The following is a 41,726-nucleotide window of genomic DNA, read 5'->3' on the forward strand; positions in this document are numbered from 1 at the left end:
TCGCGTTCGATGTCCAGGCACGGGTAGGCCACGCCCGGGGAGTAGGCCAGCGACAGGTCGCGCTGGTTGGACAGCGGCTTGGTCGGGGCGATGGAGATCTTGCCGCGCGAGGGCGAGCGGTGGTACTCGCGGGCGGCATCGCGCAGGGCCAGCTCGGCCGGGGACATGGTGTGCTCAGTGGACATGAAAACTCGATTCAAGCGGGCAATTGAGCCCTTCGGTTGACATTGGAAATGCCTCACGGCGTACGGCCCCTACCAATGGGTTGGCTGCCAGCCCTGGATCACTGTGAGTAACGGCACGCCGAAACAAGGACCATCGGTGAATGCGGCGCAAGCACGTTCAATCGGCTCGGATACCGCGCTCGGTGATCACTCGCCCCCACTTGTCCATCTCGGACTTCAGGTGCACGCGCAGCTGTTCTGGTGTGCTTCCTACCGGCTCGGCACCGATCAGCGCCAGGCGTTGGCGTACCTCTGGCTTGCGCAGCGCGTCGAGCAGCGCCTGGTTGAGCTTGGAAGTCACGGACTGCGGAGTGCCCGCGGGCAGGTACACGGCGAACCAGGGTGAGGCTCGTATCCCGGATACCCGGCTTCCGCAACGGTGGGTATCTGCGGCAGTGCGGTGGAGCGCGTGCGCGTGGTCACAGCCAGGGCCCTCAGCTTGCCGGACTCGATGTGCGGGCGTGCTGAAGTAATGCTGTCGAACATCAGGTCCACCTGCCCGCCCAGCAGGTCATTCATCGCCGGGCCACTGCCCTTGTAGGGCACGTGCAGAAGCTTGACCATTGCCATCGAGGCAAACAGTTCGCCCGCCAAGTGCAGCGAAGTACCGTTGCCGGCCGAGGCGTATGTGATGGCGCCCGGCTTGGCTTTGGCCTGAGCGATCACGTCGGCCACCGAGCGCGCCGGATTGGCCGCTGGCACCACCAGCACGTTGGGCACGATCGCCACCAACGACACGGGCTCGAAGTGCTTGACGGCGTCGAAGCTGAGCTTGCTGTACAGGAAGGAGTTCACCGCCATGCCGTTGGCCACGATCATCATCGTGTAGCCGTCAGCTGGCGCTTTGGCGACGAGGTCCATCCCGATGTTGCCGCCAGCTCCCGGCTTGTTCTCGGTCACGAAGCTCTGACCCAGTGCGCGACCCATGTGCTCGGCGAGCGCGCGCGCGATCACGTCCATGGCACCCGCTGGCGGAAACGGGACGATCCAGCGCACGGGCTTGGATAGGAACGCCGGATCCTGTGCAAAGGCATGGCCAGCGCAGGCCACGCTCAAGGCAGCCATGACGGTTCGACGGTTGGGCATATGCCTCCTCCTGGGAGTGATACGGATGACGCTTACCCGGTCACAAGCGCCATGGGCTTGCTTGCTGATGAAGAGCTGAGCAAGGCCTATTGAAAGCCGCTGACGCGCTCCAGCTCCGAGCGCAGGAGCCGGACCAGCGTCGGGTCATAGCTCTGAAGCACGCGTTCCACCACCGGCCGCGTGGCTTGACGCATCCGTTCGCGCTCCGAGTTGGATACCTCGTTGAACTGCATGCCGGACGACCTGAGTTCCTCTACGGCCTTGCGGGCTTGCTGGCGGCTTGCCTGGCGTTCATGGTCGCGGGCTTCCAGCGCGGCGGTCTGCAGGAGCTGCTGTTCCTGGGCAGAGAGCTTGTCCCAGAACTTCTTGCTCACCAGCACCACGATGACGCCATACGCATGGCCGGTGGCACTGAGATACTTCTGGGCCTCGTACAGCTTGGCCGTGCGCGTGATCAGGTACGGGTTCTCCTGTGCATCGAGCGCCTTGCTCTCCAGGGCGCCATGCAGCTCCGCGAAGGACATGGGCACCGGATTGGTCCGCAGCGCCTTGAAGGTGTCGATGAAGACCGGGTTCTGCTGCACCCGGATCTTCAGACCATCGAGGTCTTCCAGCCGCTGAATCGGCCGCTTGCTGTTGCTCACGTGGCGGAAGCCGTTCTCCCAGAAGGCCAGGCCGACCAAGCCCTTCTCCGGCAGCTTGGCGAGCAAGGCCTGGCCGAACGGACCGTCCAACAGGGCATCCGCCTGCGCCGGCGTGCTGACAAGGAACGGCAGGTCCAGCAGGCCGAACTCCTTGACCATGGTGGCCACCGGCGGAGTGCCCGGCGCGAACATCTCCTGCACGCCGCCTGCCAGCGCGGACAGCTGCTGCATCTCGTTGCCCAACTGCAGTGCCGGGTACTCGCGTACCTTGACCTTGCCGCCGCTGCGGGCTGACACGATTTCGGCAAACTTCTTGGTGCCGATGCTGATGGGATGATCCGCGTTGACGGGATGGCCCATGCGAATCGTGCGCTCCTCGGAGCCTTGTGCCTGCGCCGCGGCGGCAAGGAACACAGCCGCTGCGATCAGCGTCCGGCGTGCGATCCCGGAAATGTTCATGTGGTCTCCAGTTGAATGGGTGTTGAGCGATCGATTACTGGTGGAGCGTCTTTACGGCGCACTGCGACAGCGCCTGCCGTCCGAAACGCGCGCTGGGTCCGCCTCAAGGACCGATCCATTTGGCATAGGCCCGGCAGGACGACATTGCTGCGCGGCCAGCCTCTGCATGGAATGGCACGCATGTTGCGAGTCAGTTCTGCAGTGTGCTCAGCACAGCCAGGCTCATGGCCTTGACAGCCGTCTTGATGGACGGTTCGGGCACCGGCGCGAAAAACGGCGAATGGTTGCCTGGCAGTGGCTTGCCTTGCGGCTGGCGTGCGGCCTCGACGTCCTTTGGGTCGTACACGCCAACGAGAAAGAACATCGACGGCACGCCTGCTGCGCCGTATTCGGCGAAGTCTTCGCTTGCCGTGATGGGAGGCAGGCGCTTGACCTTGGCACCGAAGGCCGCTTTCAGCGAGGCTTCGGCACGCTCAACCAGGGCTGTGTCGTTGATCGTCGCGTCACCGCTCGGGACGAGTTTCACGTCCGGCTCGGGCGCACCAGACATGGCTGCAGTGGCGGTCGCGGTGCGCTGTATGCCCTCGCGCATCTTGGCGCGTACGGCCGGGTCGTAGCTGCGCAAGGTGCCCCGCAGCAGCACGTTGTCCGGGATGATGTTGCCAGTGGTGCCGCCCTGGATCGAGCCGATGCTGAACACGCCGAACTGGAACGGGTCTTTCTCGCGGCTGATCACGCCCTGCACGTCGACGACAAAACGCGACGCCATCAGCACCGGATCGATCGACTTGTCCGGGGCCGATCCGTGCGCACCGCGCCCGTGAAACCGCGCCTCGAAGACGTCGGAGCTCGATGTCACCGCGCCGACGTTGAAGCCGATCTCGCCATAGGCCATGGGCCAACTGTGCAGCGCGAACGCGAAGTCCGCCTTGCCGAAACGCTTGAACAAGCCATCTTCCAGCATCGCCTTTGCGCCACCCAGGACCTCCTCCGCGGGCTGGGCCACGAACATCAGCGTGCCCTGCCAGCGGCCCTTCAGACCCGCCAGCGTCTTGGCGGTGCCGACCCAGCTCGCCATGTGCAGGTCGTGCCCGCAGCTATGGGCAACGAAGGTTTCCTTCCCCTCGTAGCTGACCCGCTTCTTGCTCGCATAAGGCAGGCCGGTTTTCTCTTCCATCGGCAGCGCGTCGAGCTCGGTGCGCACCAGGATTGTCGGACCGGCCCCATTGCGAAGCAGTCCAACGACACCAGTCTTGCCAACGCCCTCCGTGACTTCGAAGCCCAGCGTACGCAGCTCGCTGGCGAGCGTGCGCGCGGTGCTGACCTCCTCGAACGCGAGTTCGGGATGCGCATGGATGTCCTTGTAGACACGCTCCACGCTGGCGTAATGACGCTCGATCTGTGCATCGATGTCCTGGCCGAAGCGCTCGGCTGTGCTCATGGGCTGAGCTTGCACCGTGGCGACAAGCGCCCACGCTGCTGCGCCAGCGCTGGCACGCGCACGGATTGTCAAGGTGTCCATGTGGCTGCCTCGCCTCGGCCTCACTTGCGCTCGATGCCAGCACCCATGGGCGCCGGGCCGGAGCCAACCACCTTCACACTCTGCTGGTGTGCAGAAGCAGCGCGACCGTGATTGATCATCGCCACGGCGGCCGCGGCAATCACCGCGGGAATAGCGATGGCGATGAAGTTCTGCTGCAGCGGCAGTGTCATGCCAACCAGCGCGCCAATCACGATCGGCGCCAGGATCGCGCCACTGCGGCCGACGCCTGAGGCCAGGCCGATGCCGGTGGAGCGGATCGCCATCGGGTAGAACTGCCCGGCGTAGGCGTAGGTGACGATCTGCGTGCCGATGGTCGAGGCACCAGCCAGGCCAACGACCAGGAACAGCGCCTCAGTAGGCATGGGAACGCCAAGCAGCGTGATCGACACGGCCGCCAACACGTACATCGAGAACAGCACCCACTTGATGTGCAAGCGGTCAGCCAACCAGCCGCCGCCCACCGCGCCGATCATGGCGCCGAAGTTCAGCGTCAGCACGAAAGTCAGCGCCGATCCCAGGCTGTAGCCGGCGCTGGCCATCAGCTTGGTCAGCCAGGAGCTCAGCGCGTAGACCATGAACAGGCACATGAAGAAAGCGATCCAGAACATCACCGTGCTGAAGCCGCGACCATCCTGGAACAGGTGGCGTACCGGCGCGTTGCTGGCCTTGTCCGCCGTGGGCAGCGCAAAGTGGTCGCTGGCCGTCGGACGAAAGCCAGGATCCAGCCGCGCGACGATGGCCTTGAGCTCGTCGTGGCGCCCTTGCTTGAGCAGGAAGGGCATCGACTCTGGCAGCGACTTCAGGATGAACGGGATCAGCACTACCGGCAGCGCCGCCGCCAGGAACACGGACTGCCAGCCGTAGCTTTCGATCAGCCCTTTGCCCAGGACCGCGGCGAGCATGCCGCCCACCGCATAGCCGCTGAACATCAGCGTGACCATCGTGGAGCGCACCTTGCGCGGCGAGTACTCGGTCATCTGTGCGACAACGTTAGGCATGACGCCGCCGATGCCCAGCCCCGCCAGGAAGCGGGTGGCACTGAACATCACCGGGTCGTTCGTCATCCCGGCCACGGCGGTGAACACGCTGAAGAGGGCGATGCAGATCACGATGGCCCAGCGACGGCCGATGCGGTCGGCGATGGTGCCCAGGAAGATGGCGCCGAACATCATGCCGAACAGCGCCGAGCTGACCATGAAGCCGGCCTGGGTCGGGTCCACGCCCATCTGCTTCATGATCGACGGCAGCGCAATGCCGGCGACCGCGAGGTCGTAGCCGTCGAAGATGATGATGAGTGCGCACCAGAAGAGGACAAGACCGTGGAAGCGATTGAACCGGGCCTCGTCGGCGATCTTGTGGACGTCAATCTGTCTCATAGTGTTGTCTCCGGGAGATTTTGTGATGTAGGGATGAGGCTCAGCCGATGTCGCCGCCGCCCACGGGCAGCGTCACGCCGGTGATATAGGTTGCCTCGTCGGAAGCGAGGAACAGGATCGCGCCGACCTGCTCCTCGATGGTTCCGTAGCGCTTCATGAGGCTCGAATCCACGGTCTGGTCCACGATCTGCTGGTACCAGGCCTTTTCCTGCTCAGTGGGCACTTCCGCGTTGCGCGGGATGCGCCGCGGCGGAGCCTCGGTGCCGCCGGGGGCAGTGGCGTTGACGCGGATGCCGCGCTGCGCGTTCTCGAAAGCCAGGCACGCCGTGAGCGCGTTGACGCCGCCCTTGGCTGCACCATAAGGCGCGCGGTTGACGCCGCGTGTGGCGATGGAGGAGACGTTGACGATGGAGCCGCTGCCCTGCTTGAGCATGTGCGGCAGCGCCGCATGACAGCACCATAACGTTGGGAACAGCGAGCGCCGCACCTCGGCCTCGATCTCGTGCTCGCGGTAGTGCTCGAAAGGCTTGGCCCAGATCGTGCCGCCGACGTTGTTCACCAGGATGTCCAGTCGACCGAAGCGGTCCACGGCCTCGGCGATCACGCGCTCGGCGTCGGCGTTGCGCTCCAGGTCGGCGGTCAGCGTCAGCACCCGATCGGCGACGCCGGGCAGGTCTCGCAGTTCGTGGACCAGTTCGGAGCGGTCCACCGCCGCCACGCTCCCCCCCTCCTCCAGCAGCCGTTCGACGACGCGCCGGCCGATGCCCTGCGCCGCCCCAGTGATGACGGCAACCTTGTTCTCGAAGCGTTGGTTCATGGTATTCATCCCGAAAAAAAATGGCCCGAGCAGCCGGTTGACCGGTACGGGCCAGAAGGAGACAACTCAGACGCTGGCGGCGAACTTCTCGTAATGGAAACTGGCCGGCTGGATGCCGCGCTCACGGATGAAATGGCTCACCGCTTCCACCATCGGCGGCGGCCCGCACAGGTAGACGTCCACTTCGCCTTCATGCAGGTGCGCCGGCTGGATGTGGTTCGTCACGTAACCCTTGTTCGGGTAGGAGCTCTCGGGGCTGGCCACGCAGGCGGCGAAAGTGAAGTTGGGGATGCGCTTGGCAAAGTCCTCCAGCTTGTCCATATCCACCAGGTCGGCGTCGTTGGTGACGCCGTAGATCAGGTGCAGCGGATGGCTGCTGCCGTCAGCGGCAATCTTCTCCAGCATGGCGGTGAAGGGCGCCAGGCCCGTGCCGCCGGCCAGCAGCAGCAGCGGCCGCTTGATCTCGCGCAGGTAGAAGGTGCCCAGCGGACCGGTGAGCGTCATGCGGTCACCCGGCTTGGCCTGGCCCGTGAGGTAGCCGCTCATGAGGCCGCCGGGTACGTTGCGGATCAGGAACGACACCTCGCCGTCTCGCACCAGCGAGCTGAAGGAGTACGCACGGGTATGGCTGCTGCCGGGTACCTGCAGGTTCACGTACTGGCCCGGCAGGAAGGCGAGCTTGTTGAGCGACTCGTCCTTGAGCGTGAGCGAGAGGGTGCTGGGCGAGAGCTGGCGCACCTCACTGACTGCAGCTTCGAGCGCTGCTTGCTGGGTGCGGCACACGGCTGAGGACGCAGGCACCTGCACCACGCAGTCGCCTTGGGCACGCATCTGGCAAGTCAGCACGTAGCCCAGCGAGGCTTCTTCCTCGCTGAGCGCGTCCTCGATGTAGTCACCCATCTCGAACTTGCCGGATTCGGCAAGGCACTTGCAGGTGCCGCAGGCGCCATCGCGGCAGTCCAGCGGGATGTTCACGCCCTGGCGGTACGCAGCATCAGCCACGGTTTCCGTCGGGTTGGCGTCGATGAAACGGGTAACGCCGTCTTCGAAACGAAGGGCAATCTGGTGGGGCATGGCAAAACTCCTCCACGCGGCTAGCGCCCTGCTTGGCGCAGGGCCCCAGCTGCTGCAGACTCAGATGTGGTACACGTCCAGGACGTGGTGGATGTAGTCGTTCTTCAGCACCACATGCTTGCGCTTGATGAGCGGTTGGCCGCTGCTCAAGTCGAGCGTGTAGTAGCTGGTGCCGAAGTAGCCGTCCACGATCTTGTAGCGGTAGCTCAAGGTGTGCCAGTTGAAGCGCACTTCGAGCTGGTCACCCTGCTGCGACACGATCTCCACGTTGTGGATGTTGTGGCCCGTGCGCGGCTCGGGCATGCTGGCCGCCGAGCGTTCAGTCTTGATACGAAAGACCCGGTCCTCCAGGCCGCCCTTGTTGGCGTAATAGATCAGCGAGATCTCGCGCTGAGGGTCCGTGGTGAGTTGGTCGTCATCGTCCCAGGAAGGCATCCAGAAGTCGACTTCGGGGTGGTAGCAAGCGAGCCACTCGTCCCACTGTCGGTCGTCCAGCAGCCGGGCTTCGCGGTACAGGAAGGCCTGGACTTGTTCGATGGTCATCATTTTTCGCGTCTCCTTCAGGCGTGGTCGCAGGCTTGGCTGTGGTCACAAACGACGTGCTCGACGCCCGCGGCCTGACGGGCCTCCTCAACCTCGACGGCACGCTGCATGGTTTCCAGCCAGTACCGGTGCTGCTCGGTATAGAGGCCCTCGTCCTCGGTCTTCACGCCGGAAAGCGTGGGGTTGAGTCCGATTTCCTTGGCTGCTTCGTCGGGCCCTTGCACCCAGTGCGCCGCGCCACGGCACATGTCGTTCCACTCCAACGCGATGCCGGCGTAGCCCTGCTGGCAGGCGCGGAACTCCTCCAGGTCGTCCGGCGTGGCCATGCCGGTAGCGTTGAAGAAGTCCTCGTACTGACGGATGCGCCGGGCGCGCGCCTCGGCCGACTCGCCCTTGGGCGCGATGCAGTAGATGGTGACCTCGGTCTTGTCCACGGCGATGGGGCGCAGCACGCGGATCTGTGATCCGAACTGGTCCATCAGGTAGACGTTCGGGTACAGGCACAGGTTGCGGGAATGGCCGATCATCCAGTCGGCCATGGCCTGGCCGTACTTTTCGATGAGCTGATCGCGAATCATGTGGGCCGGGCGGTCCTCGGGGTTGGCCCACTTGGTCCACAGCAGCATGTGGCCGTGCTCGAAGGAGTAGAAGCCGCCGCCCTGCTTGGCCCAGCTGCCCGCGTCCATCGCCTTGATGTTGTCGCCCGCGGCGGCGAGCTTGCGCTGGTTGGTCGTGGCGGCGTAGTTCCAGTGCACCGAGCTGACGTGGTAGCCGTCGGCGCCGTTTTCGGCCTGCAGCTTCCAGTTGCCGTCATAGGTGTAGGTGGACGCTCCGCGCAGCACTTCCAGCCCCTCAGGCGACTGGTCCACGATCATGTCGATGATCTTGGTGGCTTCGCCTAGGAACTCGGTGAGCGGCGGCACGTCGGGGTTGAGGCTGCCGAAAAGAAAGCCCCGGTAGCTCTCGAAGCGCGCGACCTTCTTCAGGTCGTGGCTGCCTTCCTTGTTGAAGGTGTCGGGGTAGCCTGCGCCGCTGGCGTCCTTGACCTTGAGCAGTTTGCCGGAGTTGTTGAAGGTCCAGCCGTGGAAGGTGCAGGTGAAGCTGGCCTTGTTGCCCCGCTTGTGGCGGCACAGCGTGGCGCCGCGGTGCGAACAGGCGTTGATGATGGCGTTGAGCTCGCCGGCCTTGTTGCGGGTGATGACGATGGGCTGACGGCCCATGGTCGTCGTGAAGTAGTCGTTGACGCCCGGGATCTGGCTCTCGTGGGCCAGGTAGATCCAGTTGCCCTCGAAGATGTGCTTCATCTCCAGCTCGAACAGCTCCTCGTCCGTGAACGCGGCGCGGTGCAGGCGGTAGATGTGCTGGTCCTTGTTCTCGACCAGCATGCCGGCCAGGCGCTGCTTGACGCCGGCAAGGGATGCGGAAGTGCTCATGCTTGTCTCCATGCCCGGTCAAGCGGGCGGCATTGGGGCAAGGCTTCGCCCAGCCCGGGCACGGTGCTGTTGCCCGGGTGGAGGAAGTTCCTTAGTTGGGGATTGGCACCGCGCGGGGTGCCGGGATCAATGCGTCAGGCCGCAGCGCGCGGGCGCTGGAAGTCGGTGGCCGGGACGCTGTCCTTGTCGGCGTGCAGCGTGAAGTCGAACTTGATCTCGTAGAACGGCTTGGCCACGCCCAGCGCCTGCATCGCGGCACGATCCGTATTGGTATGGATCGGCGGCACCAGGCCCTCACGCGTGCCGAAGGCGAAGTCGTCCCAGAGGTGCGGATCGTTCTCGAGGTTGATCTGCGTGGTGAGCTTGCGGTGGCCCGGGGCGGTTACGAAGAAGTGGATGTGCGCCGGGCGATGGCCGTGGCGGCCAAGCTGCTGCAGCAGCCGGTCGGTGGCGCCGCCCGGGGGGACGCTGTAGCCCACCGGCATGACGCTGCGGAACTTGTAGCGGCCCTGCGCGTCGGTCACGATGGTGCGGCGCAGGTTGAAGTCGCTCTGGGTCTTGTCGAAGTAGGAGTAGTTGCCCACGTCGTTCGCGTGCCAGACCTCGACCTTGGCACCGGCCAGGGGTTTGCCATCCTCGCCGCGCACCACACCCTGCATGACCACGACCTCACCCGGCGTGTTGCCGTCATCCAGGCGTGCTTCGCCTTGCACCACCGGGGCGCCGGCCACGTACAGCGGACCCTCGATGGTGCGCGGCGTGCCGCCCTTGAGGCCGGCCTTGGCCTCGGCCTCGTCCATGCGCAGGTCCAGGAAATGCTCCAGGCCGGTGCCCGGGACAATCAGGCCCAGCTCGCCGCTGCGGCCCGCGTCGCCCAGGTAGTTCAGGCCAGCCCAGAACTCCTCGGGCGTGATGTCCAGCTCTTCCATGGCGATCATCAAGTCGCGCATCAGGCGGCGCACGATCGTCTTGATGCGGGGGTTGCCTTCGCCGACGACACCGGTGGTCTCGAAGCGGTTAAGCAGTTGGTCGATGGTCTTGGTGTCCATGGGATGTCTCCTCAGTCGAGGTGGGTGAAAGAACGGTTGAGCGGGTCTGCCGCGGGAGTCAGCGATCGTCGTCGTGGATCGACGAAGGGTGTCGGCACAAGGCCGCCACTTCGATCTGCATGAAGGGAAACAGGGGCAGCGTCGAGAGGATCTGGTGCAGCTCGTCGGCGCTTTGCACGTCGAACACGCTCACGTTGGCGTAGCGCCCGGCCACGCGCCAGAGGTGCCGCCACTTGCCGTTACGCTGCAGCTCTTGCGCGCGTTCGCGTTCGGTCTTCTTGAGGGCATCGGCTTGGGTTGCGGGCATGTCATGCGGCAACCGCACATCCATCTGAACCTGGAACAACATGGAAGGCTCCTCAGGGTAGGTTTGGGACAGGTTGCAGCAGCAACCCGCCCGGTGGATCAGCGGTCGCGGCGCAGGCGCGCGAGCTTGTCTTCGTCGATGTCGATGCCCAGTCCAGGCTTGGCAGGGATCTGCAGCGAGAAGTCGCGGTAGGCCAGCGGCTCGCGCAGGATCTCCTCGGTCAGCAGCAGCGGCCCGAACAGCTCGGTGCCCCAGGCCAGCTCGTGGAAGGTGCTGAAGAGCTGCGCCGAGGCCATGGTGCCCACGGCGCCCTCGAGCATCGTGCCCCCGTAGAGCTCAATGTTGGCGGCCTTGGCGATGGCTCCCACCTGGGCTGCACCGTGCAGGCCGCCGGACTGGTTGATCTTGACGGCGAAGATGTCGGCGGCTTGCAGGCTAGCGACCTCGAAGGCATCGCGCGGCCCGTGCAGTGCTTCGTCGGCCATCACCGGGATGATGTTGGCCTGCGTCAGGCGCTGCAGCCCGGTCTTGTCGTGGGCGACGATGGGCTGCTCGACCATGTCGATGCCCGCATCGGCCAGCATTTGCATGCCTTCGAGCGCCTGCGACACCGACCAGGCCTGGTTGGCATCGATGCGCACGCTGGCCACATCGCCCAGGGCGCGCTTGATGGCAGCCACGTGCGCCACGTCGTCCTTCACCGAGCGCAGGCCGATTTTGAGCTTGAAGATGTTGTGGCGGCGGCTCTCCAGCACGCGCTGGGCCTCAGCAATGTCGCGCTGCGTGTCGCCGCTGGCCAGGGTCCAGGCCACGGGGATGCTGTCGCGCACCCGGCCGCCGAAGAGCTCGCTCAGCGGCACGCCCAGGCGCTTGGCCTGGCCGTCGTAGAGGGCGGTCTCCAGCGCGCACTTGGCGAAGCGGTTGCCCTGGATACGGGCACCGACGTCGGCCATCAGCCGCGCCACGCCGCGCGGGTCCTGACCCACCAGCATCGGCGCGATGTAGGTGTCGATGTTGGTCTTGATGCTCTCGGGGCTTTCCTCGCCGTAGGCCAGGCCGCCGATGGTGGTGCCCTCGCCCCAGCCCACGATGCCGTCGCTGGCTTCAATGCGCACCAGCACCAGCGTCTGGTGGTTCATCGTCGCCACCGACAGCTTGTGCGGCCGGATGGTGGGCACGTCCACCAGCAGGGTCTCGACCGCCAGGATTTTCAGTTCAGAGTCCATCTGCGAAGCTCTTTGAAGGCAAGTCCCGGCCCGTCTCAGGCCGCTGGAACCAACCACTGCGTAAATGCGGAAATTGCTTCCCGCCCGGTTTTCAAGGGCAGCACTGCCCTGTCCGGTATTCCCTGAGGATCCGGCGTTGCATGTGCTGTGTGCCTTGGATGAAGCGAATCTTAGAAAGCCGGTTGCTCAAAGTCCAAGACGCTTTTAGACTGAATCAATACTTAAAAGGCATGGAATGGAATTGCGCCACTTGCGCTACTTCGTGGCGGTCGCGGACGAGCAAAGCTTCACGCGTGCGGCGCAGCGGCTGAACATTTCCCAGCCGCCGCTGAGCCGGCAGATTCAGGATCTGGAAGAGGACCTGGGTACAGCGCTGTTCGAGCGCGGCTCGCGACCGCTCAAGCTGACAGAGCCGGGCCGCTTCTTCTACGGTCACGCCACGCGGCTGCTGGAGCAGGCAGCGCAAGCCACACGAGCCACACGGCGCGTTGCGCGCATGGAGCGGCGACTGGTGATCGGCTTCGTGGGGTCAACGATGTACGGCGCGTTGCCGCGATTGGTACGCCTGTTTCGCGCCGCACGTCCTCAGGTCGAGATAGCACTGGAGGAGATGTCGACGCTGGACCAGATGGAGGCCCTGAAGGCCGGGCGCATTGATGTGGGCTTCGGGCGGATCCGGCTGGACGATCCCGTCATCAAGCGCGAGGTGCTGCGCGAGGAACGTCTGGTCGCAGCCATACCTATGGAGCATGCACTCGCAATTCCAGATAAACCAATCATTATTTCTGCCCTGGAAAATCAAGATATTCTCGTTTACCCTAAACGACCGCGGCCGAGCTATGCGGACCAAGTGCTGTCGCTGTTCCGCGACCAGGGCCTGCAACCGGCGGCCGTGCACGAGGTGCAGGAGATCCAGACCGCACTGGGGTTGGTGGCCGCTGGCATGGGCATCTGCGTGGTGCCGACCGGCGTGAGCCGGCTCCGGCCGGACGAGGTGGTCTACCGCCCGCTGAGTGATCCGCAAGCGGTGTCCCCCGTCATCATGAGCACGCGGCTGCATGACAGGAACGACGATATCGGCGTGCTGCGCGCGCTGATCGACCTGATCTACAAAGAGCAAGCCGAGGCCCGACAGCGTGCAGCGGCCGAGGACAAGTCGCTCTAGCGGTTGACGGCGCGGGTGACCGGCTCGGTTTTGGGCGCCGTTGGTGCGGTCGGCCGCTTCCAGCCCAGCACGGCATGGGCGCAGCCGCCAATCACCACGCCCCAGAATGCCGCGCCGAGTCCCCACAGGCTCATGCCGGACGCCGTCACGAGGAAAGTAACGATGGCCGCTTCGCGGTGCTCGGAGTCGCTGACCGCGCCCTGCACGTTGGCCGTGATGGCGCCGATGAGCGCCAGCCCCGCCAGTACAGCCACGAACGCCGCGGGCAGCACGGTGAACAGGCCGATGATGGTGCCCGCCAGGCAGCCGCCCACCAGATAGAACACACCGTTGGCAATGCCGGCCACGTAGCGACGGCCTGGATCCTCGTGGGCCTCGCGGCCCGTGCACAGCGCCGCAGTGATGGCTGCCAGCACAGTGGTAATGCCGCCAAACGGCGCCGTGAGGAGCGATGCCACGCCAGTGGCCACCAACACGGGCCGCGCCGGCGTGGTGTAGCCGGCGCCGCGCAGGATGGCCATGCCCGGCAGGAACTGCCCCGCCAGGCTCACCACAGCCAGCGGCACGGCCAGGCTCAGTGTCGAGGCCCAACTCCATGCGGGTGCGATGAACACCGGACGCGTCCATTCCAGGCGCAGCGCGCTCCATTCAACGCCTCCCAGGCCCGCGGTCAGCGCGATGCCCAGCGCCAGCACCATTACCAGGTGGTAGCGCGGCCAGAACCGCCGTGCCAGCAGGTACCCCGCCACCATACACAGCGTCGGCAGCGGCATCGCCTCCACCGCCTTGAAGGCTCGGGCACCGAACTGGAACAGGATGCCGGCCATCATCCCGCAGCACACGCCGCGGGGAATGTGCCGCATCAGCCAGTCGAAGCCGCCCGTCAGGCCAACGATCAGGATCAGCGCAGCCGCCGTGATGTAAGCACCCACCGCCTCCTGCAGCGGCAGATCCGGGAAAAGCGTGATCAGCAGTGCCGTGCCCGGGGCGGACCATGCAGTGATGACGGGCACCCTGAGCCACCAGCTCAGCGCGATACCGGAGACGGCCGCGCCGATCGAAATGGCCCATACCCAGGAAGCCATCATTTCCGGTGGCGCGTGGGCCGCCCGCGCGGCCTGGAAGAAGATCAGCAGCGGGCCGGCATAGGAGATGAGCACGGCCAGGAAACCAGCCGTGACCGCAGGAACAGACCAGTCGCGTCGAAGCATGATGTGGAGTCTCGTATGAGGCGCAAAAGAAAACGCCCGCGGGCAGCGGGCGCTCATGACGGTGAAAACAGTGGTCAGGCCGGCAGGGCGCGCAGCCAGTCATCCAGCGCCGCACGGAACGCAAACGGCTGCTCCAGCACACTCAGGTGCGAGGCAACGGGCAACACCACCAACTGCGCACCCGGAATGCCTTGGGCGATGGCGCGTGCCATCTCCGGCGGCGTGCCCTGGTCCAGGGCGCCGGCGATGACAAGCGTCGGCACCGCGATGCGCGGCAGCCGCGCCGTCGTGTTCACGCCGGCAATGGCTTGGCAGCAGGCCACATAGCCAGAGGCATCGCAGCTGAGCACGCGCGCACGCCAATGGGCCATGACCTCGGGGTGCTCGGCGTGGAAGCCCTCGTGGAACCAGCGCTGCAGTGCGCCGTCGACGATCGCCTCCAGGCCACCGCGCTCGATACCCGCAATACGTTGCACCCAGCCGGCTTGCGCCTCCGCGGGATAAGCCGACGTGGTGTTGGCCAGCACCAGCGCCAGTACCTTTTGCGGATGGCGCAGCGCGAGTTCCTGGCCGATCATGCCGCCCATCGACAACCCGATCCAGACAACGGGTCCGACGGCCAGCTCGTCGATCAGCCGCGCCGCATCGTCGGCCAGCTCGGCCATCGTGTAAGGGCCCACTGGCGCCTCGCTGCCACCGTGGCCACGCTGGTCGTAGCGCACCACGCGGCCATGCTCGGCCAGGTGATCCGCGAGCGCGTCCCACATCGTCAAGTCACAGCCCAGTGCGTGCGCCAGCACGAACGTGCGGTGCGCCACGCCGCCGTGCCGAGGACCACGTACCTGGTAGCGCAGACGGGGCGCGCATCGCGTCAGCCCCGAGATGTCTTGCTTGCCGGTATCCGAGGTCATACGCGCTCCAGCACCACGGCAATGCCCTGCCCCACACCGATGCACATCGTGCACAACGCGTAGCGCCCGCCAGAGTGATGGAGCTGGCTGACGGCAGTGGTCACCAGCCGTGCGCCGCTGGCACCCAGCGGGTGGCCCAGCGCAATGGCACCACCCCATGCGTTGACCCGAGGGTCGTCATCGCGCAACCCCAGGTCGCGCATCACGGCCAAACCCTGCGCTGCGAACGCCTCGTTGAGCTCGATGACGTCCATCTGCTCCAACGTCAGGCCGGTGAGTGCCAGTACCTTGCGCGTGGCCGGCGCCGGACCGATCCCCATGATGCGCGGCTCGACGCCGGCGGTGGCCATGCCCACGACACGCGCCCTCGGCGTCAGGCCGTGGTGTGCGGCGGCCGCTTCGGACGCCAGGATCAGCGCGCAGGCGCCGTCGTTCACGCCCGAGGCGTTGCCCGCAGTCACGCTGCCGTCCGGGCGTACTACACCCTTGAGCCGAGCCAGTGCCTCCATCGACGTCTGGCGCGGGTGCTCGTCCTTGGCCACCACCAGTGCCTCGCCCTTCGTCTGCGGCACCGTCACCGGCGTGATCTCGGCGTCGAGGAAGCCAGCCTCCTGCGCCGCCACGGCCTTGAGCTGCGAGGCCAACGCCATCTTGTCCTGGTCCTCGCGGCCGATGCCGAATTGCTGTGCCACGTTCTCCGCCGTCTCCGGCATGGAGTCCACGCCGTAACGCTCCTTCATGTGCCGGTTGACGAAGCGCCAGCCGATGGTGGTGTCGTAGACGGCGTTGTCACGGCTGAAGGCGGAAGTCGCCTTGGGCATGACAAACGGCGCCCGGCTCATGCTTTCCACCCCGCCGGCGAGCATCAGCTCGGCTTCGCCACTCTTGATGGCGCGCGCTGCACTGCCGATGGCGTCCATGCCCGAGCCGCACAGGCGGTTGACCGTGCTGCCAGGCAGCGCCAGCGGCAGGCCCGCGAGCAGCAGCGACATGCGCGCCACGTTGCGGTTGTCCTCGCCGGCCTGGTTGGCACAGCCGTAGATCACGTCGCTGAAGGCTTCCCAGTCCAGGTTGGGATGGCGCGCGGCCAGGGCCTTGAGCGGCACGGCGCCCAGGTCGTCGGCACGCACGGACGAGAGGCTGCCGCCATAGCGGCCGAAGGGGGTGCGCAGCGCGTCGCAGATGAAGGCGTGTTGGGTCATGGCTGTCTCCAGGAATGCGGTGGTTCAGGCCTGCTTCAGCGTCACGCCGGGCGTGAGCGCCTGCAGGTCACGCAGGGTGAGGCCGGGCACCATGTCAATGACGATGGCAGCGCCTTCGGCCAAGTCGATCACCGCCAGATCGGTGTAGAGGCGGCTGACGCAACCCAGGCCCGTAAGCGGATAGGTGCACTCGCTCACCAGCTTGGCCTGGCCACCCTTGGTGAGGTACTCCATCATCACGAAGGTCTTCTTCGCGCCGATAGCCAGATCCATGGCACCGCCGACCGCCGGAATGGCGTCGGGCGCACCGGTGTGCCAGTTGGCGAGGTCGCCCTGGGCCGAGACCTGGAAGGCACCCAGCACGCACACGTCAAGGTGGCCGCCGCGCATCATGGCGAAGCTGTCGGCATGGTGGAAGAAGCAGCCGCCCGGCAGCAGCGTCACGGGCTGCTTGCCGGCATTGATGAGGTCATAGTCCTCCTCACCGGCAGCCGGGGCCGGGCCCATGCCGATAACGCCATTCTCGGAATGCAGCACCACTTCCTTGTCGGCCGAGAGGTGGTTGGCCACGGCAGTGGGCAGCCCGATGCCCAGGTTCACGACAGCTCCGTCAGGGATGTCGCGCGCGACACGCGCAGCCATCTGGTCACGCGTCCAGCGGGAAAAGGCTGCATTGGTTGGGGTGGCTTGATGATTCATGGGAAACTTTCCTGGTTCAGGCGGCGCGCTTGAAACCACCGGCGGAGGTGGCGACGCGGTCGATCTGCACGACCCGCTGTACGAAGAGGCCCGGCGTGACAACGCTCTCCGGGTCTAGGCTGCCGAGTTCGACAACCTCGTGCACGGTGGCGACGGTGGTCATGGCCGCCATGGCCATGACCGGCCCGAAGTTGCGCGCCGTCATGCGGTAGGTCAGATTGCCCCAGCGGTCGCCCTTCTCGGCCTTGATGAGCGCGAAGTCGGCGTGGATGGGCGACTCCAGCACGAACATGCGGCCATTGATCTCGCGTGTCTCCTTGCCTTCGGCCAGCGCGGTGCCGTAGCCCGTAGGCGTGAAGAAGCCGCCGATGCCCGCACCCGCGGCGCGGATGCGCTCGGCCAGGTTGCCTTGCGGCACCAACTCCAGCTCGATCTCGCCGGCGCGGTAGAGGGCATCGAAGTGGTGGCTGTCGGCCTGCCGCGGGAAGGAGCAGATGATCTTGCGCACCCGCTTGAGCAACAGCAGCTTCGCCAGCCCCGTGTCGCCATTGCCGGCGTTGTTGTTGACGATCACCAACTCGCGCGCGCCGGTCTCGATCAGCGCGTCGATGAGCTCGTTGGGCTGCCCGGCGGTGCCGAAGCCACCGATCATGACGGTGGCACCGTCGCGGACGTCGGCCAATGCCGCCGCGGCCGAAGAAACGATCTTGTCGATCATGGGAGTGCTCGGGAAAGGAGGAAACCGCAGCCACCGGCTTGACCTTCAGCTGCCCGAAGTGTTCTAATTGCGAACTTTCATTCGCTCATAGAACAAACTAGGCGCGCAGACTACGGGCATACAGCCATACCTGTCAAGGCATGGCCGCGTCGAACGTGCGCCAACACTTGCCACGAGAATTGCCATGGCCATACGCAAAGCGGCTGCTGATGTCGCAAACGAGAGCGAAGAGCTCAGGCCCAGCGACAGCTACGTCCAGTCCTTCGCGCGCGGACTTGAAGTGCTGCGCAGCTTTGGTCCTGGTGCGCCCGCGCAGACCTTGTCCGAAGCCGCCGAGCGGGTGGGGCTCACGCGCGCCGGAGCGCGCCGCATCCTGCTGACACTGCAGACGCTGGGCTACGTCGAGCAGGACGGACGCCAGTTCCGCCTCACGCCCAAGGTGATGGAGCTCGGGTTTGCCTATCTCAGCGCCCAACCGTGGTGGCACCTGGCGCAGCCGTTGATGGAGGAGCTCACGCAGGAGATCAAGGAATCCACCTCGGCAGCCGTGCTCGACGGCGACCAGATCGTCTACGTACTGCGCGTGCCGGTACACAAGATCATGTCGATCAACCTCGGCGTGGGCTCTCGGCTGCCGGCCTGGTGTACATCAATGGGCCGTGTGCTGCTGGCAAGCCTGGCTGAGGAGGAACGCGAGCGACGCGTGCTGGCGATGACGCTGGAGTCAATGACTCCAAAGACCGTCACCGACCCCAAGAAGCTGTTGCGCACGCTGTCGCAGGTGCGGCGCCAGGGCTGGGCCCTGGTAAGCGAGGAACTGCAGTTGGGCCTGATGTCGCTGGCGGTGCCGATCCGTGACCGTGCCGGCCGGGCCGTTGCCGCCATCAACGTGAGCAGCCGGCCACAGCGGCAGTCGGGGGCTGAGATGCAGCGGCGCTGCCTGCCCGCGTTGCAGTCAGTGGCCGAGTGCATCAGCGCAATGCTCCCCAGCTGATAGCGGATGCCACGTGAGAGTCGCAGCGATCCCCACGAGCCCCATTGGCGCAGCCTCAAATCATGTCCGTCATGGACAGCCTGTTCACTACGGCCCTTCTTGGATTTCGAGTGCTTGACCTCGGCAGGGCCAAGGGCAGGCGGAGCCTGGCCTTGACGAAGTTGAAGTCACCGCCACGCTCAAGGGCTCGGACACGGCAACGCCTTCGCCTGGCCTGCAGACCCGTCTGGCGGCGACGACCGATTGCGCCCATGGCGGCGCGACAGGGGTAGGGAGAACTTGAAAGCCCAGCTCACCTCGGTCTCTTTTCTTCACCGACGAACCACTCGCCCTTCGACAAAGCAGCGATCAAAGGGGCTTCACACCGTCGGCAAGATGATGGAACGGTCGTAAGCCGGCCTGCCTGGTACAAATGCGTGCCGAGCCAGATATGTGCCCTGGCAAGACCGCTGGCTGGTTGCCGACGTTCGGGCTGCTATTGAGCTGTTACTGCCACTGTCCAAGCCGCTCCCTACGGGGCCATGCAGGTCGAAATCCGGCCCAACCGCAGGGCTGCCTCTCCGGCACCGTCTTCATTTGTGCAGTGATGCGAGACGACTGAAGGTCTCTGCTGAGCTCACCGTCCCACTGCTTGCACAAGCACTGCCTTAGCTGACCGCCGTACGCCCGCAGGTTTGTCGTCGAGACTCCACCAGGGCCAACACGCGAGACGCCAACGCCGCTCGGTTCTGGGTCTGCAGCTTCTTGAAGGCATTGGCAAGATGGAAACGGACGGTCGGGTATCCCACTTCGAGCCGTTTCGCGATCTGTTTATCTGGGCAACCGCAGGCCACCAGCCAGGCCACCTCGGCCTCCCTCTGGCTGAGGTGCGCAGAGCGTTGCAGCACCTCCTCTGCACGTTCCGTGGCTGGCGACGTTGGGGCACTGTGGTTTTCCCAGTGCAAGCGCCCAAGTGCACCGGCTATCGCTGGCTCCACCATGCGCAGCAATTCGAGTTCGTTCTGCTCGAAGTTGCCGCGCTCACGCTGGCGGAAGACTCGGAAGTCGCCAACGCAGGTCTGTCGGTCGTAGAAGTAGACGTTGATGCCCCAGTGCATACGCTCAGGGCGAAGAAAGTCATTGAAGAACTCGGTCTTCAACAGATCCTGCTGTGGCAGGACCTGGGTCACCAAGGTGGGGCGGCGGCGCTCCATCATGGGGAATGTCAATGGATCAATGAGCCTGTAGTAGCTGTCCCAGTTGCGCAGGCTGTCCACAGACATGTTCAAAGCCGTGAAGCGTTGGAACCGATTCAGTTCCCCGTTCCACACCATGGATACGTACTGGTCTGCTCCAAGCAATTCAATTACCGGCAGTGCAAGCGCCTCGCGCAATGCGTCGCCATCAGTGGCCTCGGCAAGCAACCGGACCACGTCGCCAAGTGCCCTGGTTTGGGTAGTAGACAGATACATGGCAAGAGTGGAAGCAAGGTTCATGCAACTAGCGCAGCGCAATAGTAGGTTTTCTCATTCCTTGCACTTATCAGTGCAGACCCACCCCTAGCGATCTTGATAGGTGCTCGCCGGCGTGGCGGCTTCTACGCTCCGGCCCACATGGTGATCGCCGGTGATACTCATCGGCCGTGTTGCCAGAGAGGAGGCGCAAGGTCGCTTGTTGCAAGCCTGCAGCCCTGCTCATGGAAACCAGTCCAAGTCTTCGACGCGGCGGCCTTCTCAGACTTTCGATTCAGCATTTGACGGAGAACCTATGAAGACAGCAGTATCGGGAACGAGCCGCCGGGGCTTTCTGAAGTCGACGGCGTTGCTTGCAGGGGTGCCCAGTATCGGCGTATCCCTTGGCGCGTGTGGTGGCGGCGATGACAACGACGGTGCCATGGATGATCAGCAAATGTTCAGCCTAACGGCATCCCAGGCAGTCGATTCGATCGCCTCGGGTCAAATGACCGCCGAGGCCTATGTTCGGGCCCTCCTGTCGCGCGCACAAAGCCTGTCGAATCTTGGCGCTTTCATCACGCTGAACGCGGACGGCGCGATCGCTGCGGCGAAGGCCATTGATGCAAAGCGCCAGGCGGGTCAACCACTCGGTGCCCTGGCCGGCTTGCCCATCGTGGTCAAGGACAACATCAACACCAAGGACTTGCCTACCACCGGGGCGACTCCTGGCCTTGCAGGGTTCCGGCCTTCGGCCAATGCAGCCGTCTTGCAGCCCTTGCTGGATGCGGGCGCCATCATCATCGGCAAGGCCAACATGCACGAGCTCGCGTTCGGCATCACGAACACGAATTTCGCCCCCTTTGCGGGCGTTGCTCGAAACGCGTACAAGAGCACGCACATTCCAGGCGGCTCCTCCGGCGGCAGCGGTGCGGCCATTGGCGCTCGAATCGTCCCTGCCGGCCTGGGAAGCGACACCGGGGGATCGGTGCGAATCCCTGCCGCGCTCAACGGCATTGCCGGCATGCGTCCGTCGGTAGGCAACGGTGGGGCAGAACGTCGCTACAGCGGCAAGGGCGTGATCCCGTTGAGCCATACGCGTGATACGGTGGGACCCATGGGGCGCACGGTTGCTGACATTGCGCTGCTGGATGCGGTAATCACCGGCACCAGCCGACCGGCACCGCTGCCGCTCAGGGGCCTGCGGTTCGGCATCCCAACGGCTTATTGGGACTTGGTCGACAACGAAGTCCTGGCCATGATGGAGGCCGCCAAGGCCAAGCTCGCTGCGGCAGGCGTGGTGTTCGTACAGGCGGAGCTGCCGAACGTGCGCGAACTTCTGGAGAAAACCGGTTTTCCGATCGTCCTGCATGAAGCAGGCGTCGATCTGCCCGTGTACCTTGCGGAAAGCGGCGCAACTGGAGTCACGGTTGCTTCCCTCGCCCAACAGGCTGCCAATCCCGAAGTTCGGTCTGCCTTCCAGGCGGTCGTGACGGACGCCTTTGGCCCGCAGTATCCGGACGCGCTGAACGTCTACCGGCCGCAGATGCGCGCGCTCTACGACAACTACTTCAGCAGCCAGGGCATCGATGCCATCTTCTTCCCGACGACGCCTTTGCCCGCCGTCCCCATCGACCCGATCAAGGGTACGTCGACGGTAACGGTGAATGGCGGTGCGCCGCTCGACGAGTTCGAAACGTTCATCCGGAACTGCGATCCCGGGAGCACGACCGGCCTGCCGGGAATCACGCTGCCCATCGGACTGACGAAGGATGGACTGCCCGTGGGCATGGCGCTCGACGGTCCGGTCGGCAGCGACCAGCGGCTGCTGTCCATCGGCATGTCCGCCGAAGCGCTGTTCGGGCTCCTGCCCGCACCCAACCTCTGACATCACTGGACGGCCGCTGTCCTGACCCGTATCGGGGCAGGATAGCGGCCTGCCCACTCAGGCCGCGTAGCGGGCTACCGCGGCCTCGTCCCAGTCAATGCCGGTACCGGGCACGTCCGGCGCGATGGCCGAGCCGTCCTTGAAGGCCAAAGGCTCGCGCAGGATGGGCGCAGCCAGGTCCATGCGCTCCAGCCAGTGGGCCGTCGGGGTCACGCCCAGCAAGTGGACGCTCACTTCCTGGAAGATGTGGCTGGACATGGGAACGCCATGCGCCTGCGCCAGCGCCGCCGCCCGCAGCCATCCGGTGACGCCGCCGATCTTCATCGCGTCGGGCATGGCTAGGTCGCAGGCACCAGCCTTCAGTGCCTTGGCCATCTCGTCCGGCCCGCACCAGTTTTCTCCCATCTGGATCGGCAAGGTAGAGGCGCCGCGCAGCACGGCGTGACCAGCCCAATCCTCCTGCAGCGTCGGCTCTTCCACCCATGCCACACCCTCACCCTGCAAGGCGTGGATACGCCTGCGTGCCTCGGGAATGGTCAAGCTCTGGTTGTAGTCCACCATCAGCTGCACACCCTCGCCCGCCGCACGGCGCAAGGCGCGAATGACGCGCAAGTCCTCTTCCAGCGTGGCGTAGCCAATCTTGGTCTTGATTGCCTTGAAGCCCGCGTCGCGCGCGCCTTCGGCACGACGCACGCCCAGTTCCACGCCGTCCATGCTGTGGCTGTCGTAGGCCGGCACGGGCCGGCGCCGCCCGCCCAGCAGTTCCACCAGCGGCTTGCCATGCTGCACCGCCAAGGCATCCCACGCTGCCATGTCGATCCCGGCACAGGCCATCAACGCGATGCCGCTGCGCCCGAGCAGACGCAGCCTGCTGGCCAGCAATGCGTCGAGGTCGAAGGGCGACACCGGCTGTCGCTCAATGGCGCTGCCCAGCGCCAGAACCATCTGCCGTGTGGACTCCAGCGCCAGCGGGGTATAGGTGAAGACGTAAGAACGCCCCACCAGGCCACCACTGGTTTCCATATCGATCAGCACCAGCGGCGCAGTGGCCACGATGCCGACGCTGGTCTTGACCGGGAACTCCAGCGGCACGTTGACGCCGCGTGCCTTGACGGCAGTGATAAGCAATGGTTCGGACATGAAGCTCTCCTTTTTCAAAGTCCTAAGTAAGCGGCCTGCACGCGCTCATCCCGCAGCAACTCCTGCGCGGGCCCTTCCAGCGTGACATTGCCGGTCTCCAGCACGTAGCCCCAGTCGGCAATCGATAGGGCTGCACGCGCGTTCTGCTCCACCATCAGGATCGACAGTCCCTCTGCACGCAACTGCTGCACCACGTGGAAGATTTCGCGCACCAGTAGCGGTGCCAGACCCATCGACGGCTCGTCGAGCAGCAGCACCCTGGGCTCGCACATCAATGCCCGCGCGATGGCCAGCATCTGTTGCTGTCCGCCCGAAAGTCCACCCGCAGCCAGCTCGCGTTTCTCCTTGAGCACGGGAAACAGGGTGTACATGCGCTCCATGCGCTCTTGCACACCATCCCGTTTGGTGTAGGCCCCAAGCAGCAGGTTGTCCTGCACCGACAGCGGCCCAAACACCTGGCGGCCTTCAAGCACCTGTGCCATGCCGGCGCGCACCCGTGCGTCGGGATCCAGTGCCGTGACGTCCCGGCCATGCAGCCGCACGGTGCCCGCGCGGATGCCTTGCAGCCCGGAAATGGCGCGCAGCAGCGTAGTCTTGCCCGCGCCGTTTGCACCCACCAGGGCAACGAGTTGGCCAGGAAGCAACCGCAGGTTGGCACCGTGCAGCACATCAATGCGCCCGTAGCCAGCCACGAGGCTGCAAACTTCCAGCACCGGCTCCACCGTGCCTGCCGCGCCCAGGCCGTGCTGGACGGGTGCAGGCGTTGGCGTCGTACGCTTCGAAAGCGTCACTTCCATGGCTGCCTTCCTATTCCGTGCCGAGGTAGGCCGCAACCACCTCAGGATTGCTGCGCACTTGCTCAGCCGTGCCCTCCGCCAGCCTCCTGCCGTGGTCAAGCACCAGGATGTGGTCCGAGACGCTCATGACCATTTTCATGTCGTGCTCGACCAGCAGCACCGTGATACCCGAGGCCGCAATGCGGCGGATCAGCTCGGCGATCTCGTGTGTTTCCGTGTCATTGAGACCAGCGGCCGGTTCGTCAAGCAACAGCAGCCGCGGGCGGGACGCCAACGCGCGTGCAATCTCCAGGCGCTTGAGCACGCCGAAGCTCAGCTGCGAGGCGTGGGCGTCGGCGTAGGCCCCCACGCCTACCTCGTCCATCAGCTCGCGCGTGCGCTGGTGCAGCGTGCGGTCCGCACTTCGTGTCATGCCCAGCAGCGCCGGCAGCAGTCCACTTCTCGTGTGGAGGTGCGCACCCAGCGCCACATTTTCGCTGGCGCTCATGTTCATGCACACCTGCAGGTTCTGGAACGTGCGGCTCATGCCGCGTCGCGCGAGACGCTCAGGGTCCAATCCTGCGACATCCTGGCCATCGAGCAGGATCCGGCCTGAGCTGGGCGTGTAGACACCGCTGAGCAGGTTGAACAGCGTCGTCTTTCCCGCTCCGTTGGGACCGATCACCGAATGAACGGCTCCCTTGGTAACGTTGAAACTCACATCCTCCACCGCAGCCACGCCGCCGAAGGACTTTGATAGCGACTGGACCTGCAGCATCACGGCCTCCGCTGTAATCTGAGGGCCAGCGATGGCACGAGACCCTTGGGCAGGAACATCATGGTCAGCATCAAGATCAGCCCGAAAAGGATCATTTCGTAGCCCTGCAGTCCACCCAGCAGCTGCGGCAGCAGCGTCAGCAAGGCCGCACCAAGCACGGCGCCGAACGTCGAGCCCATGCCGCCCAGCACCACCATGGTCGCCAGTTCCACCGAGTGCGTGAATGCAGACAGCGCGGGGCTGATGAAGCCCAGGTAATGCCCTGTCAGGCTGCCGGAGACGGAGGCAAAGACCGCCGACGCGACGAAGGCGCGTACCTTGAAGCTTCCGACATCCACGCCAGCAACGCGTGCCGCCACTTCCGAGCTGTTGAGGCCGCGCAACGCGCGCCCGGCCGGCGACTCGAACAGGTTGAGCGACAGCACCACCGCCGCAAGCAACAGCACGGCAGCCAACACGTACCAGTGCAGCACCTTGGCGAACACGAAGCCCGCCACCATCAGCGGCGGCACCGGCACGCCGTCGGGCCCTCCGCTCCAGCTAACCTCGTTGATGAGCACCATGTTGACGATGATGCCCAGACCAAGCGTGGCCATGGTCAGCGGGTGTCCCTTGAGGCGCAGGATGGGCTTGGCGATGAGCCAGGCCACCAGCGCCGCACCCAGAGCGGCCACCGCGACGGACAGCAGCGGCGACCAGGCCAGGTGCTGCGTTGCCAAGCCGCTGCCGTAGGCACCGATGGCGACGAACGCGGCGTGCCCGATGCTGATCTGGCCGGCAAAGCCCATCAGCAGATTCAGGCCGATGACGGCGACGGCGGCCAAGGCCACGCGCACCGCGATGTCCAGGGCGTAGTTGTTGGGCAGTACCAGCGGCAGCAGCAGCAGCACGGTCGCCAGCGCCAGCAGTCCGGGACGGGGAAGAAGATGCTTCATCACACTCGCTCCGTGACGCGTGCGCCGAACAGGCCATGGGGCATGGCCAGCAGCACGACGATGATGAGGACGAAGGGGACGGCATCCTTGTAGGCCGAGGACACGTAGCCGGCAATGAGCGCTTCGAGCAGGCCGACGATGAGCCCGCCGACCACGGCCCCGAGCGGGCTGCCCAGGCCGCCCAGCGTTGCGGCAACGAAACCCTTCATGCCCAACATGAGCCCGATGTCGTAGACCGTGGTCGTGATCGGCGCAGCGACCACGCCAGCCACCGCGCCCAGCAGCGCCGACAGGCCAAAGGACAGTTGCAGGATACGCGTGGTCGGGATGCCGACGGCACGGGCCGCGAGGCGGTTGGCCGCCACCGCCAGCATGGCCTTGCCGCTCAGGGTACGGCGGAAGAACACCACGCAGGCTACGACCAGGAGCGCTGCCACGCCGCACATCCATAGACTTTGCGGAAGCACGTAGGCGCCCAGCACCTGCAGCGCCTCGTCGCCACTGAAGGCCGGCAGCGTGTGCTGGTTCTTGCCCAGTACCACCTGTACCACGCCCTGGATGAAGATCGAGGCGCCGATGGTGACGATGATCAGAGACACCGCGCTGGCCTCGCCAGCAGGCCGGATGGCCCAGCGGTAGAGTATGACGCCCACGAGCACGGTGCAGGCCACGCTCAGCACGATGGCCACACCGTAGGGCATGTTCGCTCCAAGCAGGGCTGCTGCGATCATGCCCCCGAGCATGAGAAAGTCACCCTGCGCGAAGTTGATGACGCCGCTGGCGTTGTAGATGAGCGTAAAGCCCAGCGCTGCCAGCGCGTAGATGGCGCCGATGGTGAGGCCCGAGAAGACAAACTGCATCAGGTCGGACATGGCGCCGCTCCTTGAAAGCTCATGACGTGATGAGGACGGATGCCGGGCGGCTTGCTGGTGCCAATGAACCCCATGGCGCACTCGACTCCCGTGGCGGCGCCCACATGGTCGTAGACGAAGCGCGGCGGCCGCTGCCGGGCGCGGCAGCGGAGATCCTCGACGTTGAACATCGCCGCTCCAGCGTCAGCGCACTTCCTTGAAAGCAGCGTTCTGGATTTCGATCATGCGGAATGCCGAGGTATCCAGGCCCATGTGGTCACTGGCGGACATCCTGTAGATGCCGCTGACGCCGATGAAGCCGCTGGTCTTTTCCAAGGCTGCGCGCACCTTTTCCTTGTCGGTGCCGCCGGCGCGCTTGATGGCGTCGGTGACCATGAGCAGCGCATCGTGTGCATAGCCGCCGAAGGTCGAGACGTCGGACTTGTAATTGCCCTCGTAGGTGGAAACGTAGGCCGTGCTGACCGGGCGCTGCGGGTCGTTGGACGGCAGCTGCTGAGCCACAAGCAATGCCGGCGAAGGCATGCGAATGCCCTCGGACGCCTTGCCAGCGATGCGCACGAACTCGGTCGAAGCTTGGCCGTGCGAGGTATAGAGCGGCTGCTTGAGCGCGAGCTGCTGGTAGTTGCGCGCCACGATGGCAGGCGCCTGGCCGGTGCCGAACACGAAGATGGCTTGCGCGGACGAGGACTTGATGCGCGTGAGCTGCGGCGTCATGTCCGTGTCCTTCTCGCCGTACTGCTGGTCCTCCACGACCTTCAGTCCCATGGCCTCGGCCAGCTTCAGCGTCTCTGTGCGCCCGGACTTGCCGAAGCCGCCGGTGTCCGACAGCAGCGCGAACTGCGTGACGCCGCGCTTCTTCATGTCGTCCAGCACCTTCTGCGCCGCCATTCGGTCCGAGTGCGGCATCTTGAAAACCCACGGCCTGACAGGCTCGACAATGACGGATGCCGCGGCCAGCGACACCATCGGCACCTTCGCGGCTTCGATCTGAGGCACCATGGCCATGGTAGAGCCGGTGGTGGAAGGCCCGATGATCACGTCCACCTCATCCTGCATGATCAGGCGTCTCGCAAAGGCGTTGGCCTTGTTGGCGTCACTGGCGTCGTCGTACAGCACCAGCTCCAGCTTGCGGCCGAGCACGCCGCCGGCAGCATTGATCTGGTCCACGTACATCGCCAGCGTCTTTTGCTGCGGATCGCCCAGGAACGAAGCAGGTCCCGTGGCAGAGACGACAGCGCCGATCTTGATGGGGCCACCCTGAGCCAGGGCAGTCAGCGGCACGGCAGCCGCCATCGCGAGGAGCACACCGACGGTGCGGCGCGAAACGAAGTGGTTCATGACTTGTCTCCTTGGTGTAGTCGTGCTGTGGTCAGGCATGTGTGCCTGCCTATGAGGCCGCTGCCTTGCGGACAATGCGGATGGGTTGCGCCACGGGCTCGGGTACCGGCAAGCCCAGCGCAGCGGCGAGCTGGCGTCCCTGCGGATCCGCCATGGCCGCTTGACGGGCCTGGCGTACCCGCTCGGCGAGACCGGGATCCAGAGCCTGGTGCTGTAGGACGTCGTCGAGGATGGCGCAAAGGTTGCGGTGCCCCCGCTCGCTGGTCTGGCCATAGCCCTTGACAAGGTTGCCGCACAGCGCCAGCTCATGTGCCAACTCGGGCGAGCTTTCCAGCGCCAGGTGCACGGCCTGCAGCCAGTGCTGGATCATCTGCTGCTCGACCGCGTAGCGCGCGCTGTGCCGCCGCCAGACCTTGAGCGAGCGCAGCAGGCACAGCAGCGCGAAGCCGCTGACCGTGTCGGTGCGCAGGTGCAATCCCACACCGAGCTTGTGAGCCTTGTGCTCCAGACGCCGACGCAGCCACGCCGACATTCCTGGAGGCAGCACCGAGCAGACCTCATCCAGGCCGGGCTTGAGGAACTCCGTCAGGCGCACCGGCTCGTCCTGGCGCGCACCCACCTCACGGCGCACGCGCTCCAGGCGTGAGCGGCGCGTCTTGAGATCGGCTACACGGATCACGTCCTCGTAGCTCATCCACAGCGCCAAGTAGCGGGCAACCTCGCGCGTGACCTCGAAGGTGGAGGAGCCGGCCAGCCGCTCGGCTTCGCACAGCCTGCGCACCCGGTCGAGGTACAGCGATGCGTAAGCCGCATCTTGGTAGTCGCAGGTCTGCTCCACTCCTGCGGCGGCAATGTCGTGCAGCGGCTCGGGCAACTCACGCACCTGGGAGCCGATGCCGGCCAGACTCTGTTTTGTGGGGACTGCCTTGGTTTGGGGCAGACCCTGTGTTGCCGCTTCCCATCCCGCCGCAAAACCGCGCAGGCTGGCATCGACCGCCTTGCCAGCGTGCCGGATGGCGGCCTCGCAGGCTTGGCGAGACAGCGGCAGCGCGCCCGAACCCGCCATGGCACCGAAGACGACGGTGTTGATGACCGTGCCATGCTGCTGCGCCAGGGCCCGCATGTCGAAAAGGATGGCCTGCTTGGCAAGGCGCTGCGCAGCATCGAGCACTCGCGTGCCGTCATAGCGGCCGTCGGCCATGGCGGTCTTCTCCGACACCGCGAACTCGCGGTGCGTGGACGCCACCAGCACGGTGCGCCCCGCGTTGACGAAGCCGCGCTGCATCATGCGGCCCGCCTCAACCAGCTCAGAGGCGGCCACCAAGTCCACGTTGCCCGGCGCGGGCGTGAGCGACAGCACCGGCCGGTGCGCGCCGAGCACCGCACGCGACACCGGGAACACCTCCAGGTAATAGGTCGTGGCGCCGGTGCGCTGCGCGACTCCAGGGACCGACGTGCTCTGCACTGGAAAGTCGTGCGCATTGGCGGCATCGATGATCCAGTCGGCCAGGACACCGCCACCTTCGCCCCCCATGGCAGCGATCACGATGGAGATGGGGCGCACATTGGCGTAGCTGGCAATCATGCGGCGATCTCCGATGTGGCACGGCCGCGGCCGGCCATCAGGTGGATGAATCGCGAGCGCAGGCGGTGGACGGCACGGTCCCAGGGCGACGGGTTCTGCACGACTTCCGCCTTGTAAAAGGAAGGGCACAGCGCGGCCGCGTGCGCGTTCTCGCCGCACAGGCCGCAACCTACGCAGCCTTGGTTGACAGTGGCGACCGGATCGGTACGCAGCCGGCTGGGATTGGGTTTGATAGTGAGCGACGGGCAGCCCGAGAGCCGCATGCACGAGTGGTCGCCGGTGCACACGTCATCGTCCACACCGAAACGCGTGCGCACGACGCGCTCCTTGCGCTTGAGCTGCGCGGCGATGACGGGCTTGATGCGACGCTGGCGCTCGAGCTGGCACTCGCCGTCGGCAATGATCACCTTCAGACCGGGCTGCTCGGTGGTCATGGCCTCGTCGAGCACACGGGCCATCTCCGAGACCCTGTAGCTGGGCACTTTACGCACCCACTGCACTCCCACGCCCTGCAGCGCACGCTCGATGTCCAGCGTCAGCGGCTTGGACGCGGGCTGGGTTGGCGACGAGGGAATAGCCTGCGTGCCGGTAGCGGAGGTGTAGCCGTTCTTAAGGATGACCAGCACCGAGTCCTGGCCGTTGTAGACAGCGTTTACCACGCCACTGGTGAATCCGTTGTGCCAGAAGCCACCGTCGCCCATGATGCTGATGGTGCGGCCGGTAATCAACGGGCCAATGCCCGACGAGCTCGCCAGTCCCAGCCCGTAGCCCAGCACCGTGGAGCCGATGTTGAAGGGCGGCAGCGTGCCGAAGGTGTGGCAGCCGATGTCAGCATTGACATGGATGCCGCCCAGCCGCTCCTGCGTGAGCTTGATGGCCGAGAACACTGGCCGCTCCGGGCAGCCTACGCAGAAGCCGGGTGGGCGGTTGGGCACGGGCACGGGGAAGGCCTCGGCCGCCTTCTGTCGAGTCTGCTGCAGCGAGGTGCGCACCTCAAGGGCTTGCTGCAGCTCCACGCCTTGCGGGCGCGCAAGCTCCAGGAACGTTGTCAGTGCCTTGACCAGCACGTCGCCCGTGTACTCACCCGCCATGGGCAGCAGGTCCTTGCCGTGCAGCGGGGTATCCACGCCAGCACGGCGCAGCATGGCGGCAATGGCTTCCTCGATGTGGTTGGGCTGCCCCTCTTCCACCATCAGCACCGCTGACTTGCCCTTGCAAAACTCCACCAGCTCCTCTGGCACCAGCGGGTACACGACATTGAGCACGAAAATGGGCAGCTTCGAGCAACCGAACGCATCGGCCAAGCACAGCTGCTGCAACGCGCGCACCAGCGCGTTGTAGAGGCCTCCCGGCACGATCAGACCGACGTCCGAGGCATCTGCACCGAACACCTCGTTGAGCCGCTCGCGGCGGATGAATTCCACCGCTGCCGGCCAGCGTCGCTCAACCTTCTGGTGCTCGTGTTCATAGGTCGATGGCGGCAGGTTGATGCGGCCGTAGTCAAACGTGGAGCGCTGAATGGGCTGCTGCGTTGAAATCGCCGGGCGGCGGTTGTCCTTGCAGGTGAAGCTGCCGTGCACATGGCAGGCGCGGATGCGTAGCTGCAGCATCACGGGGGTCTGGCTGGCCTCCGAGAGGTCGAAGCCGCGCTCCACCGCGTTCACGATCGAGGGCAGGTCGGGCTGCGGGTCCAGCAGCCACATCTGCGACTTCATGGCAAAGGCGTGGGTGCGCTCCTGGATGATGCTGGATCCTTCGCCGTAGTCCTCGCCCAGGATGATCAACGCACCGCCCTTAACGCCCGCGGACGCCAGGTTGGATAGCGCGTCCGACGCAACGTTGGTGCCCACCGTGGACTTCCACGTCACGGCCCCACGCACTGGATAGTTGATCGAGGCGCCCAGCATGGCGGCTGCACCGGCCTCAGAGGCGCTGGCCTCGAAATACACGCCCAGCTCGTCCAGCAACGGCTTGGCGTCGCCCAGCACGTCTATCAAGTGGGACACCGGTGCGCCCTGGTAGCCGCCGATGTAACTCACGCCGGACTGCAACAGCGCCTTGGTCACGGCGAGGATGCCCTCGCCATGGAATTCCTGCCCGCAGCCAAGCCGCAGGTTCTGCACCTCGGCAGCGAAGGATCGCTCCACTTGCTTGTCTCCGACATCTATCTGTTTGGGAACAGGTTAGGTGGCAGGACTCATGATCACAATCTATACTGCTGTTGTTACAAATCGATCTACTCTATGGAAAAGGACCGGTTTGATCTGAATTTGCTGCGGGTGCTTGTCGCGGTTCATGAAGCGTCCAGCGTGACTGCGGCTGCTGAGCGGCTGGGCGTCACGCAGCCCTCAGTGAGCTATGCCTTGGGAAAGCTACGCTGCGCCTATGCCGATCCGTTGTTCGTGCGGGGGGCGAGCGGCTTGGTGCCCACGGCGGTCTGCACGGAGCTGTACCGACTCTTCAGTGACATGCTCGCCAACGTGGACACGAGCCTGTCGGCGCGGCGCGATTTCGATCCTGGCCGAGCACAGCGACGAATCCGGCTGGTGATGTCGGACATTGGCGAGCTGTACTTCACGCCGCTACTCCTGGCCCGATTCAGTGAGGTAGCACCGCACATGGAGTTGGAAGTCATTCAGGCCTCCACGGAGCGAATCGACGAGGACTTGGCCCTGGGCCGGGTGGATGCCGTGATTGGCAACCTGCCACAGTTGCTGGAGAGCACGCGCAGCACCGTTCTGTTCAAGGAGCACTACGTCTGCCTGCTGTCCGTGAAGCACCCGGACATTCATGAAGAGATGACGTGCGAGCAGTTCACCGCAGCCCGGCATGTCATGGTGGCTTCACCGTTTTCAGGCCACAGCGTTGTCGAGAACGTGCTCACCCGGCACGGCATCGTGAGGCGCATTGCCGTTCGCCTGCCCCACTTCACCGTGCTGCCGGAACTGGTGGCCAACAGCGACCTGGTGGCGACGTTGCCTTCCCGGATTGCTGCGCTGTATGCGTCACGAGGCGACTTGCACGCCCTGCCCGTACCGGTGCCCATCCCGGCGTTCCAGGTGCGTGTGCACTGGCATGCGCGCCAGGAGGCCAATCCTTTCAATGCCTGGCTGGTCGCGGAGATCACCAAGGTGCTGAGACTGCTGTGAAAATGGTGATCGCTGCTCTGGCCTATTGAACGCCGGGCATCTTGCCAGGGCCTGCGCGCGCAGCGCGTCTGGCAGCCCGCTGAGGGAGCCCCGATTCCAACCGCTTGGGGATCCTGCTCTGCGCCGACTGGGTCACATGCAATGCCTTCCCGGCACACCGGAGGCGTTCGGCCTCTATCACCACGGTGAACAGCTCCAGTTGCGCCAAGTCATACGTCATGCAGGAAGGTTATGACTTTTCCTCAAACTGGCAATGCCCGGTCTTGCCTCGCTTCTGCACACTGCGGCTGCAACAAAACCAGGGCTTGAGCCTTATCAAGGAGACATACCGTGAAGCTCGTGCAGACGCTGCTGCGTGCCATCGCATGCACCGCCCTTTCCGTCTCGGTTGCCCACGCAGCTGATGTCTTCCCAAGCAAGCCGATCCGCTGGGTCGTCCCGTATTCGGCCGGCGGCGGATCCGACGCACTGGCTCGTACCGTGGCCAGCCAGATGTCCACGCAGATGGGACAGCAAATCATCATCGACAACCGACCTGGTGGAGCGGCAGTCATCGGCACAGGTGTCGTGGCCAAGGCACCCGGCGATGGCTACACCATCGGGAGCGCCGACAACGGCCCGCTGGTCTTCAACACGGCTCTTTTCAAGTCCCTTCCCTATAACCCCCAAAAGGACTTGGCGCCTGTCGGCCTGATGGTGCGGTTCCCCCTGTTGCTTGTCGTCAATCCGTCCACCGGGTATGCCTCTGCCAAGCAACTCATAGACGACATGCGAAAAAACCCCGGCAAACTCAGCTACGGCACCGCCGGGGTGGGTAGCCCTCACCATATTGCCATGGAAATGCTCAAGGAGCGGGCCAAGCTTGATGCCGTGCACGTGGCTTACAAGGGTGCGGCGCCGGCAATCCAGGATGTCGTCGGCGGGCAGTTGCCGTTGATGGTGGTCGATACCGCAGCGGGCATGCCCATGATCAAGGCCGGCAAGCTCAAGGTACTGGCAACGTTTTCCAAGTCCCGAGTTTCCTTGCTGCCTGACGTGCCCACTCTCATGGAACTTGGCTACACCGATGTCGAAGCTGTGGCTTGGCAAGGGCTGGTCGTACCTGCGTCAACCCCCGCGCCCATCACCGAGCGACTCAGCACGGAAATGCAGAAAGCCATCAGCACGCCCAGCGTCAGGACACGCCTTCTGGAGTTGGGGCTGGAGCCGGTGGGTTCGGATGCCTCAGCCATGACCACGCAGTGGAAAACCGACGCGAACTTCTGGCCAAAGCTGATCCGCGAACGCGGTATCAGCCTCGAGTGACGCAAGTACAAACGCGATTCTCTTGCCGAAACTGATTCGCGAGCGGAACATTATTTTTGGCTGAAAATATGAAATTGCTGCGATCGACATGACACGGAAAGCATGTCGAGGCTTCTTAATGCCGATCGCCATTCATGCCATGCCTCTGAAAGGTATAAAGTGAAAAATACACCACTGATCCGATACAAGGCTGCAGCGGTGCAAGCCGCTCCGGAGTTCTTGAATTTGAACAAAGGCGTTGATAAGGCCATATCGTTGATCGAGGAAGCAGCCAGTGCCGGCGCAAAACTGATTGCCTTCCCGGAAGTTTGGCTTCCAGGATATCCTTGGTGGATCTGGCTGGATTCACCAGCCTGGGGAATGCAGTTCGTTCAGCGTCATTTCGATAACTCGCTTGTCATCGGGGATACCCATTGGCAAAAGATTTGCAACGCGGCGGCAAAAAATCAAATTTTTATTGTTCTTGGCTTCTGCGAGCGCCAAGGTAGTTCGCTCTACATTGCACAAGCAATTATCGACGATAAAGGACAAACCGTAGCAACCAGACGAAAGTTAAAGCCTACTCATGCGGAACGTACTGTTTATGGAGAAGGCGACGGTAGTCACCTTGCAGTACACGAAACCGACTTGGGTCGAATGGGCGCCCTGTCTTGCGCAGAACATCTCCAGCCGCTGAGCAAGTATGCAATGTACGCGCAACATGAACAGGTCCATGTTGCCGCTTGGCCCAGTTTCTCCATTTATCGCGGCGCCGCCTTCCAACTCAGCGCTCAAGCTAATCTTGCTGCCAGTCAGGTTTATGCCCTCGAGGGCGGCTGCTATGTGCTCGCACCTTGTGCCATAGTTTCCAAGGAAATGATCGACATGTTGGTAGACACGCCTGCCAAGCAACAATTACTATTAGAGGGCGGTGGATTCTCACAGATATTTGGCCCCGATGCCAAGCCCCTGTGCAACCCTCTGTCAGAAACGGAGGAGGGAATAATTTACGCAGACATAGATCTTGGCGCCATCAGCGTTGCCAAAGCCGCCTACGACCCTGTAGGACACTATTCGCGACCCGACGTTGTTCGACTCTTGGTCAATCGAACTCCTGCGGCGCCAGTTCATCCGCTCGATTTGAACGCGTTTCAAGAATTTTCCGCTGTGGCACAACAGCCCTCGTGATTTCCGCTAGTTTTTAGAAGACCTTGCCCTGTCCAATACAGATGTATTGAAAGGGCAAGGCAGATCTCAGCCATTCAGTGGTACAGGACCCAGCAGTGCCAATACATCAAAAGACGCATAGTCTTGATTGTTTTGCTGCGATGAATCTCCATCCAAACCATATCGCAGAACTGAATCTACGATTCGGCATTGAGATTCAATGTTCCATGCTCTGAATCAGCGACTTTCTGCCCCGGATAATTATCAGCGAGCAACTGCAAAACGCCGTAAGAGAACTCGCTCGTTGTACTGCTTGTTGCGCCCGTCCACTTGCCTGGAGTAATGGTGTAATAAAGCATGTTGGCTGGGTCAGCTGGCGCTAGCTCTGCAAGCTTGATCGATGACTTGTAGACCGCACAATAACCCACGGTAGCAAGCAGCGTCACAGCACCGCTCAGTTGAGAGAAGTAGGCTGCAGCGGAGTGCGCAACTTCTTGTCGGTCCCATCCAGGGGTGGCGACAGTTGTGTCTCGCGTGTATGGCCAAGCACAAACATGAATATTCGGCAATTGAGCCATCACGTTGAACGTCGACTGGGGTCGCAAGTGATCCCAGCACATCAACATGCTTATCCGTCCCAATGGCGTAGTCACCACATTGAGGTTGCCCGCCATTGGCGCGTCGCTCCAGTAATTTCGTTCGGCACCGGATGGGCGTACCTTCCTACGCTTGTTCCAGACAGTACCATCATTGCCAATGAGCGCTTGGGACATATAGTAGTATTTATCAGCCTTTTCACTGAACCCAAAACTTACCGCGACGCCGAGAGACCGAGCAGCATCGAGCAAACGGATCCAGTTGCCATCTCCTATGCTAAGGGAATTCGCTTTGATGGTGGGCCACATCTTGGTTGCCCAGTCCGTGGTGTAGTTAATATTAACATCATAACCAGGCAGATACAATTCACCTGCGACCACTAGACTAGCGCCTGTAGCCTTGGCTTCTGCCATAAATGAAATAAGGCTGGTGACCGCCTCCGAGATGTCGAAAGTTGACGACGCCAGCTTATGAACCAACGCCACGGTAAACGGCGCTGTGGTTATACTTATGGACGAGGAAGGTGCGGTACTGCCGTCGGTTGCTGCAGGTGGAGTAGACGTGTCTGGTTCGGCAGCATTTGCCCCACCACAACCTGACATTTGACTGGCTGCCAGCGGCAGTCCGGCAATAGACAAGCCACGAAGCAATCTACGGCGCGAAAGACTGACCTCACTCTCGCCATCTCTGGCATCAGGGTTCTGAAAAGAATCAGGTTTGATCGACGGAATGGCCACGATGCGACGGTAGTGGTTAATGACGACGCCATTATTCATTCCTTTCACCAGCACAATTTTCCAATCGAGACATCAATGTGTTTAAATTGGGACATTAACGACTTTTTTTGGAGAATCCAAAATGGTGCAACAGTCCCCATCTTGGAGCATGCGGCACCAAAATGGATGCATCGAACCAAAGCAATAGATTATTGACTGCCGACGCTTGATATTGGAAAATACAACTGCTCAGATAGTGAAATCACATGAATTCCTTGCACCACAAAACGTTTAATCTTGCCCTTACAGAAAGGCCTGCGATCTTTTCTACAAAAGACGTGGAGATCAGCAGGCGCTTTGATTACTGGATTGAAATGCTGGACATAACCTATGTGCGATTGGAAAGTTTGCGAAGCAATAGAGATGATTTCTATGGCAGCATCAAGAGAATCCCGTTCGGACATGTAGATCTCAGTATTGTCCAGTCGACATCACCTCTGGTGCGCCGTACTGCAAGTTTGGCAAAGCAATCGCACGAAGAGTGTCTGCTTGTGCATTGCGCTCATACGGGTCGTGCACAAGTTCAGCAGCAAGGTCGCCTTGCAGAACTTGCACCAGGAGACATTACAACGTACCTAAGTACGGAGCCGTACGACTTGAAGTTTCAAGGCTGGTTTGATACCCGCGTCATCAAGATACCTGCAAATACTATCAAACCGTATGTTCGAAATCTTGAAGATCTCACCGCTACGACTATCAGTGGTTCTTCGCTGGAAGGTACGATGCTTCGTTCGATGGTAAGCAACCTTTGTAATGGTCGTACTTCTGAATGCAATCCGACTGATTCATTGTTGACCGATGCCTTGATTCAAGTGGTGCGTGCTGCCTTGCAGTCGCTTTCAATGACACAGGGACGCGCCACATCCAACTTAAATTCATATTATACATCTCGCGCAAAAGCTTATATTGTAAAAAACTTGCGCAGCGAAACTCTTGGCGTCGATGAGGTGGCCTCTGCACTTGGCATATCGAGCCGGCATTTGTCGCGAGTCTTTGACGCCGATCACCTCTCGGTGGCCAACTATATCTTGACAGAACGACTTGAGGCGTGTGGTCGTGAGTTGGCACGACTTTCCAGTGCAAATAAAAATATAGGCAGCCTAGCCTTTTCCTGGGGATTCATTAACACAAGTCATTTCTGCAAAGTATTTAAAGCACATTTTGGAGCCACACCGACAGAGTGGCATCGCGCGCAAGGTCGCAATCGAGCGAAACCGACTCAATATTAAAAGCAATAGTAAGCATGGCGCTTGCACGTTAAGGGCAAACTTGGCCTGATCCGGTATTTACAATTTTGCACAACAGATAGACTGACGCGTGCCAACACAAGCTGTCCGAGTTGTCTGCTGCCGCGGCGCACCGACTATTCTTTCGACGATGCCGAGTTTGACCTGCGTTTAGCGGTCCTAGAAGGATATCTTCTCGTCGCAGCGGGAATCTGCCTGGCCCGCTTGCGAGGGCGAAGCTGGCACAGGTGTCGCTGCGGCTACAGCGGCCGGTTAGGGCGAATACTGTTCAGTATACGGTATGCGGTCAATCGACGACTCCATTGAAATCGGCAGCGGCTGTTGAGAAGGTACGTGCCCGCGTAGGCGGATGGGCACGTACGTTCTCTACACCCGCCGCGATCCTCAAGACGTGGTTAATTGCGCGCATACGGCAGCTCGGTGACCCGCGTCCAATCCCGCCCCAGTTCGGTGGCCAGCCGCATTGCGTTCAGGCGGCCGCTGCTGTCGCCGGCAGGGCGTTGACGCGGGAAGACTGTGGGCGCGCGCTTCGGGCGATGGTGCAGGCCATCGCGGCCGACTGCCGCCGAACCGTTGTTTCCTGCTCAGCGGCTTGTGATGACAGCCAAGTTGTCAAGGCCGGCCTTGAACACGCCTTGAACCAGCTTCTCAGTGGCCGCGTCGTCCTGGTCGGGCTTGGCGTTCTCTTCAGGGCGTTGGAACTGCCCCTTCCAGTGCACCACCGAGCCACCGCCTGCAGCCGGCTTCACCCACATCTCGGCCACGTAGTTGGCAAGCGGCAAACTGGTCTTGATGATGCGGTAGCGGTACCACTTCTTCTTCTCGTCGTAGGCGAGCAGCTCACTGATCACGGACGCACCGCCCTTGACCTGGAACTCGCGCACGGCCAGCGGCTTGCCGTTTTCGCCCACCAGCAGCTTGGTGCCTTCGGTGGCGGGGTGCCATTCGTGGATCTTGTCGAACGTCTTGATGGCATCCCAGGCTTTCTGCGGCGAGGCTTTGAGCGTGACTTGGCTCTCGTACTTGAGAACCGGGCGCTCGGCGTGCGCCAGCGGCGCGGCGAGCGTGATTGCCACGGCGGTCAGCAGCGACAGGGGCGAGCCGGCAATGCGTGTGATGAATCGGTTCATGAGGTCTCCTCTGGTGTGATCGTTGAAGGTTCAGAGCGGGAACACGGCCTTGAGCCAGAACGCACTGCCTTCGGGGCGGTTTCGGACGGCGGACTCCTTTTGCCACTTGGCAGCGATGAACCATCCCTTGCCGCTGTCGTACTTGACCGACGGGCCAATCGCGAATGCTCGCCCCTTGCTGCCGGACAGATCTGTACCGCCCTGATTGTCGTCCGTCATCTGGCGGTAGAAAAAGCCTCCGACGCCGGCCGTGATCCCGTTGCCGAAGCCCCAGCCCAGGGCGTAGTCGAAGTGAAATTCTTGTCCGGTCCGGTAGTCGGTGTCCTTATTGCGGCGGTTGACCATGTACCCGAGCTTGATGTCGGCATTCGGGCCGTTCGGGTCGACGTAGCTGGCGGCGTAAACCGGCTCCCATGCCAGGTAGTTGCGACCTACGTTGGCCAGCCGTGCGCTGTCAAAGCTGCCGGTAGGCAGATAGAAGTCGACGGCTGCGATGCTGTGCAGGGCTTGGCTGTGGTGCCAGGCGACGCCGCTGCCAACCAGGATGTCTCCAAGCCCGGAGCGCGATTCCGTGCGGCCCGCAGCGCTCACCTTCAGGTCAACGAGGGGAATAATTGTTGAGGTCACCAGGTCGCCGCCGAGCAACTTCACACCCGGCAACCAGACGAGGCGCGGGGCGATAATGTTGGCCGTCACCTTGAAGCCTGGCACGTTGAGGTTGTTGCCGTTGCTGTCCATCAGCCGGTCTGCGCTGTAGCCATTGACATAGACGATGCCGTAAAGACCGGGGGGCGGCAGGGCTCCCATGACGAAGTTTTCGACGCCGTTGGGATACGCCCCGCCGCCGCCTTCTCCGGCAAGGGCTGGAACTGCCGCAGTGCCGGCTAATGCCATCGCGGCCATAGCGCGGCCAATACACAGTCGATTCATGTAGGTGTCTCTCTGTGGTTATGGAGATATCAGAACGGGTATGTGATGGGCTCGGCCATCACGCTGATCCATTGGCCTTGCGTGAATGCCTCCAGGTTGGCCGGACCGCCGAAGCGTCCGTGGCTGCCAGAGGCGCCCATGCCGCCAAACGGCACGTGGAACTCGTTGTTCACGGTCTGGTCGTTGATGTGGATCATTCCGGTGTGCAGCCGGTCGGCCAACGCCATCGCGCGCGAGACGTTGCCACTGTGGATGGCCGCGGCCAGTCCGTAGGGGGACGCGTTGACCAGCTCGGCCGCCTCCTCATCGCTGTCGAAGACAGTGATCGGTGCCACCGGGCCAAAGATCTCCTCATCGAAGGCAGGCATGCCGGGTCGCACATCCGCGAGCACGGTGGCCTGGTGGAACAGCTTGTCGTGCGTACCCCCGGCAAGAACGCGCGCGCCCTGATCCACCGAGCACTGCACGAGCGCGGCGATGCGGCTGAGCTGCTGCGCGTTGATGATCGGTCCCAGGTGCACGGCTTCGGTGTGCGGGTTTCCCACCCGCAGCGCTTGCGCACGTTGCACCAACCGCTCGGCGTAGGCTTCAGCCACACGGCGATGCACCAGATGTCGTCCGGCCTGCATGCAGATTTGACCCTGGTGCAAGAACGCGCCCCAGGCGCCGCTGGAGCTGGCTGCATCGAGGTCAGCGTCGTCAAGCACCACGATGGCATTGTTGCCGCCGAGCTCCAGCGCCACCTTCTTCAACAGCCCACCGCAGACCTCCCCGATGCGACGGCCCACGACAGTGGAGCCAGTGAAGGAGATCATCTCTACCAGGGGGTGACGCACCAGCGCATCGCCAGTGTCCGGGCCGCCGGGCAACACGTGCAACACGCCCTCCGGCAGTCCGGCGTCGGCGAACAGCTGCGCGATCAGCTGGCCACCCGTGACGGCAGTGCGCACGTCGGGCTTGAGCACCACTGCGTTGCCCAGAGCCAACGCCGGTGCCACCGAGCGCAGGGACAGTAGCAGCGGGAAGTTCCACGGCGCGATCACGCCCACCGTGCCCAGCGGCACGCGGCGGCTCAGGTTCATGCGGCCTGGCATGACCGAGGGATAAAGCTGTCCGTGCGGCTGCATAGGCAACGCCGCAGCTGCAAGCAATTGCTCATGGCAAGCGTTGAGTTCCCATTCGGCCTTGGCCCTGACGGAGCCGCACTCGCGCATGTTCCAGCTGTTGATTTCCTCGGCACGCTCCTGCAGCAGCCGGGCGGCCTCGCGCAGCACCGCCGCACGCCGGTCAAACGGCATGGCGGCCCAGGCGTCTCGTGCCGCATGCGCACTTCGGGCGGCGCAACTCACGTCCACGCTGTCAGCAACACCAACCGTTCCCAGCACGGCACCGGTGGCGGGCTCGACCACGTCGGTCTGGCCTCCATGGGCGGCAATCCAGCCGCCACTGTAAATACGGCTGGTCCAGGCCTGGGCCTGCGTCTTGGAAGCGGGCGATGCGCTCATCGTGGGTCTCCTGTTGGTTGTGGAACGGCGGCGTAGACAACAGCGCTCCACATGAAGCCATCCAACGCAACGCCCATGCCACGCTTGCATCAAAGTGCCTGCGTACGACTATTCACTGGGAAAAGCCATGAGGCGCCTTGACCTTGCCCCCGAAAAACGTAGTTCTTGCCTGATGGTCAAATCAGAGTAGGAGCTATTGCATGAAAGAGAAGCAGACCCGCGCCAGGTACACGCTGGAGTTCAAGCTGGAGGCGGTCAGGCTGGTCAATGACGGGCAGTCGGTAGGCGTGACGGCGAAGGTCCTGGGCGTACCCAAGGCGACGCTGAGCAACTGGGTGCGCGAGGCGGCCAAGGGAACGCTGCAAGGCGCTGGCGACAAGGTTGTGACGCCCGAGCAGATGGAAATCGCACGGCTTCGCGCTGAGCTCGCGCGCGTGAAGATGGAGCGCGACGTCCTGGAAAAAGCGACGGCGTACTTCGCGAAAGCGCGGGGGTGAAGTACGCCTGGATCGAGCGTT

General features: G+C 63.5%; 36 protein-coding genes and 3 pseudogenes. 8 read left to right on the forward strand and 31 right to left on the reverse strand.

Going from position 1 to position 41,726, the window contains the following annotated elements; translation table 11 throughout:
* From H537_RS42755 to H537_RS0113215, 12 genes and pseudogenes are all read right to left on the reverse strand, one after another.
* A pseudogene (locus H537_RS42755) lies at nt 1-185 on the reverse strand (hypothetical protein); the annotation flags it as partial.
* A gap of 157 nt (nt 186-342) precedes the next feature.
* Nucleotides 343-1,310, reverse strand: a pseudogene (locus H537_RS42760) (tripartite tricarboxylate transporter substrate binding protein).
* Between the two features lie 86 nt (nt 1,311-1,396).
* Nucleotides 1,397-2,413 carry a TRAP transporter substrate-binding protein gene (locus tag H537_RS0113170; RefSeq protein ID WP_043458743.1) on the reverse strand — a complete coding sequence of 339 codons (1,017 nt, stop codon included), beginning with the start codon at nt 2,411-2,413 and terminating at the stop codon, nt 1,397-1,399.
* Between the two features lie 190 nt (nt 2,414-2,603).
* Nucleotides 2,604-3,854: an amidohydrolase gene (locus tag H537_RS42765; protein WP_051242536.1), complete on the reverse strand. Its 1,251-nt coding sequence runs from the start codon at nt 3,852-3,854 to the stop codon at nt 2,604-2,606.
* Between the two features lie 101 nt (nt 3,855-3,955).
* Nucleotides 3,956-5,332: an MFS transporter gene (locus H537_RS0113180; protein WP_028998299.1), complete on the reverse strand. Its 1,377-nt coding sequence runs from the start codon at nt 5,330-5,332 to the stop codon at nt 3,956-3,958.
* A 40-nt stretch (nt 5,333-5,372) separates the two neighbouring features.
* Nucleotides 5,373-6,149 carry a 1,6-dihydroxycyclohexa-2,4-diene-1-carboxylate dehydrogenase gene (locus tag H537_RS0113185; protein ID WP_028998300.1) on the reverse strand — a complete coding sequence of 259 codons (777 nt, stop codon included), beginning with the start codon at nt 6,147-6,149 and terminating at the stop codon, nt 5,373-5,375.
* A 66-nt stretch (nt 6,150-6,215) separates the two neighbouring features.
* A complete protein-coding gene (gene benC / locus H537_RS0113190) occupies nt 6,216-7,223 on the reverse strand; it encodes a benzoate 1,2-dioxygenase electron transfer component BenC (RefSeq protein WP_028998301.1) in 1,008 nt (335 codons plus the stop codon).
* A 60-nt stretch (nt 7,224-7,283) separates the two neighbouring features.
* Nucleotides 7,284-7,769, reverse strand: coding sequence for a benzoate 1,2-dioxygenase small subunit (gene benB / locus H537_RS0113195; RefSeq protein WP_043458746.1), 486 nt, complete (start codon nt 7,767-7,769; stop codon nt 7,284-7,286).
* Nucleotides 7,770-7,783: 14 nt separating this feature from the next.
* The gene (gene benA, locus H537_RS42770; protein WP_051242538.1) at nt 7,784-9,199 is read right to left on the reverse strand and encodes a benzoate 1,2-dioxygenase large subunit; all 1,416 of its coding nucleotides are present in this window, start codon (nt 9,197-9,199) and stop codon (nt 7,784-7,786) included.
* 134 nt (nt 9,200-9,333) lie between these two features.
* Entirely contained in the window at nt 9,334-10,248 is a 915-nt protein-coding gene (catA, locus tag H537_RS0113205; protein WP_028998303.1) for a catechol 1,2-dioxygenase, read from the reverse strand.
* A 58-nt stretch (nt 10,249-10,306) separates the two neighbouring features.
* On the reverse strand, nt 10,307-10,597 hold the full coding sequence (gene catC, locus H537_RS0113210) for a muconolactone Delta-isomerase (RefSeq protein ID WP_028998304.1): 291 nt from the start codon (nt 10,595-10,597) through the stop codon (nt 10,307-10,309).
* A gap of 56 nt (nt 10,598-10,653) precedes the next feature.
* Entirely contained in the window at nt 10,654-11,781 is a 1,128-nt protein-coding gene (locus H537_RS0113215; protein WP_028998305.1) for a muconate/chloromuconate family cycloisomerase, read from the reverse strand.
* A 235-nt stretch (nt 11,782-12,016) separates the two neighbouring features.
* On the opposite strand from H537_RS0113215, the gene H537_RS42775 reads away from it, so the two are divergent.
* Nucleotides 12,017-12,946 (forward strand): LysR family transcriptional regulator, encoded by a 930-nt coding sequence (locus H537_RS42775; RefSeq protein WP_051242540.1) that lies wholly within the window; start codon nt 12,017-12,019, stop codon nt 12,944-12,946.
* Here the strand turns inward: H537_RS42775 and H537_RS42780 are convergent.
* The 5 genes from H537_RS42780 to H537_RS0113245 form a co-directional block, all read right to left on the reverse strand.
* Nucleotides 12,943-14,157, reverse strand: coding sequence for a benzoate/H(+) symporter BenE family transporter (locus H537_RS42780; protein WP_051242542.1), 1,215 nt, complete (start codon nt 14,155-14,157; stop codon nt 12,943-12,945). The genes H537_RS42775 and H537_RS42780 overlap by 4 nt on opposite strands.
* A gap of 74 nt (nt 14,158-14,231) precedes the next feature.
* Entirely contained in the window at nt 14,232-15,068 is an 837-nt protein-coding gene (gene pcaD / locus H537_RS42785) for a 3-oxoadipate enol-lactonase (RefSeq protein ID WP_084150640.1), read from the reverse strand.
* Nucleotides 15,065-16,270 (reverse strand): 3-oxoadipyl-CoA thiolase, encoded by a 1,206-nt coding sequence (gene pcaF / locus H537_RS0113235; protein WP_028998306.1) that lies wholly within the window; start codon nt 16,268-16,270, stop codon nt 15,065-15,067. Before pcaF ends, pcaD begins: the two co-directional genes overlap by 4 nt.
* A gap of 24 nt (nt 16,271-16,294) precedes the next feature.
* Complete coding sequence (locus H537_RS0113240; protein ID WP_051242544.1) at nt 16,295-16,969, reverse strand: 3-oxoacid CoA-transferase subunit B; 675 nt, start codon at nt 16,967-16,969, stop codon at nt 16,295-16,297.
* A gap of 16 nt (nt 16,970-16,985) precedes the next feature.
* Nucleotides 16,986-17,687 (reverse strand): 3-oxoacid CoA-transferase subunit A, encoded by a 702-nt coding sequence (locus tag H537_RS0113245; RefSeq protein ID WP_028998308.1) that lies wholly within the window; start codon nt 17,685-17,687, stop codon nt 16,986-16,988.
* A 184-nt stretch (nt 17,688-17,871) separates the two neighbouring features.
* Here H537_RS0113245 and H537_RS0113250 point away from each other — a divergent pair, with 184 nt between their 5' ends.
* Nucleotides 17,872-18,681 carry an IclR family transcriptional regulator domain-containing protein gene (locus tag H537_RS0113250; RefSeq protein WP_051242547.1) on the forward strand — a complete coding sequence of 270 codons (810 nt, stop codon included), beginning with the start codon at nt 17,872-17,874 and terminating at the stop codon, nt 18,679-18,681.
* A gap of 647 nt (nt 18,682-19,328) precedes the next feature.
* Here the strand turns inward: H537_RS0113250 and H537_RS42790 are convergent.
* On the reverse strand, nt 19,329-20,156 hold the full coding sequence (locus H537_RS42790) for a helix-turn-helix transcriptional regulator (RefSeq protein ID WP_238446681.1): 828 nt from the start codon (nt 20,154-20,156) through the stop codon (nt 19,329-19,331).
* Nucleotides 20,157-20,553: 397 nt separating this feature from the next.
* Between H537_RS42790 and iaaH the strand changes: the two genes are divergently transcribed.
* Complete coding sequence (gene iaaH, locus H537_RS0113260) at nt 20,554-21,999, forward strand: indoleacetamide hydrolase (RefSeq protein ID WP_028998310.1); 1,446 nt, start codon at nt 20,554-20,556, stop codon at nt 21,997-21,999.
* Between the two features lie 57 nt (nt 22,000-22,056).
* Here the strand turns inward: iaaH and H537_RS0113265 are convergent, their stop codons facing one another.
* From H537_RS0113265 to H537_RS0113300, 9 genes are all read right to left on the reverse strand, one after another.
* Entirely contained in the window at nt 22,057-23,139 is a 1,083-nt protein-coding gene (locus tag H537_RS0113265) for an enolase C-terminal domain-like protein (RefSeq protein WP_028998311.1), read from the reverse strand.
* Nucleotides 23,140-23,153: 14 nt separating this feature from the next.
* Nucleotides 23,154-23,852 carry an ABC transporter ATP-binding protein gene (locus tag H537_RS0113270; RefSeq protein WP_211235007.1) on the reverse strand — a complete coding sequence of 233 codons (699 nt, stop codon included), beginning with the start codon at nt 23,850-23,852 and terminating at the stop codon, nt 23,154-23,156.
* Between the two features lie 94 nt (nt 23,853-23,946).
* Entirely contained in the window at nt 23,947-24,693 is a 747-nt protein-coding gene (locus H537_RS0113275) for an ABC transporter ATP-binding protein (RefSeq protein ID WP_028998313.1), read from the reverse strand.
* Nucleotides 24,693-25,628 carry a branched-chain amino acid ABC transporter permease gene (locus H537_RS0113280; RefSeq protein ID WP_028998314.1) on the reverse strand — a complete coding sequence of 312 codons (936 nt, stop codon included), beginning with the start codon at nt 25,626-25,628 and terminating at the stop codon, nt 24,693-24,695. The genes H537_RS0113275 and H537_RS0113280 overlap by 1 nt, the downstream gene beginning before the upstream one ends.
* Nucleotides 25,628-26,500, reverse strand: a complete 873-nt coding sequence (locus tag H537_RS0113285) for a branched-chain amino acid ABC transporter permease (protein ID WP_028998315.1) — start codon at nt 26,498-26,500, stop codon at nt 25,628-25,630. The genes H537_RS0113280 and H537_RS0113285 overlap by 1 nt, the downstream gene beginning before the upstream one ends.
* Nucleotides 26,488-26,670 (reverse strand): hypothetical protein, encoded by a 183-nt coding sequence (locus H537_RS42795; RefSeq protein ID WP_043458748.1) that lies wholly within the window; start codon nt 26,668-26,670, stop codon nt 26,488-26,490. Before H537_RS42795 ends, H537_RS0113285 begins: the two co-directional genes overlap by 13 nt.
* A gap of 13 nt (nt 26,671-26,683) precedes the next feature.
* On the reverse strand, nt 26,684-27,838 hold the full coding sequence (locus H537_RS0113290; protein ID WP_028998316.1) for an ABC transporter substrate-binding protein: 1,155 nt from the start codon (nt 27,836-27,838) through the stop codon (nt 26,684-26,686).
* Between the two features lie 49 nt (nt 27,839-27,887).
* A complete protein-coding gene (locus H537_RS0113295; protein WP_043458749.1) occupies nt 27,888-29,423 on the reverse strand; it encodes an indolepyruvate oxidoreductase subunit beta family protein in 1,536 nt (511 codons plus the stop codon).
* Nucleotides 29,420-31,570, reverse strand: a complete 2,151-nt coding sequence (locus tag H537_RS0113300; protein ID WP_028998318.1) for a thiamine pyrophosphate-dependent enzyme — start codon at nt 31,568-31,570, stop codon at nt 29,420-29,422. Before H537_RS0113300 ends, H537_RS0113295 begins: the two co-directional genes overlap by 4 nt.
* Between H537_RS0113300 and H537_RS42800 the strand changes: the two genes are divergently transcribed.
* From H537_RS42800 to H537_RS50975, 3 genes are all read left to right on the forward strand, one after another.
* A complete protein-coding gene (locus H537_RS42800) occupies nt 31,508-32,572 on the forward strand; it encodes a LysR family transcriptional regulator (protein ID WP_084150642.1) in 1,065 nt (354 codons plus the stop codon). The two genes, H537_RS0113300 and H537_RS42800, sit on opposite strands and share 63 nt — an antisense overlap.
* Nucleotides 32,573-32,902: 330 nt before the next feature.
* Nucleotides 32,903-33,877 (forward strand): Bug family tripartite tricarboxylate transporter substrate binding protein, encoded by a 975-nt coding sequence (locus H537_RS0113315; RefSeq protein WP_028998320.1) that lies wholly within the window; start codon nt 32,903-32,905, stop codon nt 33,875-33,877.
* Between the two features lie 102 nt (nt 33,878-33,979).
* Entirely contained in the window at nt 33,980-35,044 is a 1,065-nt protein-coding gene (locus tag H537_RS50975; RefSeq protein ID WP_084150643.1) for a carbon-nitrogen hydrolase family protein, read from the forward strand.
* A gap of 176 nt (nt 35,045-35,220) precedes the next feature.
* Here the strand turns inward: H537_RS50975 and H537_RS50980 are convergent, their stop codons facing one another.
* Nucleotides 35,221-36,396, reverse strand: a complete 1,176-nt coding sequence (locus H537_RS50980; RefSeq protein ID WP_084150644.1) for a nitrilase-related carbon-nitrogen hydrolase — start codon at nt 36,394-36,396, stop codon at nt 35,221-35,223.
* Between the two features lie 206 nt (nt 36,397-36,602).
* On the opposite strand from H537_RS50980, the gene H537_RS50985 reads away from it, so the two are divergent.
* Nucleotides 36,603-37,625 (forward strand): helix-turn-helix domain-containing protein, encoded by a 1,023-nt coding sequence (locus tag H537_RS50985; protein WP_084150645.1) that lies wholly within the window; start codon nt 36,603-36,605, stop codon nt 37,623-37,625.
* Nucleotides 37,626-38,227: 602 nt separating this feature from the next.
* Here H537_RS50985 and H537_RS0113325 read toward each other — a convergent pair.
* From H537_RS0113325 to H537_RS0113335, 3 genes are read right to left on the reverse strand one after another with little or no spacing between them, the layout of a single operon-like run.
* Nucleotides 38,228-38,773 (reverse strand): SRPBCC family protein, encoded by a 546-nt coding sequence (locus tag H537_RS0113325; RefSeq protein ID WP_028998321.1) that lies wholly within the window; start codon nt 38,771-38,773, stop codon nt 38,228-38,230.
* Nucleotides 38,774-38,803: 30 nt separating this feature from the next.
* On the reverse strand, nt 38,804-39,703 hold the full coding sequence (locus tag H537_RS0113330) for a SphA family protein (protein WP_043458750.1): 900 nt from the start codon (nt 39,701-39,703) through the stop codon (nt 38,804-38,806).
* Between the two features lie 29 nt (nt 39,704-39,732).
* Nucleotides 39,733-41,208 carry a benzaldehyde dehydrogenase gene (locus H537_RS0113335; protein ID WP_028998323.1) on the reverse strand — a complete coding sequence of 492 codons (1,476 nt, stop codon included), beginning with the start codon at nt 41,206-41,208 and terminating at the stop codon, nt 39,733-39,735.
* A gap of 200 nt (nt 41,209-41,408) precedes the next feature.
* On the opposite strand from H537_RS0113335, the pseudogene H537_RS0113340 reads away from it, so the two are divergent.
* Nucleotides 41,409-41,726 (forward strand): annotated as a pseudogene (locus H537_RS0113340) (transposase); the annotation flags it as partial.

The sequence above is a fragment of the Azohydromonas australica DSM 1124 genome (genome assembly GCF_000430725.1).
In the GTDB taxonomy this organism is placed as follows: Bacteria; Pseudomonadota; Gammaproteobacteria; order Burkholderiales; family Burkholderiaceae_C; genus Azohydromonas; species Azohydromonas australica.

Coding starts and splice junctions, on each gene's coding strand:
- pcaF (WP_028998306.1), bottom strand. CDS start 16,270: ATGACCCAACACGCCTTCATCTGCGACGCGCTGCGCACCCCCTTCGGC.
- H537_RS0113180 (WP_028998299.1), bottom strand. CDS start 5,332: ATGAGACAGATTGACGTCCACAAGATCGCCGACGAGGCCCGGTTCAAT.
- H537_RS42765 (WP_051242536.1), bottom strand. CDS start 3,854: ATGAGCACAGCCGAGCGCTTCGGCCAGGACATCGATGCACAGATCGAG.
- H537_RS0113240 (WP_051242544.1), bottom strand. CDS start 16,969: ATGAATCATCAAGCCACCCCAACCAATGCAGCCTTTTCCCGCTGGACG.
- H537_RS0113250 (WP_051242547.1), top strand. CDS start 17,872: ATGGCCATACGCAAAGCGGCTGCTGATGTCGCAAACGAGAGCGAAGAG.
- H537_RS0113280 (WP_028998314.1), bottom strand. CDS start 25,628: ATGAAGCATCTTCTTCCCCGTCCCGGACTGCTGGCGCTGGCGACCGTG.
- benB (WP_043458746.1), bottom strand. CDS start 7,769: ATGATGACCATCGAACAAGTCCAGGCCTTCCTGTACCGCGAAGCCCGG.
- H537_RS50975 (WP_084150643.1), top strand. CDS start 33,980: ATGTCGAGGCTTCTTAATGCCGATCGCCATTCATGCCATGCCTCTGAA.
- H537_RS0113170 (WP_043458743.1), bottom strand. CDS start 2,413: ATGAACATTTCCGGGATCGCACGCCGGACGCTGATCGCAGCGGCTGTG.
- H537_RS0113265 (WP_028998311.1), bottom strand. CDS start 23,139: ATGTCCGAACCATTGCTTATCACTGCCGTCAAGGCACGCGGCGTCAAC.
- benC (WP_028998301.1), bottom strand. CDS start 7,223: ATGCCCCACCAGATTGCCCTTCGTTTCGAAGACGGCGTTACCCGTTTC.
- H537_RS0113285 (WP_028998315.1), bottom strand. CDS start 26,500: ATGTCCGACCTGATGCAGTTTGTCTTCTCGGGCCTCACCATCGGCGCC.
- catA (WP_028998303.1), bottom strand. CDS start 10,248: ATGGACACCAAGACCATCGACCAACTGCTTAACCGCTTCGAGACCACC.
- H537_RS0113275 (WP_028998313.1), bottom strand. CDS start 24,693: ATGCTGCAGGTCCAGTCGCTATCAAAGTCCTTCGGCGGCGTGGCTGCG.
- H537_RS0113245 (WP_028998308.1), bottom strand. CDS start 17,687: ATGATCGACAAGATCGTTTCTTCGGCCGCGGCGGCATTGGCCGACGTC.
- H537_RS42775 (WP_051242540.1), top strand. CDS start 12,017: ATGGAATTGCGCCACTTGCGCTACTTCGTGGCGGTCGCGGACGAGCAA.
- H537_RS0113335 (WP_028998323.1), bottom strand. CDS start 41,208: ATGAGCGCATCGCCCGCTTCCAAGACGCAGGCCCAGGCCTGGACCAGC.
- H537_RS50980 (WP_084150644.1), bottom strand. CDS start 36,396: ATGAATAATGGCGTCGTCATTAACCACTACCGTCGCATCGTGGCCATT.
- H537_RS0113290 (WP_028998316.1), bottom strand. CDS start 27,838: ATGAACCACTTCGTTTCGCGCCGCACCGTCGGTGTGCTCCTCGCGATG.
- H537_RS0113330 (WP_043458750.1), bottom strand. CDS start 39,703: ATGAATCGACTGTGTATTGGCCGCGCTATGGCCGCGATGGCATTAGCC.
- H537_RS42795 (WP_043458748.1), bottom strand. CDS start 26,670: ATGTTCAACGTCGAGGATCTCCGCTGCCGCGCCCGGCAGCGGCCGCCG.
- benA (WP_051242538.1), bottom strand. CDS start 9,199: ATGAGCACTTCCGCATCCCTTGCCGGCGTCAAGCAGCGCCTGGCCGGC.
- H537_RS50985 (WP_084150645.1), top strand. CDS start 36,603: ATGAATTCCTTGCACCACAAAACGTTTAATCTTGCCCTTACAGAAAGG.
- H537_RS0113215 (WP_028998305.1), bottom strand. CDS start 11,781: ATGGACTCTGAACTGAAAATCCTGGCGGTCGAGACCCTGCTGGTGGAC.
- H537_RS0113325 (WP_028998321.1), bottom strand. CDS start 38,773: ATGAACCGATTCATCACACGCATTGCCGGCTCGCCCCTGTCGCTGCTG.
- H537_RS0113295 (WP_043458749.1), bottom strand. CDS start 29,423: ATGATTGCCAGCTACGCCAATGTGCGCCCCATCTCCATCGTGATCGCT.
- H537_RS42800 (WP_084150642.1), top strand. CDS start 31,508: ATGGAATTCCTGCCCGCAGCCAAGCCGCAGGTTCTGCACCTCGGCAGC.
- iaaH (WP_028998310.1), top strand. CDS start 20,554: ATGGATGATCAGCAAATGTTCAGCCTAACGGCATCCCAGGCAGTCGAT.
- H537_RS42790 (WP_238446681.1), bottom strand. CDS start 20,156: ATGAACCTTGCTTCCACTCTTGCCATGTATCTGTCTACTACCCAAACC.
- H537_RS42780 (WP_051242542.1), bottom strand. CDS start 14,157: ATGCTTCGACGCGACTGGTCTGTTCCTGCGGTCACGGCTGGTTTCCTG.
- H537_RS0113185 (WP_028998300.1), bottom strand. CDS start 6,149: ATGAACCAACGCTTCGAGAACAAGGTTGCCGTCATCACTGGGGCGGCG.
- pcaD (WP_084150640.1), bottom strand. CDS start 15,068: ATGACCTCGGATACCGGCAAGCAAGACATCTCGGGGCTGACGCGATGC.
- catC (WP_028998304.1), bottom strand. CDS start 10,597: ATGTTGTTCCAGGTTCAGATGGATGTGCGGTTGCCGCATGACATGCCC.